The following is a 41,884-nucleotide window of genomic DNA, read 5'->3' on the forward strand; positions in this document are numbered from 1 at the left end:
CGCCCATGCAGCAGTCCGACCGGAGGCACCACCTTGTCCACGCCCGCCCGCGATCCGCTGGACGACCCACTCGACGATCCGCCGGCCGACCCGCTCGCCCGGGAACGTTCCCACCTCGCCGAGTCCCGCGCCGCCCTGCGCTCCATGCGTGAGGACGTCGAGTCCCTCGACATCCGCGACGTCACCGCGAACTGGGTCAACGCCGAGGCGCTGGCCCACCAGATCGACGAGCGCATCAAGGCGCTGGCCGACCTCAGCGACACCCCGCTGTTCTTCGGCAGGCTCGACTATCTGACCCCTCCCCCACTCCCGGCTTCGCTCCAGCGGGAGGACCCCGACGGCGCGGACCGGGCCGAGGGCGCGGCGGGCGAGCGGTTCTACATCGGGCGGCGGCATGTGCACGACGCCGAGGGCGATCCGATGGTCATCGACTGGCGGGCGCCGGTGTCGCAGCCGTTCTACCGGGCGTCCAAGAAGGACCCGATGGAGATCGCGCTGCGCCGCCGCTTCGGCTACACCGGCGGCGATCTGACGGCGTACGAGGACGAGCGTCTGTCGGACCCGGCGGAGGCGGCGCGCACCAGCAGGCTGCTCCAGCAGGAGATCGAGCGGCCGCGTGTGGGCCCGATGCGGGACATCGTCGCCACGATCCAGCCCGAGCAGGACGAGATCGTGCGCTCCGGTCTTGGCGGCACGGTGTGCGTCCAGGGCGGTCCGGGCACCGGGAAGACCGCCGTCGGCCTGCACCGGGTCGCCTATCTGCTGTATGCGCACCGGGAGCGGCTGGCCCGCACGGGCACCCTGGTGATCGGGCCGAACCGGTCCTTCCTGCACTACATCGAGCAAGTGCTGCCCGCGCTGGGCGAGTTGGCGGTGCGGCAGGCCACCGTCGACGACCTGGTCGGGCAGGTGGAGGTGCGCGGCACGGACGAGCCGGCGGCCGCGGTCGTCAAGGGCGACGCACGGCTGGCCGAGGTGCTGAGGCGGGCCCTGTATGCGCAGGTGACGATGCCGACCGAGCCGGTCGTGGTGGTGCGGGGTTCGCGGCGCTGGCGGGTTCCGGCGTACGAACTGGAGGACATCGTCCGCGAGTTGCTGGCCCGGGACATCCGGTACGGGGCCGCCCGCGAGGCCCTGCCGCAGCGCATCGCGCATGCCGTGCTGGTGCAGATGGAGCGGTCGGGCGAGGCGCCGGACGACCGGGTGCAGGACGCGGTGGCCCGCAACAGCGCGGTGAAGGCGGCGGTCAAGGCGATCTGGCCGCCGGTCGATCCGGCGAAGCTGGTGCTGCGGCTGCTGACGGACGCGGACTTCCTCGCGGCGCACGCGGACGGGCTGCTGTCGCCGGACGAGCAGAAGACCCTGCTGTGGTCGAAGCCGGTGCGCAGCGTGAAGTCGGCCAAGTGGTCGGCCGCGGACGCCGTGCTGGTGGACGAGGCCACCGATCTCGTGCAGCGTACGCACTCGCTCGGCCATGTGGTGCTGGACGAGGCGCAGGATCTGTCCCCGATGCAGTACCGGGCGGTGGGCCGCCGCTGTACGACCGGCAGCGCGACCGTGCTCGGCGACCTGGCGCAGGGCACCACGCCGTGGGCGACCCGGAGTTGGGACGAGGCGCTGGCGCACCTGGGCAAGAGGGACGGCGTGGTCGAGGAGCTGACCGCGGGTTTCCGGGTGCCGACGGACGTCATCGCGTACGCCTCCCGGCTACTGCCGCACATCGCGCCGGGCCTCACGCCGGTCGCGTCGGTCCGGGAGAACCCGGGCTTCTTCGACCTGCGCGCGGCCGACGGCACCGGCGATGTGGTCGCGGCCTGCGAGGAGTTGCTGCGCAACGAGGGTTCGACCGGTCTGATCGCGGCCGACGCGCGCGTCCCGGCGCTGGCCGAGGCGCTGGCGGCGGCCGGGATCACCTATCTGGCACCGGGCGAGGAGACGACGCGGGAGACCCGCCTGACCCTGGTCCCGGCGTCCCTGGCCAAGGGCCTGGAGTACGACTATGTGGTCCTCGACGAGCCGCGGGCCGTGGTCGACGCCGAACCGGACGAGCGCACCGGCCTGCGCCGCCTGTATGTGGCCCTGACCCGAGCGGTATCGGGCCTGATCATCACCCACACGGCCCCCCTCCCACCCCAACTGACCTGACACCGGAACACCGCGCGGGCGGAAAAGCCGGGAACGGCGGGAACGGCGGGGAAGAAACCCCGCACCCGCCCGCGCACAGGGCCATCACAACGGACCGGGGCAGAGCAGCAACCACGAACCCGCATGGCCACATGCAGCCGACCGAGGGGACACACCAGCGGTCGGCGCGCCGGCACACGGGTGTGGGCAGAGCCCTCTACAGCGCCCGGAACCTCTCATCAAGGTCAGTGACGCGCTCGGCCCGGCGGCCCATCAGATAGACCTTGGCGTGGGTGCGCTGCACTTCGTGCACCAGCTTGAAGCCCTGGGTCTCGTTGTACCTCACCAGCCCGGGGAAGTGGCAGCCACGGCGAACCCATGTGCGCCCTACCTGTGCGGCTCGGTCCACCGCCCACAGCCCCATCACGGTTCCCGGCTTCTTGTCACGGTAGGCAGGGTCGGTGACGGTCGAGTACAAGTAGTGAGCCGCCTCGTTCAGCTCGTCTTCCGTCCAGCCCCACGGGGGTGTCTGTTCCTGGACGGTGGTGCATCCGATGATTCGCCCGTCGTCCTCGGCGAGGACCCACACGTCACCATCGGGATTCTCCGCCTGCCGCGCGAGTTGAGACGCGCTTTCCCGCCAGCTCGGAAGCCCGCGGTCCTCCAGCCAGTTGGAGCGGACGAGGATCATTTCTTCAACGGCGGGGATGTCATCGCTTGTGGCCGGGCGCATTGCGAACACTCCGTCTCCTGAAGGGTGGAAGGCGGGCGGGCGTCGTCAGCCGTAGGAGGCCGACCACTTGCCGCGCGTGAAGTGGCACACGCCGTCGGGCGTGATGTGCACGCGGCTCCCGTAGATCGGTAGGCCGCCCTCGGCGTTCAGCCGGTGCCGGATGCGCTCCAGCGCCGCCCACAGGCGCCGCGGGCCGCCCTGGTGGACCGTGGGCGGGTCGATCCACGTCGCCGAAGCGCGCGCCCATGAGCCGTCGGCGTGCACGAGCCATGCCGTGCGCTGCTCGCCGCGTTCCTCGTAGTGGGTTTCGATGCCGGGCGCGGCGAGTTCGAGCATGGCGCGCAGGTCCCACGCCTCCGCGACGTTGAGCACCGGATAGCGGCCCTCGGTCACCTGCTCGCCCTCGCGGTCGCGTACGGCCTCGAACAGTTCGCCCGTCCCCGGCGGGTAGTCGGCCCCGGTCCGGGTGCTCATGAACCCGGCGCGGTCCCACTCGACGACCCCGCGCGCGCTGCCGTCGTCGTCATCGACGGACTTGTCGGCCGTGACGATCACGCTCATGCGGGCGAGCGTGGTCACTAGGCGCCCGCCGGGGCGCAGCGCGGCCGTCACACCGGCGAGGTTGCGCAGCGCCACCATGGACACGATGCGGTCGAAGTCCCCCGGGAGCGGCCCCGTGGCATCACAGGTGACCACCTGGGGGAACATGCCGAGCGAGGCAAGACGTTCCGTCGCCGCCTCGGTCAGGTACGGGTCCACATCCATGGCTGTGATGTGCTTGTCCCCCAGGCGACGCGCGGCAAGGGCGGTACTGACCCCGGTGCCCGTACCGATCAGGCCGAGGTCGGCGCCGTCGTACACCTGCCCGTGGCGCAGCATCCGCACCACCAGGCCGGGCATGGTGCTCGACGACGTTGGCACGCCTCGCGGCCGGTCGTCGGAGCTTGCCCGGTCGGCGTGCAGCGGGCCGATGCGGGTCACTAGGGAAGTGTCGGCGTAGGCCGCGCGCAGCCATGCCGACTCGTCCGTCGGCCCGTCGTGCAGCGCCCACGTGGCGCCGCCCGCACGTTCCCACCACCGGGGTACAAAGGTGTGCCTGGGGGTGGTGGCAACCGCTTCCCGCCACCGCGAGACGGCCGGGGTCACCTCGACCGCGAGCCGTTCGGCATGGGGCTTCCAGTTCATGAGCGGCCTCACTCGTCGTACTTCGGGTCGCACGCGTCCTGTTCCGCAGGCGAGCAGTCGCCGCCGTCCGACGCGGGCTTGCAGTCAGGGTCACACGGGCCCCCGTCGGCGCGGGCCGGAATCGCGCGCAGCGCCTCGGCCCATGCCTCGCCGCCCAGGATCGCGGCCAGGCCCCGTTGCCGGACGTTGCCCGTGGTCAGCCACCGCGACATCACACACGGCGTCACCTCGCCAGAGGGCAGGACGGCCACCTGTCCGTGCCCGCACCGCCCGCACAGCTCCGCCGTGTCCGCCCCCGCCTCGGGCAGCGAGGCACGACCGAGGCGTCGCATGCGGTCGGTGTGGATCGCCGTCACGCCGAGCGCTTCCAGCTCCCGACGCGCCTCGCTCACGCGCTGCCCCGGCAGGACGGACACGATGCCGACACGCAGCGGGATACCTCGCCGTACGGCCTCGGTGATGTTCGCCCGGGTGCGTTCGTAGCTGCCCGGTCGGGTCGTGATGGCGTCGTGTTCCTCGGCGCGGTCGCTGTAGTAGCTGGTGGCCAGCTTCACGCCCTCGCGGGCGAGCAGGCGCCACCAACCGGGCTTGATGTGGAACAAGTTGCTGTAGACCTCGACCTGAAGGCCGAGGCTCAGCGCGTGGTCGGCCAACTCGGCCCATGCCGGGTGCATGGTCGGCTCACCGCCGATGAGCTGCACCTCACGCGAGCCCAGTGCCGCCGCGTCGCTGATCACCCGTCGCCAGTCGTCGGCCGTCAGCGCGCCGTGCGTGCCGCTCGGCCCCGACTCGGCAAAGCACTGCGTGCACTGGAGCTGACAGGCTCCCGTGATCTCCAGCTCGACGACCCTCGGCGCGGTCGTCGGGGACGCCGCCGGGCTCTCTATTACGGTGCTCATTGCCGCTCCCTTGGTGTCGTTGTGCTGATCCGATACGGTCCGCCATGGGCGGACGCTCGCGCGGGTGCTGCCCGGCGAGGGTCTACCCGGCCCGGCCCCAGCGCGGTCTTGCCTTGAACACGTTCACCGGGGCCGGGCGCTGAGGCCCGTCTCTGCGGGGGCTTCTCCGGGACGTAGGGGGAACATCTCGATTGGCTACGCCCGGCAGAGACGGGGGGCTATGGGTGGGGACGTGCGCCCTCACGGGAAGGGGTGCTGAACGAGGGTTACGACGATCACGGCCAGCAGCCCGCCGACGCTGCTCACCATGAGCACGCCGCCCCAAAAGGCGCCGTCGGTGGTGACCTTCCAGCCACGTAAGCGCCTCATGACGTGCGCGCCCGCGCGACGCGTGCCGGTTCGAGTCCGGCCGGAAAACCGTCCGGAGGCTCCATGGCCGCGTAGTCCGCAAAGTTCCGGCGGTAGCGCGTGTACCGGGTCTCCTGAGTGTGTTTGCGCTGCCATTCCTCGACCTCTCCCGAGTCGTGGCATACGCCGGACTCGGCGCCGTACTCGGATTCAATCCCCGAGACGCAGCGCGCCGCGTACTCCGGCTCTGCTGTCGCGTCCTGCACGATCGTGAACGGCAGGTACCGGAACGTCCGGCGGGTCATTCGCGATGCTCCTGTCGCTGGTGCTGACGCATCAACACGTTGGCATCCGTTTCCTTGCTGCGGTCGAACTCGGCGCGCGCGGCTTCGCGCTGCCAGGCAAGGTCGGCGCACGTCGCACAGCCGGGGACCGGAACGGGCGGACGGCTCGCATCGAAGCCCAGTGCGCTCACACCGGCCGCCTGGCACGGTCGTTGGCCGCCTTGACGCCGGCGCTCAGCCGTTCCGCCACGGTGACCGGGCGGATCTGCGCCGGGTCGGCCTGCCACTCGCGACCACCGCCCACGGGGCGCAGCATCGCGTACGGCCCCGCCGTGGCCTGGTACTCACCCACCTTGCGCATCGCCGGGTCGTAGACCAGCGCCCCACGCTCCGGGGGCCGTTCCTCTGTCTGCTGCGTCATGGTCACTCCGTACATTTCGTGTGTGCGCACCCGTCGGGCGGGTAGTTACGCGTTGCATTCCGACCATCACAAACATTGGCCGATAAGGTCCGCCAGGTGCACGCTCGGCCCGTCACCAAACACCCTGGATGGACAGCGAATTGACACGAAAAGGAGTTCGATCGAATGGACCCCAACAGCCAGGCCGCCAAGGTCACGCCACGCGTCAGACTAGGCAGGCGACTGCGTCGACTCCGCGAACGGGCAGACCTGTCCCTCCGCCAACTGTCCGAACGTGTGGGAGGCTACTCACACAGCTATTTGGGCCGAGTGGAACTCGGAGAACAACTCCCGTCGGAAGCGCTGGTCAACACTCTGGACGAGTTCTTCGACACTGACGGGGTACTCGCCGAACTGCTGGAGTTGGCACACGATGCGCTGATTCCGGATTACGGCCGGAAAGTCATCAACAAGGAGCCGGAGGCCGAACGCATCCAGGTCTTCAACAGCAGCCACATCACTGCTCTGCTACAGACTCCGGAATACGCACGAGCAGCGTTCCGGGGAGGAAAGCTGACGCAGACCGAGGATCAGATCAACGAGCTTGTCGCTTTCCGCATGAAGCGACAGCGGATCCTGGATCGAGAAGAACCACCTTCCTACTGGGGGATCATGGACGAGGCGGCACTCAGGCGCCCGCTCGGGGGACGACAGTGCATGGCTGAACAGATGGAGCATCTGTTGCAACTCGCGGCCCAGCCGCACATAACAGTGCAGATTCTCCCCTTCGACAAGGGAGCACACCCCATGCTTGGAGGAAGCCTGACCTTGCACACTCTGCCGGATGGCACGACTATCGCCGGGGTCGAAAGCTTCGGCACCGGTGAGGCGGTGGAGGCCCCGAGAAAGGTCCTTAAACTGACGCACCAATTTGACATGGCTCGCTCTCTGGCCCTCACGGACGACGAATCAATCGATCTGATCCGCAAATACTTGAAAGAGTACGAAATTGAAGACCATTCCTGACGCAGAAACTCTGTCCGACTGGCGCAAGTCCAGCTACAGCGAGAACCAGGATGGCGGTTGCATCGAGGTATCAGACGGATACCTCGAAGGCGTGCCGGTCCGTGATTCCAAAAATCCGCACGGCCCCGCGGTCATCTTCGAGACAGCCGCTTGGTCGTCGTTCGTCGGCGCCGTCAAGGGCGGGGAGTTCCCCGCCTGAGCCCCGCAGCAGCCCCGAGTATCCGGCCCTCGCCAAACGGCGGGGGCCGCCGTCATAGAGGTGCACGGAGCAGCACCCACAGGGGCCGCAACCCGCGCGTCCGCTTCCCGTATCTGTCACCAGTGCCGAGGGGTGGACAAGGCGGGTTGGAAGTCCAACAGGCCGGTTGACCTGTGCGTTTCTGGTGAGTACCGGGGGGTGCGTAAGAAGGTTAGAAACCGCGAACCCGCGTGCCGTCCAGTGTGCGGCGCCACCGTGTCACCGAGCGGAGCGACACCGGGCCCGACCAGCCGGTGGGGCGGGCCGCGCCGCCGATGTGGAAGGCGGTGATGCCGGCGGAGCGGAGGGTCGGGACGTGGTCGAGGCGCAGGCCGCCGCCGACCATGACGGTCGGCTCGTAGCCCGGCTCCTGTCCGCGCCGGGCCTCCGCGAGCAGCGTGGGCAGTCCGTCGTCGACGCCGGCCGCCGAACCGGCGGTCAGGTAGGTGTCGAGGCCGGGCAGGTCGGCGAGTTGCTTGCGCAGGGCGTCGCGGTCGGCGGCCCGGTCGATCGCGCGGTGGAAGGTCCACGGGCAACCGTCCAGTTCGGCGACGATCCGCTCCACCGCGCCCAGGTCCGGTCCGCCGCCGGCGTCCAGGAAGCCGAGCACGAACTGGTCGGCCCCGGCCCAGCGCAGTTCCCGGGCCGCCCGCACCAGCCGGTCCAGGCCCTCCGGTCCGCCGGCCGCGAACCCGTCGGCGAGCCGCAGCATCACGCGCAGGTCGATGTCGACGGCGGCACGGATCCCGATGAAGGTCGTCACCGACGGGGTCAGCCCGTCGGCCGCCATGTCGGTGACCAGTTCGAGGCGGTCCGCGCCTCCGGCCTGGGCGGCGACCGCGTCCTCGACACCGAGGGCGATCACCTCCAGGACTGCACGCGTGCTCATAGGACCCCTTTCCGGCGGTGTTCCCCTGGAGCGACTACAGGTCTAGTCCAATTGAAGGGTACGCCCGCCTGCCCCGGCCCCGCGAGATCGCCCCCGTCAGCCGAAGATGCACATCTCCTGTGCCACCGCTCCCACCAGTTCGTACGACGCCCCGTCGAGCGCCCTGCCCGAGTACAGCCGCACCAGTGTGGCGCTGTCCCCGATGAAGCGGGCCGGGGTCCGCACCCCGTCGGCCGCCCCCAGCCGCAGCGGCTCGTCCACGTCGTCCAGGTCGGCGTGCACCGGCAGATGCCCCTTCTCGCGGGTCACCCGGGCCAGCAGGGTGAGTGCGTACGGCGTCCCCGGCCCGGCGTAGGCGCCCGGCACGCCGAACGTGTCGCGCAGATCGCCGGCATGCACCCACTCGCCGAGCGCGATCATGTCCAGCACCCCGCCCGCCCGCGCGATCACCGGCCCGGCGTCGGTCATCCCGCGCTCCAGTTCGTCGACGACCTCCGCGTGCGTGCGCTCGGCCCGCTCGGCGATGTCCCGCTCGTTCGACTCGGGCGAGAACACCCCCCGTTCGAAGCGTTTCTCCACCACCCGCGTCAGCACGGTCGCACAGTGCGCGAGCAGATCCCGTACGGTCCACCCCGGGCACGCCGCGATCGCCCGCGCGAAATCCACGTCGGACAGGGACCGCAACAGCGGCAGCAGGGCGTCGCGTTCGACGGCGAGCAGCCGTCCGGGAAGTTCGGGGTCGCGTGGTTCGTGTGTCTCGGTCATACCGTCCACGCTAGGCGCTCCGCTGGGTTGGCCGATATCGATGAGGGGCCTGCTGCATCGTCGATCCATGCGGGTACATCGTGGCCGGGCGCGCAATTCCCCACGCCCCTTGCGAGGCACGCCCAAGCCGCACAGCCGCACAAGGACGCGGCACAGCCGCAAAAAAACACAGTCACACCGCCCTCCACGCCAGGACTCCGCAGAGTCGGCCGATATCGATGAGGGACTACTCCATCGTCGATCCATGCGGGTACATCGTGGCCGGGCGCGCAATTCCCCACGCCCCTTGCCGGGCACGCCCAAGCCGCACAGCCGCACAAGGACGCAGCACAGCCGCACAAGGACACAGTCCCGCGGCCCTGCACGACGGCGGCAGAATGGGGCCATGGCCGATCTCGACGCGCTGCGCACCCGATGGACCCGGGCCCTGGAAGGAGCCCGCGGCCCCGGCGGTGGCCCCGACCCGCTGCCGTACGCCGACCGGCTCCTCGCCCGCTGGCAGGAGCCGCAGCGCCGGTACCACACGCTCGCGCACCTCACCGCGGTCCTGGACCACGTCGACACCCTGGCGGAGTACGCCGACGACCCCGACGTCGTACGGCTGGCCGCCTGGTTCCACGACGCCGTCTACCTCCCCGACCGCTCCGAGAACGAGGAGCGCTCGGCCCGCCTCGCCGAACGGGCGCTCCCGGAGGCCGGCGTCCCGGCGGACCGGACCGCCGAGGTGGCCCGGCTGGTCCGGCTCACCGTCACCCACGACCCGGCCGTGGACGACCCCGACGGACAGGTGCTGTGCGACGCCGACCTGGCGGTCCTCGCCGCGCCGCCGTCCGCGTACGCCGCCTACACCGCGGCCGTCCGCGAGGAGTACCACTTCGTCCCGAACGACGCCTTCCGGGCCGGTCGCGCCGCGATCCTGCGCCAATTGCTGGAGCTGCCCCAGCTGTTCCGGACGCCGTACGGGCGCCGCGCGTGGGAGCCGACCGCGCGCTACAACCTCTCCGCCGAACTGGAACTGCTCACCGACTGACCTCGGGCGACTGACCGCGGGCCGGGAATCCCTGCGGCTGCACCGCCGTGCGTCCGCGTCCCGCGTCGTCGCCGGGGCCGACGCCGGCCGACCGGAAAACCAGGTTCGCTCGCCGATCCGATGACCTAGTCTGCGCCGCATGTGTGAAGTGGGCGGGGAACAGGTGGACGAGGCCGTCGCGGGCTGTGTGGCTACGCTGCGTACGGCGGTGGACCGGGACTGGACGGCGGTGCGGGCGGGGCGGCTGGACTGGAGCGTCCGGCGGACCGCCGTGCATGTCGCGAGCGATCTCATCGCGTACGCGGGGCAGTTGGCGGGGCGGGCGCAGCACGCGTACGTCCCCTTCGACATCACCCTCGACGGCGAGGGCGACGAGGGCATGGACGCGGCCGACAACACCGGCGTCCTCCAGGTGATCGAGACCACCGGCGTGCTGCTCGCCGGCACCGTCCGCACCACCCCGCGCGAGGTGCGCGCCTTCCACCCGTACCCCTTCCGCAGCGCGGACCGCGCGGGCTTCGCCGCGATGGGCATCGCCGAGGTGCTGCTGCACACGCACGACATGGCCGAGGGTCTCGGGCTGCCCTACGAACCACCGGCGGAACTCGCCGAGTCCGTCCTGACCTGCATCTTCCCGCAGGTTCAGCCCGGTTCGGCGCCCTGGCCGACCCTGCTGTGGGCGACCGGCCGCGGCGAGCTGCCCGGCCGCGCCCCGGTCACCGACTGGCGCTGGTGCAACAACCTGGTCGTCCCGGCCGGGCGGCTCACCCTCCAGGGCGTGCGGCCCGCCGCCGCGCGCGATCTGCGGCTGGGCGGCGACGGCGGCTTCGACTGGATCGAGGGCGGGCCGTACCAGGGCACCCGGGACGCCGCCGGAATGCTGGTCAAGGCGTATGAATCCGGGTCCCACCGGCCCGAGTTCGGGCTGTTCGTCCTGGTCCGCGGGGAGGACGGCCGGGCGGTCGGCGGCCTGGGCTTCCACTCCGCCCCGGACGAGGACGGCCGCGTGGAGATCGGTTACGACCTCGCCGAGGCCGCCCGCGGCCAGGGTTACGCGACCGAGGCACTGGGCGCGCTGGCGCGGTGGGCGCTGGCCCGGGACGACGTGGATCTGCTGTTCGCGCGCGTCGACCACGGCAATCTGCCGTCGCAGGGCGTGCTGGACCGGGCCGGGTTCAGCCGGGCCGGGGCGGCGGCGGAGGAGGCCGCGTACACGGAGCACGGCATGGACCGTTCGCTCCGGCTCTACGTCCGCCGGGCCTGACGCCCCCCCTGGCGCGGCGCGGCCCCGCGCACCCCTTCGAGCGACGCGGCCCCGCCACGCACGGCAGCCGCACCACGTCCCGGCCACCTGAAAACCGTCACGGGTGGCTCACGAAGACTCACGAGGACGGCACCCCGCCCGTGGCCCGGCCCAGCGAGCCGACCGCCGCGACCTTCACGCCCGCCTGGTGGCAGACCCAGTGCGGGTCGGGGCCGAGTTCCGGTTCGACGTCCAGCGCGTGCGGGTCGCCGGAGCCGCACACCGGGCACAGCGGCCAGCGTCCGTACCGCTCCAGGAGCGCGTCCTGTACGTCCTGCGCGACCAGTCCGGCCACATAGGCCGCCCCGTCCGGCCACTGCTCGACCCACCAGCGGCGCTGTACGACCGAGTTCTCGACCAGCGAGACCACGTCCGCCTCGGCGACCTCGCCCGCGACCAGGTCGGCGAGCACGCGCGCGCGGGCCGTGTGCAGGGCGCGTTCCAGCGGGCTGATCGGATCCATGGACCCATTGTGCGTGGTCTTGACCCGGCACCGGGCCGAAAATATCTTTCGCAGGTGACCCAGGACGTGAAGGAAGTTTTCGGCAGCCCGGGCGGCCCGGGAAACACGCCGCCGGCCCCGGCCGCCCTCACCGCCAAGGTGCGCACGCTCGCCCCCTCCATGACCCGTTCGATGCAGCGTGTCGCCGAGGCCGTGGCGAGTGATCCGGCCGGCTGCGCGGCCCTCACGGTCACCGGACTCGCCGAACTCACCGGCACCAGCGAGGCGACGGTCGTGCGTACCGCCCGGCTGCTCGGCTACCCCGGCTACCGCGACCTGCGGCTCGCCCTCGCGGGCCTGGCCGCCCAGCAGCAGTCCGGCCGCCCGCCCGCCCTCACGACCGACATCGCGGTCGACGACCCGATCGCCGATGTCGTCGCCAAACTCGCCTACGACGAGCAGCAGACCCTCGCCGACACGGCCGCCGGGCTCGACACCGTGCAGTTGGGCGCTGCGGTCGCCGCGCTGGTCGGCGCACGGCGCACCGATGTGTACGGGATCGGCGCGTCCGGACTGGTCGCCCAGGACCTCACCCAGAAGCTGCTGCGCATAGGGCTGATAGCCCACGCCCACAGCGATCCGCACCTCGCCGTGACGAACGCGGTGCAGCTGCGCTCCGGCGATGTGGCCATCGCGATCAGCCACTCCGGGTCGACGGGGGACGTCATCGAGCCGCTGCGGGCCGCGTTCGAGCACGGGGCCACCACGGTCGCCATCACCGGACGGCCGGACGGCCCGGTCACCCAGTACGCCGACCATGTGCTCACCACCTCCACCTCCCGGGAGAGCGAGCTGCGGCCCGCCGCGATGTCCTCCCGGACCAGTCAACTCCTCGTCGTGGACTGCCTGTTCATCGGAGTGGCGCAGCGCACCTACGAGACCGCCGCGCCCGCGCTGGCCGCTTCCTACGAGGCGCTGGCCCACCGGCACCGCTGAGCGCCGAGTGCTCCGCCGACCAGCGGGATCCCCGTCGCGGCGGGGCCGCACACCGACACCGGCCCGCCCGCGCCCCGTTCGGGACGCCGCCGCACCGCGGCGGACTTCGCTCGCCCCACCGGCACCGCTGGCACAAGAAGCACCGCTGGCACAAGAAGCACCGCTGGCACAAGAAGCACGGAGAGAGCCACCCGTCATGACCTCCATGTCCGACCCCAGTCAGCTCCGCGCCGAACTGGAGACGCTCACCACCGAGGCGTTCCGGCCCGAACTCGCCGGCATCGACAAGCTGCCCACCCTGGAGATCGCCCGGCTGATGAACGGCGAGGACAGCGCCGTGCCCTCCGCCGTCACCGCACGCCTCCCGCTGATCGCCGCCGCCGTCGACGCGATCGCCGCGCGCATGGCCCGCGGCGGCCGGCTGGTCTACGCCGGCGCGGGCACCGCGGGCCGCCTCGGTGTCCTGGACGCCTCCGAGTGCCCGCCCACCTTCAACACCGACCCCGGTCGGGTCGTCGGCCTGATCGCGGGCGGCGCCGAGGCGATGGTCAGCTCCGTGGAGGGTGCGGAGGACTCGAAGGAACTGGCCCGCGAGGACCTCGACTCGCTCGCGCTCACCCCCGACGACACGGTGGTCGGCGTCTCCGCCTCCGGCCGCACCCCGTACGCGATCGGTGCGGTCGAGCACGCCCGCGCCCTGGGCGCCCTGACCGTCGGTCTGGCCTGCAACGCGCACAGCGCGCTCGCGGCGGCGGCCGAATACGGCATCGAGATCGTCGTCGGCCCCGAGCTGATCACCGGTTCCACCCGACTGAAGGCCGGCACGGCACAGAAGCTGGTGCTCAACATGCTGTCGACGATCACGATGATCCGGCTGGGCAAGACGTACGGGAATCTGATGGTCGACGTACGCGCCTCCAACAACAAGCTGCGCGCCCGCTCCCGCCGTATCGTCGCCCTGGCCACCGGCGCCGCCGACGAGGAGATCGAACGGGCCCTGACCGAGACCGACGGCGAGGTGAAGAACGCGATCCTCACCCTCCTGTCCGGTGTCGACGGCCCGACGGCCGCCCGCCTGCTGGAGGAGTCCGGCGGCCATCTGCGTGCCGCGCTGGCGGGCGCGGGCGGCTGACCCGCACGCCCGGGGAGCGCGCAACGCCCCGCCTCCGGAAGGTCATGTCCCGCGCCTTCCGGCGCCCGCCACCCGCATCGGGCGCCCCGTGACGTCCCGTGACACGCCCGAGGGCGGCACCCCCTGGCTTCAGGGAGTGCCGCCCTCGGTACGCGACGGACGGAGCCGATCCTCGATGAGGATCAGAAGTCCATGTCACCGCCCGGCATGCCACCCGGGGCGGCCGGAGCGGCCTTCTCGGGCTTGTCGGCGATGACGGCCTCGGTGGTGAGGAACAGCGCGGCGATGGAGGCGGCGTTCTGCAGGGCGGAACGCGTCACCTTCGCCGGGTCGATGATGCCCTCGGCGACCAGGTCGACGTACTCGCCGGTCGCGGCGTTCAGGCCGTGGCCCGGGGTGAGGTTGCGGACCTTCTCGACCACGACGCCGCCCTCAAGGCCGGCGTTGACGGCGATCTGCTTGAGCGGGGCCTCCAGGGCGAGCTTCACGGCCTGCGCGCCGGTCGCCTCGTCCCCGTCCAGCTCCAGCTTCTCGAAGACGTTGGTGGTCTGCAGCAGGGCCACGCCACCACCGGCGACGATGCCCTCCTCGACGGCCGCCTTGGCGTTGCGCACGGCGTCCTCGATGCGGTGCTTGCGCTCCTTCAGCTCCACCTCGGTGGCGGCACCGGCCTTGATGACGGCGACGCCGCCGGCCAGCTTGGCCAGGCGCTCCTGGAGCTTCTCGCGGTCGTAGTCCGAGTCGCTGTTCTCGATCTCGGCGCGGATCTGGTTGACCCGGCCGTTGACCTGCTCGGAGGAGCCGGCACCGTCGACGATGGTGGTCTCGTCCTTGGTGATGACGACCTTGCGGGCGCGGCCCAGGAGGTCCAGGGTCGCGTTCTCCAGCTTGAGGCCGACCTCCTCGGAGATGACCTCGCCGCCCGTGAGGATGGCGATGTCGCCGAGCATGGCCTTGCGGCGGTCGCCGAAGCCCGGGGCCTTGACGGCGACGGACTTGAAGGTGCCGCGGATCTTGTTGACGACCAGGGTGGACAGAGCCTCGCCCTCGACGTCCTCGGCGATGATCAGCAGCGGCTTGCCCGACTGCATGACCTTCTCCAGGAGCGGGAGCAGGTCCTTGACGGAGCTGATCTTGGAGTTGGCGATCAGGATGTACGGGTCGTCGAGCGACGCCTCCATACGCTCCATGTCGGTGGCGAAGTACGCCGAGATGTAGCCCTTGTCGAAGCGCATGCCCTCGGTGAGCTCAAGCTCAAGGCCGAAGGTCTGCGACTCCTCGACGGTGATGACGCCTTCCTTGCCGACCTTGTCCATGGCCTCGGCGATCAGCTCGCCGATCTGGGTGTCGGCGGCGGAGATGGAGGCCGTGGAGGCGATCTGCTCCTTGGTCTCGACGTCCTTCGCCTGCTCCAGCAGGGCGGCGGAGACGGCCTCGACGGCCTTCTCGATACCGCGCTTCAGGGCCATCGGGTTGGCGCCGGCGGCGACGTTGCGCAGGCCCTCCTTGACCAGGGCCTGGGCGAGGACGGTCGCGGTGGTCGTACCGTCACCGGCGACGTCGTCCGTCTTCTTGGCTACTTCCTTGACCAGCTCGGCGCCGATCTTCTCGTACGGGTCCTCGAGCTCGATCTCCTTGGCGATGGAGACACCATCGTTGGTGATCGTGGGGGCGCCCCACTTCTTCTCGAGGACGACGTTGCGGCCCTTGGGGCCGAGCGTCACCTTCACGGCGTCCGCGAGCTGGTTCATGCCGCGCTCGAGGCCGCGCCGCGCCTCCTCGTCGAACGCGATGATCTTGGCCATGTGAAGTGGTCCCTCCAGGACTGGGGGTGATTCCTTCGGACCGCGCCCGCGCCCGCGACGGACGGCTCGCCGACCTCGTGGTTCCTTGCCCCACACGGCCCGCGGGCCTCACCGACCCGGTCCTTCGTTGTCACTCTCACCTTCAGAGTGCTAACGCCAATGATTAGCACTCGACCCACCCGAGTGCAAGATGCGACCGTGACGCGGGCCCGTCGCGTGGGGTCGCGGCGCGGCGGTGACGGCGGGGTGGTGAAGGGTGCCGGACGGGTGTACGCGCCCCCGGGCCGGGCGGCGTGGGGCATGGCGAAGGGCCCGCACCCCGAAAGCTGCGGGCCCTTCGCGTGAAGTACGTTCAGGCGGTGACGCGAACCATATCGGCCTGCGGGCCCTTCTGACCCTGCGAGATCTCGAACTCGACCCGCTGGCCCTCTTCCAGGGTGCGGTAGCCGTCCATCTGAATCGCGCTGTAGTGGACGAAGACGTCCGCACCACCGTCGACCGCGATGAAGCCGTACCCCTTCTCCGCGTTGAACCACTTGACGGTGCCCTGAGCCATGCCTAACTCCCCTATTACTGGCCCTTGCACAGATCCACACTTCGTGGACCCGGGTCAGACCTCACCCTCCACGGTGGGGGGCGTGCGCCGGAACGCGTCGACCGCGGCTGAATGTATCTGTCCAACTGCCGTCTGCAACAGGTCAATCGGACGAGAAATCTGGACGCGCCCGGTCGGGAATTTATTGAGAATTCATCAGAATTCAGGGCAAGTCGGGCTCCATAAAAGGAGCAAAAGCCGCGAAGAAAGCGGGGAGTTTGGCGACTTCTTGGCGGGTGCACGGAGTGAATCCGGGGCCTGCGCCCCGGGAGGCCGGGAACGCGTTCCCCAACTCTACCGCGCTCAACCCCACTGAATGACCCCCTCCGTTTCTCTCACGGAGGGGGCCATCGGATGAACAGTCGGTAATGGGAGTTATCGAAGGTAAGGGAGCGTCAGCCGCCGGCCACGGCCGGGATGATGGACACGCCCGCGCCGTCCGGCGTCGCGGTCTGAAGGCCCTGCTCGAAGCGGACGTCGTCGTCGTTGACGTACACGTTGACGAAGCGGCGCAGCTTGCCCTGGTCGTCCAGGACGCGCGCGGCGATGCCGGTGTGGTTCTTCTCCAGGTCGGCGATGACCTCTTCGAGGGTGGCGCCCTCGGCGCTCACCTCGGCCCGGCCGCCCGTGTAGGTACGCAGAATGGTGGGGATGCGAACGGTCACGCTCATGCGAGGCCAGCCTCTCGGAAGGAGTCCAGGTTGGGGCGGATGGTGGCGGTCAGGCCGGTGCCGGCCACCGCGTCGAGGGTCTTGAGGCCGTCGCCGGTGTTGAGGACGACCGTGGTGAGCGCGGGGTCGAGGACACCGTCCTCGATCAGCTTCTTCGTCACACCCACGGTGACGCCGCCGGCCGTCTCCGCGAAGATGCCCTCGGTCCGCGCCAGCAGCTTGATCGCCTCGACCACCTGCTCGTCCGTCACGTCCTCCACGGCGCCGCCGGTGCGGCGGGCGATGTCGAGCACATAAGGGCCGTCGGCCGGGTTGCCGATCGCCAGGGACTTGGCGATGGTGTTCGGCTTCTGCGGGCGGACCACGTCCTGACCGGCCTTGAACGCGGTGGACACCGGCGAGCAGCCCTCGGCCTGCGCGCCGAAGATCTTGTACGGCCGGTCCTCGACGAGGCCCAGCGCGATCAGCTCCCGCAGTCCCTTGTCGACCTTGGTGAGCTGGGAGCCGGAGGCGATCGGGACGACGATCTGGTCGGGCAGCCGCCAGCCGAGCTGCTCGCAGATCTCGTACGCCAGGGTCTTGGAGCCCTCCGCGTAGTACGGCCGCAGATTGACGTTGACGAAGCCCCAGCCCTCGCCGGCCGGATCGCCGATCAGCTCGGAGCAGAAGCGGTTCACGTCGTCGTAGTTGCCCTCGATGCCGACGAGATCACCGCCGTAGATCGCGGCCATGACGACCTTGCCCTGCTCCAGGTCGTGCGGGATGAACACACAGGAGCGCAGTCCGGCGCGGGCCGCCGCGGCGCCGACGGCCCCGGCGAGGTTGCCGGTCGAGGAGCAGGACAGGGTCGTGAAGCCGAAGGCGCGCGCCGCCTCCAGCGCCTGGGCGACCACCCGGTCCTTGAAGGAGTGCGTCGGGTTGCCGGAGTCGTCCTTCACATACAGGCCGCCGGTGACGCCCAGCTCGCGGGCCAGGTTGTCGGCCTGCACCAGCTTGGTCCAGCCCGGGTTCAGATTGGGCTTTGCGGCCACGTCCGCGGGGACCGGCAGCAGCGGCGCATAGCGCCAGATGTTCGCGGGACCCGCCTCGATCGTCCGACGCAGCTCCTCGGTGTCGTACGCCGAGAAGTCGTAGGCGATCTCCAGCGGGCCGAAACACTCCTCGCAGGCGAACACCGGTCCGAGTGGCACCCGGTGGCCGCACTCGCGGCAGCTCAAGGCCGCGGCGGGACCGAGGTTCGCGGACTGGTTCGTGGTGCTTGCAACGGTCTGCACAGCCATGTGAGGCGAGGCCCTTTCTCCTCATCTTCCTCACGACGCATCTCGCCGTGAGACGGATTTGGCACCTTCCCTAGCCGGGAGCCTCGCGGAAACGATCGACTGGTGCAGCGATCCTTACGAGTACCGACTGGAGGGTTGCCGGGGCTTCATCGGGCCGTGTCCCTCTGCCCCTCTGGATGAGCTGTATGCGGTTGTGAACGCCGAATGGCCCCGACATGCGATGGCCATCCGCGTTGTTCAAGACTGTAACCGAAGGCCAGGACAGTTGAGATAGTCGTCCGAACCGCGAGATGGATCACACCCGCGCCCGGTGTGATCACGACAGTGAGGAGCAGCCGACCGTGCTGGAAGAAGTCGAGCGCTGGCTGGCCACCCGCTCCTGGTCGGTGACCGACCGCCCGCTGCACACCATCCTCGCCGCGAAACAGCGCACGGGCCAGTCGGTCTCCGTCGTGCTGCCCGCGCTCAACGAGGAGGAGACGGTCGGCGACATCGTCGCGGTCATCCGGCACGACCTCATGCGCCAGGCGCCGCTGGTCGACGAGATCGTCGTCGTCGACTCGGGGTCCGCCGACCGCACCGCCGAGGTGGCCGCCGCGGCGGGCGCCCGGGTGGAGCACCGCGACGCCATCCTGCCGCGGCTGCCCGCCGCACCCGGCAAGGGCGAGGTCCTGTGGCGCTCGCTGCTGGTCACCGGCGGGGACATCGTCTGCTTCGTCGACGCGGACCTGCGGGAGTTCTCCACCGACTTCGTCACCGGGATCGTGGGCCCACTGCTCACCGACCCGGACATCGACCTGGTCAAAGCCATGTACGACCGGCCGCTGGCCGGCGCGGCCGGCCAGGGCGGCCGGGTCACCGAGCTGATGGCCCGCCCGCTGCTCAATATGCACTGGCCGCGGCTGGCCGGTTTTGTGCAGCCGCTCGGCGGCGAGTACGCGGCCCGCCGCTCGCTGCTGGAGCAGCTGCCGTTCCCTGTCGGATACGGCGTCGAACTGGGCATGCTGATCGACGCCCTGCACCTGGTGGGCCTGGACGCCCTCGCCCAGGTCGATGTCGGCGTGCGCAAGCACCGGCACCAGGACGGGCAGGCGCTGGGCCGGATGGCCGCCTCGATCTACCGCACCGCCCAGCTGCGGCTGGCCCGCGGGCATCTCGTGCGGCCCTCCCTCACCCAGTTCGAACGGGGCGAGGACGGCTTCGAGCCGCGCACCCACCCGGTGGACACCGAGGAACGGCCGCCCATGGTGGAGATCGCGGAGTACGCCGCCCGCCGGGTGGCCTGAAGCCGAAGGTGTGCTGTGTTCGGCCCACCCGGGGAGCCGACCGTACGTTTGAGCGTTTGTGGGCCGGGCTAGGTTGAGGCGTATGGCTTCCACGCAGGGTGCTGCCCAGGTGCTGGTCGCGTCCAACCGCGGCCCGGTCTCGTACACCGTCCAGCAGGACGGCACGCTGGTCGCCCGGCGGGGCGGCGGTGGGCTGGTCTCCGGGCTCTCGGCGATCGGGCCCGACGCGGACGCGCTGTGGGTGTGCTCGGCGCTGTCCGACGGCGACCGTGAGGCGGTGCGCCGCGGGGTCGGCGAGCCCGGCGTGCGGATGCTGGACATTCCGGCCGACGTGTACGCCGACGCCTACAACGGCATCGCCAACTCGGTGCTGTGGTTTGTGCATCACATGCTCTACCAGACCCCGCTGGAGCCGGTCTTCGACGCGGAGTTCCGGCGGCAGTGGGTGTCCTACCGGGCCTACAACCGGGCGTTCGCGGAGGCGCTGGCCCAGGAGGCGGCCGAGGGCGCGGCCGTCGTCGTGCAGGACTACCATCTGGCGCTGGCCCCCAGGATGCTCCGGCAGCGCCGCCCCGACCTGCGCATCGGCCACTTCTCACACACCCCGTGGGCGCCGCCGGACTACTTCCGGCTGCTGCCCGACGACATCGCGGCCGAGCTGCTCGCCGGGATCCTCGGCGCGGACCGCGCGGCGTTCCTCACCCGGCGCTGGGCGGACGCCTTCACCGACTGCTGCCACGCGGTCCTCGGGCCCGGTATCCCGGCCGGCACCCGCATCGGTGTGCACGGTCTGGGCGCCGACGCGGACTTCCTGCGGGGGCGCGCGCACGAGCCGGACGTGGCCGAGCGGATGACGGCGCTGCGGACGGAGATCGGCGCGGGCCGCAAGACGATCGTGCGGGTGGACCGCACCGAGCTGTCCAAGAACATCGTGCGCGGACTGCTGGCGTACCGGCAGTTGCTGGCGGACCGCCCCGAGTGGCGCGAGCGGGTCGTGCACCTCGCCTTCGCCTACCCCTCACGCCAGGACCTGGCCGTGTACCGGGCGTACACGGCCGAGGTACGGCGCATCGCGCAGGAGATCAACTCGGTGTACGGGACGCCGGGTTGGACGCCGGTGCTGCTGCACGTCGAGGACGACTTCGCGCGTTCGCTGGCCGCCTACCGGCTGGCCGACGTGGCCCTGGTGAACCCGATCCGGGACGGCATGAACCTGGTCGCCAAGGAGGTGCCGGTCGTCTCCGACGAGGGCTGTGCGCTGGTGCTGTCCCGGGAGGCCGGGGCGTACGAGGAGCTGGGCGAGGACGCGATCACCGTCAACCCGTACGACATCGGAGGCACGGCGGACGCCCTGCACCGGGCGCTCACCCTGCCGGCGGAGGAGCGGGCGGAGCGGACCAAGCGGCTGGCCGCCGCGGCCACGGCGCTGCCGCCGGCCCAGTGGTTCCTGGACCAGCTGCACGCGCTTCAGGCCGGTGGGTCCACCGGTCGGTCCAGCTGAGCGGCGAGCGTCCGCAGCAGCCGCACCACCCCCGCCGGGCCGTCCACCACCAGGTCGGCGCGCTCGGCGAGTTCGGGCACCTCGCTGCTGCCGCTGCACACCAGCAGGCCGGGCACGCCGTCGGAGCGGAGCTTGTCGACGGCCGCGAAGGCGGGCAGGTCACCGAGGTCGTCGCCGCCGTACAGCACGGTTTCGGCGCCGGTCTCGCGGACGTACTCCAGCAGGGCGACGCCCTTGTCCATGCCGGGCGGGCGCAGTTCGAGGACCAGGCGGCCGGGCTCGACGATCAGGCCGTGCCGGGTGGCCAGGTCGACGAGGGGGCCGCGCAGCGCCTCGAACGCGGCCTGCGGATCCTCGGCGCGGCGGGTGTGCACGGCGACGGCCCGCCCCTTCTCCTCGATCCAGGTGCCCCGCCAGGCGCCGATCCGGTCGAGGAAGCCGGGCAGTTCGGCGCGGACGGCGGCGACGCCGGGGTGCGGGGCGGGGGCGCTGACGGTGCCGCTGACCGCGTCCCAGCGTTCGGCGCCGTAGTGGCCGAGGACGACGAGGTGCGCCAGGCCGGGTACGCCCGCGAAGCCGCCGTAGCGGACCGCGACCCCGGCGGGGCGGCCGGTGACCACCGCGACGGAGGCCACCTTCGGGGCGAGGGCGGCGAGCGCGGGTACGGCGTCCGGGTGCGCGCGGGACTGCTCGGGGTCGGCCACGATCGGCGCGAGCGTCCCGTCGAAGTCGAGGCCGATCACCGCGGTGCGCGGCCGTGCGAGCAGTGCGGCCAGCCCGTCCCGCCCGGCGCGGGTCACGGGCGTCGGAAGCGCGTCCTGGGGGTCGGTCGAGTCCGTCGTATGGGTGCCCATGAACCGACCCTATCCACCCGAACCGTCCCCCACGCCTGCCAAGCCGTCCCGGCCGCAGCCCCACGCATGGCATGAACCCTTGTTCTATTGGCACTGGGGACGGGGGGACGGTTCAGTGTTGGGTGCGGCGGGTTTCGCGGACTCGGCGTAGGCGGTTGACCGTCACCGGGTCGTGGGACAGTGCGCGCTCGTCGTCCAGCAGGGCGTTCAGGAGCTGGTAGTAGCGGACCGGGACCAGGCCCAGTTCCTCGCGTATCGCCCGTTCCTTGGCACCGGGTCCCGCAAAGCTCCGGCGCTCCAGCGCGAGGATGGCCTGTTCGCGTCGGCCCAGTTCGTGGCGGTCGTCCGGTTCCATGGGTGAACGGTAACGCCGGGCACCGACGGCGGCTCCCGGCTCCGGAACGGGCGGCGCTCCACCGCGTAAGTGGACTAGACCTCTTATGGGTCCCCGGTCCACACTGTTCCCCGTGAGACATGTCATCGCCCTCGACGTGGGCGGCACCGGGATGAAGGCCGCCCTGGTCGGGGACGACGGCGAGCTGCTGCACCAGGACCGCCGCGCGACCGGGCGCGCACGCGGGCCCGAGGCGGTCGTCGAGGGCATCCTCGGCTTCGCCGCCGAGCTGCGCGCCCACGGCACCGAACGGTTCGGCGCACCCGCGGTCGCGGCCGGCATCGCGGTGCCCGGCATCGTCGACGAGGCACGCGGCGTCGCCGCCTACGCGGCCAACCTGGGCTGGCGCGACGTACCGCTGCGCGCCCTGCTCACCGACCGGCTCGGCATCCCGGTCGCGCTCGGCCACGATGTGCGCACCGGCGGCCTGGCCGAGGGCCGGATCGGCGCGGGCCGGGGCGCGGACCGCTTTCTGTTCGTGGCCCTGGGCACCGGCATCGCGGGCGCCATCGGCCTCGACGGCCGGGTGGAGGCGGGCGCGCACGGCTTCGCGGGCGAGATCGGCCATATCGTCGTACGGCCCGGCGGGACCGCGTGTCCGTGCGGGCAGCGCGGCTGCCTGGAGCGGTACGCCTCCGCGGCGGCTGTGAGCGAGGCATGGGCGGCGGCCTGCGGGGAGCCCGACGCGAACGCCGCGGACTGTGCGCGGGCCGTGGCGTTGGGTGATCCGAGCGCCGTCCGGGTCTGGCAGGAGGCGGTGGACGCGCTGGCCGACGGGCTGGTCACCGCGCTCACCCTGCTGGACCCGCGCACGCTGATCATCGGCGGCGGGCTCGCCGAGGCGGGGGAGACCCTGTTCCGGCCGCTGCGGGACGCCGTCCGGCGCCGTGTCACCTTCCAGAAACTCCCGCCGATCGTCCCCGCCGCCCTGGGGGACACCGCCGGCTGCCTGGGCGCGGGGCTCCTCGCCCGGGATCTCCTCGAAACCACTGCCCCTTCGGAGGTAACCGCCTGATGGCCCCCAGTACGGTTCTTGCCGGCGCCCGGGTGGTGCTGCCCACCGGGATCGTGACCGACGGACGTGTGATCGTTGAGGGTACGAGGATCGCGGCCGCCGCCCCCGCGAACGCCGAGGTGATCGACGTACGGGGCCACTGGCTGGTGCCCGGCTTCGTCGATGTGCACAACCACGGCGGCGGGGGCGCCTCGTTCTCGGGCACGGCCGACGAGATCCTGACGGCCATCCGCACCCACCGGCTGCACGGCACCACCACCCTCGTCGCCTCCACCGTCACCGAAGACATGGACTTCCTGGTCAAGCAGGCCGGGCTGCTGTCCGAGCTGACGGAGCAGGGCGATCTCGCCGGGATCCACTTCGAGGGCCCGTTCATCTCGCCGTGCCGCAAGGGCGCGCACTCCGAGGAGCTGCTGCGCGACCCGGACCCGGGGGAGGTGCGCCGGCTGATCGACGCGGGGCGCGGCCGGACCCGGATGGTCACCCTCGCCGCCGAACTGCCGGGCGGCATCGACTCCGTGCGGCTGCTGGCCGAGCACGGCGTCATCGCCGCCGTCGGGCACACGGACGCGACGTACGAGCAGACGGTGGCGGCGATCGACGCGGGCGCGACGGTCGCCACCCATCTGTTCAACGCGATGCCGCCGTTCGGCCACCGCTCCCCCGGCCCGGTCGCCGCCCTGCTGGCGGACGAGCGGGTCACGGTCGAGCTGATCAACGACGGCACCCACCTCCACCCGGCCGCGCTGGAACTGGCGTTCCGGCACGCGGGCGCCGGGCGGGTCGCGTTCATCACCGACGCGATGGACGCGGCCGGGATCGGCGACGGCCGCTACAAGCTCGGCCCGCTGGAGGTCGAGGTCAGCGACGGCGTGGCCCGGCTCGTGCGGGGTGGCTCGATCGCGGGCTCGACCCTGACCCTGGACCGCGTCTTCAAGCGGGCGGTGACCGTCGACCGGCTGCCGGTGCCGGACGTGGTGGCGGCCCTGTCCGTCAACCCGGCCCGGCTGCTCGGCCTGGCCGACCGGGTGGGCTCGCTGGAGCCCGGCAAGGACGCCGACCTGGTCCTCCTCGACGAGGGCTTCGACGTCAAGGGCGTGATGCGGCAGGGCGCCTGGGTGCTCGCTCCCCGACTCGCTCCCCAACTGCCCTGATCCGTCCTCCGGTCGGCACATCGGTGAGAGCCGGTCGGCACACCGGTGAGAGCCGGTGGCCGCACGCGCTCTGGGCGCCTCGCCGTCTGTTTGGCATGATCGGGACGAGAACACGGGGCACAGCCCAGACAGGCGGAGGGGGAGGTCGGCCCGGGTGATCCTCACGGTCACGTTGAACACCGCGCTCGACCTCACCTATCGCGTGCGGTCGCTGCGGCCGCACGCCTCGCACCGGGTGTCCGCGGTCGCCGAGCGGCCGGGCGGCAAGGGCGTGAACGTGGCCCGGGTGCTGGCGGCCCTCGGGCACCAGGTGACGGTCACCGGGTTCGCGGGCGGCGGCACGGGCCGGGAGGTGCGCGAGCGGCTCGCGGGCCTCCCGGGCGTGGTGGACGCGCTGGTCCCGATCGCGGGCGCGACCCGGCGCACGATCGCCGTCGTGGACGAACGCACCGGCGACACCACCCAGTTGAACGAGCCCGGCCCCCCGGTCGCGGCCGCCGAGTGGACCGCGTTCCAGGAGGCGTACGAGGGCCTGCTGGGGCCGGCCGCCGCGGTGGCGCTGTGCGGCAGCCTGCCGCCCGGGGTGCCGGTCGGGGCCTACACGGGCCTGATACGGGCGGCCCGGTCGGCCGGTGTCCCGGTGCTGCTGGACACCAGCGGGGAGCCGCTGCGCCGCGGGGTGGCGGCCCGCCCCGACATCGTGAAGCCCAACGCCGAGGAGCTGGCCGAACTCACCGGCTCCCACGAGCCGTTGCGGGCGGCCCGGGATGCCCGTCGGCGCGGCGCGCACGCGGTGGTCGCCTCGCTGGGCCCGCGGGGTCTGCTCGCCCACACCCCGGAGGGCCACTGGCTGGCCGCCCCGCCCGCCGCCGTGCCCGGCAACCCGACCGGCGCCGGTGACTCGGCGGTGGCGGGCCTGCTGTCGGGGCTGGTGGAGCACCTGGCCTGGCCGGACCGACTGACCCGCGCGATCGCCCTGTCGGCCGCGACCGTGGCGGCTCCGGCGGCGGGCGAGTTCGACCGGCCGACATACGAGAAGCTGCGGAAGCGGGTCGCGGTGACCGGCGAGGCCGACGTCGCCTGACGCCCGCCTCCGGCGGCTTCCCTCGGGGCCGGTCCCGGAGCCGTCTCAGCCCTTGACCTGGCCCTTCTTCAGCCACAGCTGGTCCAGCAGGACGTTGCACTTGTCGCCGTCGCCGCAGGACAGGGTGATCGTGTTGGTGCCCTTGTTGAGGGTGGGCCAGGCGAAGGTGGTGGTCCAGCCCTTGGCGACATCACCGTCGGCGGCATGGGCGTAGTTCTTCATGCTCAGCTTGCTGCCGAACGCCTTGCCGTTGACGGTGAGCGTCATCGACTGGTCGTCGCCGGCCGTGCTGTAGTGCGCGAAGACGGTGTACGCGCCCGCGTCGGGGCTCACCCGCCGGACTTGACCCAGCCCTTCACCAGCCACACCTGGTCGAGGAGGGCATCGCACTGGTTGCCCTGCTCACACGAGATCTTGATGGTGTTGGTGCCCTTGTTGAGCTGGACGTAGTTGTAGGTCCGCGTCCAGCCCTTCTTGTAGTCGCCTTCGGCGGCGTGCGCGTAGTTGTCCATGCCGACCGGTGTGGTGGATGCCGTGCCGTTGACCGTGAGGGTGGCGGTGGCATCCTTGCCGGGGACGCTGTAGCCGAGGAACACCGAGTACTTGCCGGTCTCGGAAATGCCGTTGACGGTCCACGTCACCGAGGCGCCGACCTGGTTGAAGCCCGTCACATAGGTGCCGCCGTCGGCCTGGGCGCCCTTGACGTCCGAGGCCAGCGCGGCGCCGCCGTCGAGGCGGAGCGTCTTCGCGTCGCTCGTCGGCAGCTTGTCCGCGCTCGCCGCCGAGCTGCTGCTGGACGGGCTCGGTGAGGTGCTCTCGGACTGGGTCGGGGTGGTGTCCCCGGCCTGGTTGCCCTTGTTGTCGTCCTTCGAGTCGCCGTTGAGCATGGCGATGCTGATACCTATGACGACCGCGGCGACCACCGCGATCGCACCGATCAGCAGGCCCTTGGTGTTCGGGCCGCGACCGCCCCGGCCGCCGTCCCCGCCGGACCGCGGCGGCTGCTGGGTGGCCGACGGGCCGCCCGGGAAGGTCTCCGGGGCCTGGTAGTGGGCGCTCGGCTGGCCGTAGGCGCCCTGCTGCGGGGGTACGGTCTGCTGCCCGTAGGGGGCCTGGGCCTGCTGGCCGTACTGGCGCTCCCCTACCGCGCGCACCCTGTTGACCGAGTTCGGGTAGCCGTAGCCACCGGACGGCGGCTGGGCTCCCCTGGCCTGCCCGTCGGCGTACAGATAGCCGAACGGGTCGTCGTCCTCGGGCGTGCTCGCGCCGTTGTCGCCGGGCGTCATGCCTAGGTACTCCTCAACAGGTGCGGGCGGATGCGGTACGGATCTGGAAGACGGGTAGTGGAGAGCGAGCCTACCCGCTCTCGTTGACCCAATCGGGTGACTTGATCTGCTTCAGCCCGCTGACCTGGGGTTCATCCGGCCCGTCGATGCTGTTTGGGACGAGATCGTTTCTCGACGTACATCCGTTCGTCAGCGGATTTCAATACTTCGTCCGCCGTCATGCCGCAGTGCGCCCAGCCGATCCCGAAACTGGCGCCCACCCGCACGGCCCGGCCCTCGGCCCGGATCGGCTGGATGATCTCGTTGCGCAGGCGTACGGCCAGGTCCTGGGCATCGGCCTTGCCGAGGCCGTCGGCGAGGATGACGAACTCGTCGCCGCCGAGGCGGGCCACCGTGTCGCCGTCGCGCACGCCCCGGGTCAGTCGGCGCGCCACCTCGATGAGGACCGTGTCGCCCGCGTTGTGCCCGAACCGGTCGTTGATCGACTTGAAGCCGTCCAGGTCGCAGAAGAGGACCGCGAGGCCCTTGGTGCCGTCGTCGCGGTCGCCCTCGGGGGCGACGGTGTGCACATGGTGGTCAAAGCCGTCGTACGCCTCCGCGGCCTCCGCACCGGAGGCAGCGGACGCAAAGTCGAAGCCGTGGCCGTTGACGTCGTAGGCGGGATGGCCGTACGCGGCGTCCTGGGAGTCCAGCTCGTCGCCGTGCGCGGGGCGCCGGCACAGGCGGGCCGACAGGCGCGAGCGCAGCTCGGCGGAGTTCGGCAGGCCGGTGAGGGAGTCGTGCGAGGCGCGGTGGGCGAGCTGCAGCTCGCGGCGCTTGCGCTCCTCTATGTCCTCGACGTGGGTGAGCAGGAAGCGCGGGCCGTCGGCGGCGTCGGCGACGACGGAGTTGCGCAGCGACACCCAGACGTAGGAGGCGTCGCGGCGGCCGAGGCGCAGCTCCGCACGGCCGCCCTCGGCGGAGGTGCGCAGCAGCGTGCCGATGTCCTCGGGATGGACGAGGTCGGAGAAGGAGTAGCGGCGCATCGCGGAGGCCGGGCGGCCCAGGAGGCGGCACAGTGCGTCGTTGGTGCGCAGGATGCGGCCGTGCTGGTCCCCGCCCATCTCGGCGATCGCCATGCCGGAGGGGGCGTACTCGAACGCCTGCCGGAAGCTCTCCTCGCTGGCGCGCAGGGCCTGCTGCTCCCGCTCCAGGCGGACCAGGGCGCGCTGCATATTGGCCCTGAGCCGGGCGTTGCTGATCGCGATGGCGGCCTGGAACGCGTACATCTGGAGGGCCTCACGTCCCCAGGCACCCGGGTGCCGGCCGTTGCGCGGCCGGTCCACGGAGATCACGCCGAGCAGCTCGCCGGAGCCGCCACCCTGCACACCGGGCGCGTACATGGGCGCGAAGAGCCGGTCGGCGGGGTGCCACTCGTCCTCGAAGCGGGGCGCGGGCCCGTCGGTGTACCACTGTGGAACGTCGTCGTCGTCGAGGACCCAGCCCTCGGTGTGGGATATGAACCGCAGGTCGCCCCAGGCTTCGCCCATGTTCAGCCGGCGCTCCCAGGACGCGCGGGAGCCGACCCGGCCGGTGATGAGGGCCTCGGCGGCGGAGTTCCCGGAGAGGGCGGCGACCACGAGGTCACCGTCGGGGCGCACGAGGTTGACGCAGGCCATCTCGTATCCGAGGGCGGCGACGGCGCCGTCGGCGACGGTCTGCAACGTGTCCGCCAGGCTGCGTGCCGTGTTCATGTCGGCCATGGCCTGGTGCAGTTGCCGGAGCGACGCAAGACGGACGTAGGGCTCCGACTCCATCTCCATGCTCGCCCTCCCCCCGAGACCTCGCCGCGAATCAAGGGTGCGCTTCGGCGCTTCTCTTCGGTGGTGCCCTTGCACCTTCCCAGCCACTGAATCACAGCGCGCTGCCCACTCGGTACACAGGGTCAACAATTCATGCCCCTTGTGGCCCAAGTCACAGAAGAACATGAACAATTGGGGCGAATGTCCGCGTTCTTTGTCGTTCTTCGTCCCCTGGACCTAGGACCGGACTCGGGCGGAGGCCCGATGCGACGGCTCGGAGCGAAGATTAGCGTTTCCGGCGTGCTGAACACTCCAACTCCGCTGCCCTCCCCCGCCGCCCCCGCCGTCCCCGGGCATGCTGAGGGGGTGAGCAACGACGAGTTCCGGGCCGCCATGTCCCGGCTGGCCGCGGGGGTGGTCCTGGTGACCGCGCAGGAGCCGCCGCTCGACCCGGCCGACCCCATGGCGCCGGCCGGCGAGGACGCCGGTATGACGGCCACGGCCTTCCTGTCCGTGTCCCTCGACCCGCCGCTGGTCCTGGTCAGCCTGCGCGAGGGCGCCCGCATGGACGACCTGCTCGCCGAGCAGCCCCTGTGGGGCGTCTCCGTGCTCACCGAGAGCCAGCGCCATATCGCGGGCCGCTTCGCCATGAAGGGCCGCATCAGCGACCGGCTGCTGTTCGAGGACATCCCCTACGCCCGCGGCGAGGTCTCCCACGCGCCCCTGGTGCGCGGCGCCCTGGCCACCCTGGAGTGCCGGACCGAACAGCGGATCGCGGCCGGGGACCACACCCTGGTGATCGGCCGCGTACTGACCGCGCAACTCCCCAGCGCCGACGGCAGACCACTGCTGTATTTCCGGGGACGGTACCGGCACTTGGGCTGAGAACGGGAAGACGGGAAGGGAACCGGGAACCGGGGAGCGGCCCCCGGGAGCACCGCACGCCGGACCATGACGGTCCCCCTGCCAATCCCCATGTCGGTTCCCATGCCGATCCCCATGCCGATTCCCCCGGCGGCGAAATTCCATGATCCGCCGGGCGGCGAAATTGCCTGGTCCGGCGATCGCCACCCGGTCTACGGTGCCCGGATGACACCCCGCCTGGAAGAGATCACGCCGCGCACCGTCGACGCCGCCCTCGGCATCCGGGTCCGGCCCGACCAGGAGCACGCGGTGCGGCCCGTCGCCCACTCCCTCGCCGAGGCATACGTCCACCCTGCGGGCGTCGCCTGGCCGCGGCTGATCGTGGACGGCGACGACGACCGGCCCGTCGGCTTCCTGATGGCCTTCCTCGGCATCGACTGGCACGGCGACGGGAGCGTGGTCCGCTCGGGCCTGTGGCGGCTGAACATCGCGGCCGGCGAACAGGGCCGGGGGTACGGCCGTTTCGCGGTCGAGTCCGTCGCCGCCGAACTCCGCCGCCGCGGCGACGGGCACCTCTACGCCAGCTGGCACCCCGGCCCGACCGGCCCGGAGAACTTCTACCGACGCCTCGGCTTCCACCCCACCGGCGAATCCAGCGGCGACCAGACGGTCGGCGTGCTGGAGCTGGCGTAGGGGGTGGGGTGCGGGAGGCGGTGTGGGGGCGGGGCGCGGAGGGCTGTGTGGGGGCGGGGCGCCGGAGTCGGCCGGCGACCCGGAGTCAGCCAGGGACCCGGAGCTCGCGGCCCGCTCAGGTCCAGTCCCGGCCGGACCTGCCCCGCTTCGTCTGCGAACGCTGCTTCTTCTCCCGCAGCCGCCGCTCGTTGATCCCGCGCGGGATCCGGGTCGGCTTGCGGGGCTTGGGCGGCGGCGCGGTCGCCTGCGCGAGCAGGGTCGCGAGGCGCACCGCGGCGGCCTCCCGGTTGCGCCACTGGGACCGGTGCTCGGAGGCGCGGACGACGATGACGCCATCGGTCAGCCGCCCCGCGAGGCGCCCCAGTGCCCGGTCCTTCCACACCTGGGGAAGCGCCTCGGTCCGCGCCAGGTCGAAGCGCAACTCCACCTGCGAGTCACTGGTGTTGACATGCTGTCCGCCGGGCCCCGACGACCGTGAGAAACGCCACATCAGCTCGGCCTCGGGGAGCGAGACGGAGCCACGGATGACATAGGGACCGGACATGTGTCCATGGTCGCGTCCCGGCCCGCTCCGCGTCACCCGAATTTGCCGAAGGTAAAAACAGTAAAGGGATGCGGAACCTATGGGACCCCCCTTGGCGTTCTTCCCGGTGACGGTAGCTTCGTCCCCAGTACGAAGCCGTACGTACGCAACGAGGGAAGGACTCCCAAACCATGGCTGTAAGCCTGTCCAAGGGTGGCAACGTCTCGCTCACCAAGGAGGCTCCGGGCCTGACCGCCGTCACCGTGGGCCTCGGCTGGGACGTCCGCACCACCACCGGCACGGACTTCGACCTGGACGCCTCCGCGATCGCGGTCAACACGCAGGGCAAGGTCTACTCGGACGGCCACTTCGTCTTCTTCAACAACAAGCAGACCCCGGACAACACGATCGTCCACACCGGTGACAACCGCACCGGCGAGGGCGAGGGCGACGACGAGGCGATCAACGTCAACCTGGCCGCCCTCCCGGCCGACATCGACAAGATCGTCTTCCCGGTCTCCATCTACGACGCCGAGAACCGCGGCCAGAACTTCGGCCAGGTCCGCAACGCCTACATCCGCGTCATCAACCAGGCCGGCGGCGCCGAGATCGCCCGCTACGACCTCTCCGAGGACGCCGCCACCGAGACGGCGATGGTCTTCGGCGAGCTGTACCGCAACGGCGCCGAGTGGAAGTTCCGCGCGGTCGGCCAGGGCTACGCGTCCGGACTGGTCGGCATCGCCCAGGACTTCGGCGTCAGCGTCTGACCGTCGGTAGCTTATGGCTCCTGACCTGCGCCTTTGCGGGTCAGAGCCCGACAGAGGGCACAGCGGAGGGCACTCGGCACCGCAAAGGCGTTGCCGAGTGCCCTCGCGTCTTGTCTTCCCAGTCAGGGAACAGATGGCTGTAGACGTTCAGGGTCATCGCTGCGTTCGTGTGCCCGAGGGACGGGAGGGGGCCATTTCTGTGTTTAGGCTGCCCCTTCTAGAACTTCCTGCACCTCTGGAACGTCTCGATATTCCTCTAGCCGGTTGCGTACGACTTTCACGCGTTCCGCCGTACGCTCGCTCGCCACGTCCGCGGAAAGCGTGATGACCCGTTGGGCCGTTGCTGCCGCTTCCTCCGGTTCGTTGGCGTCCGCCAATGCAACGGCAAGCCAAGACAGGTAGAGAGCAAGCTCTCTCGTGTGCGTGGCGTCATATCGGGCGAGGACTTCCCGTAGCAACGGCACTGCGCGCAACGGTCGTTTCAGCTCCGTATAGACACGCGATTCCATGACTTGCAATTCACCTGCCTCAACCCAATACAGATACTGGGCCGATTCTTGCCCCTCGTTATCTTGACTCAGCGCTTCGGACGCCTCACCCAGAGCCCGCATGGCAGGCTGCGCCTCATTGGCTTTGGCATGCGCCCAGGCGACCCGGTCGAGGTACAGCGCGCGCGCTTTCGGGGGCGCGTCGTCGCCTGCCTGGTCCAGCGCTGCGCGGGCAAGCAACAGTCCTTCCCGTTCCTGCACGGTGTTGCTGTACTGGTACGCGAGTGATCCGGCAAGGTTGCCGACCAGGGTTGCGTCTTCAGCCTGTTGGGCAGCGCTCATGCCCAGCTTGTAAATGCGTTCGGCTTCCTCGTGGCGCCCAGCGTCAGACGCAATCCATCCGGAAATCTGCGCCAACTCGCCAATCTGAGAAAGCAAAGAACGCCCGACCCCCTCTGTGTGGCTACCCTCGCGATACAGCCTGACCGCAGATTTCAGCTCGCGCAGTGCAGGGCCGATCAGGTCACCCCCCGCCAGAACGTCATCGGCGAGGCGCAGACCATGAACGCGTCCGGCTAGATCAGTCACATCACCGGCACCAACACGGCGCCCGTGCCTGACTTTCAACGGCGCCAACGGGTCACTGTCCGGCAGGAAGTCAGCAACGGTTACAGGGGCACTGCTCCGGGCACCTATTGCCGCCGCCTGTTCAAGCTCGACCACAGGCACGCCAAGAGCGGAAGCAATGAACGGCAGCCATTCACGCGGCGTGCGCTTCCCTTTTTCGTACCGGTAAATGTCCTGCCGGGTAAGCGAGTCGGGCGGTAACCCAGCCGCACGGCATGCCTGCGCCGCCAGCCGCGCCTGACTCCACCCCTTGGTCTGCCGTAGACGCCGAATCATGTGGGCCGCTGTCTCCCCGCGCATGCCTCAAGTCTGGCCTACAACGGGACTGCATGGGGCCGCTAGGCATCGGATCGGCGGCGCGGAAGCGTGGGTCAGACGCAAGGACCCCCGCGACCGCTGGAACGGCCCGGGGGCATGGACCACCTGAAGGAAGCAGGCAGCCACCCATGTACGTATCACGAACCCTCGAACGGGTGAGAGCGGCCCTGTTAGGGCGCCGCACCCCCGGCAAGCACACTGCCGCCTACGCATCCCCCGCGGCACCCCCAGCACCCCGCAGGCGTCCTACGCCGGACGTCTGGGGCGCCCGACTGGTCACCGCTCGCAGGCACCGCAGGGAACCGCACTCCCCGCCTCCGGCCGAGTCGCGGCAGCCACAGTCGCAAGGACGCGCCGAGTGGCTCCCACCTCGCGACTGGGAGCACGAGGAGGCGTGGGAGCGCCCAGGTGCCATGGTCCGGCCCTACGTGGCACACCTCGGCGGGGTGCCCCGCAGCGCCCGCGCAGGCTTCCACATGGCCCTTTGGGGGCGCGCCCAGTGATGACCCTTGAGGTTTACCGGATCAATCCGCAGACAGGCGCCCGTACGCAGGTGCGCAGCAAGCACACCGTGAAACCGGCGAGCGTGCCGGACTTCTTCAGCGGATACCCGCCGTGTTCGTGCCCGCGCTGCGAAGGCAACGGCAGTAGAGGCAGGCTGCACGCCCTGGTGGCCGAAGCGAACCGCCGCAGCAGGGGGGAACTGTGATGCGTTCGCTCATCAAGGCCGCGGAATGGACGCTTGGGCTGGAAACCGGCGAGGGTGCCCCCAGGGGCATCTACGCCGCCGAGTGCCTGACCTGCGGAGCGCAGGCACCGCCAACTGACAATGAATGCCTGCCGGTTGAGGTCTGGGCGCTGAAGCACACGGGCCTTAATCCAACGCATCGTCAGTTCAAGGCCACGACGGAAACCTTCTGGCGCGTGACTCCGGCCGACGGCAACCCCTACCGCAAGAGCAACGCTCAGGGCGCCTGAGCGCCCCGCCCTGCCGCACCAAACCCGGACGGCTGCCGCTTCCTGGGCGCTGCGAGGCGCAAGGGCAGCATGACCCCCGTCCCGCCTACTCCCCCCGACGGGACGGGCCCGCGCCCCCGACTGCGTAAACCACTTCCGTAGTCGGGGGCGCCTTGCTGTGTTCGTGAGCAGCCTGCATCATCGCCAGGATGACCAGTTCGGCATCGGTGAGCTGCGGCGCGATTCCCACAGCCGGCCACCAGAAAGGATCGTGGCATGTCCAGCGACCGTCTCATGCGCATCCACAGCGCCGAGTTCCAGGCCATGGCCGAGAGGGTCCTGCGGGTCACCGAACTCACCTCCCGCCTGAACGTCCTGCCCTTCGAGGACGAAGCGGGCAAGGCGGAACTGTTCGAACAGATCCTCGGCAAGCCGCTGCCACCAAGAGTAACGATCTATCCGCCCTTCTACACGGACCACGGCCTCCGCCTCGACCTCGCCGAGCGCGTGTTCATCAACCAGAACTGCACGTTCCTGGACTACGCCGGCATCCGGCTCGGCGAGCGCGTGATGATCGGCCCGAAGGTCACGTTCATCACCAGCGGCCACCCGGTCGATCCCAAGGAGCGGCGGCTGTACCTCACCGGCGCGCCCATCGACGTCGCGGAGAACGTGTGGATCGGTGCCGGTGCCACCATCCTGCCCGGCGTCAGCATAGGCCGTGATGCCGTGGTCGCCGCCGGCGCGGTCGTGGCCGATGACGTCCCACCGGCAAGCCTGGTGACCAGTAGCAAGGCAACCGTGCACCGACGGTGGTGACGTCCGGCCGGTGGCGCCGCTGGACGTGGCTGTCCCGGAGCGGACCGCGAACGCGTCGTCGCCCGCACTGTTCTGATTCAACGAGCAAGGAGGAGCCCATGGCAGACACCTGGGGTCAGGTGGACCAGATCCGGCAGTGGCTGGACGCCGAGGCCGGACAGGCCGAGCCGGCGGACGTGCGACTGCTGCGCGTGCTGAAGATCGGGGAGGAGTACGGCGAGGTCGCGGAGGCCCTGCACGGCGCCCTCGGAGCCAACCCGAGGAAGGGCCACTCCCACACCTGGCCGGACGTCGAGAAGGAGCTGACGGACGTCATCGTGACGGCCATGGTCGCCCTGGCCACGATCGCGCCGGACCCACAACACGTGTTCCAGGAGCGCCTGGACGCCCTGGTCGACCGGGTGACACTCGAGCCACAGAGCTAGCAGACAGCAAACATCCCGCTCCGCCTGCCGGCCCGGTCGTACGTCGGCAACCCCAAGGGCCTCGCCCTCTGGGCCACGCTGGGGTACAAGGTCATCGGCCGTCGGCCGGACCGCGCGCACGGCAGGCCCTGCACCGTTGTGCGCAAGGCGCTGCGCGCGGTGTGGCCGAGCACGCCCTGCCACCGGCCACAACCCGCGCAAACCCGAGGAGCGGCCGCTGCCGTGAGGCCCGCCGTGGTCCGGGTCCGTGGGCGTGACACCATCGCACCCGTGCTCGACATCGGCTACGCCCTCTCCCCCCGCTTCCCGGACCCGCCGCAGACGGACTACCGGCGGGCGGACGTCCACGCCCTGCGCCACGATCTGTTCAGCGGGGACGTCTACCTCGCGGACACCGAGACGGACCGGGAACTGTCCACAGCCTGGGGATGGGTTCCGGTGCTGGACTTCGCGTGGGCGCTGTGCGACATCGTGGAGCGGCTGGACCGGGATCCGGCGGGCTCGCGGGCGTCGCGACCGCAGCGGGCGGAACTGGACTTCACCGAGTCCACCGACCGCATGCTCTTCGAGCGCCGCTTCGGCTGGGTGGACATCGAGGCCGACTGGATGCCGGCCGAGGAGCCCCCGCTGTCCTTCTCCCACAGCGAACTGCGCCGTGAGGCACGGGACTTCCTGCACGATCTGCTCGCCGACCTGACCGACCTGCACGAACCCCTGGCGGAGAACCCGGCCGTGTGGACCTTGCAGGCCCGCTTCCCCCGGGTGCCGTGAGCCGGACCGGGACCGTCGGTGGTCGCGGCCCCCGTGGTGGGGCCCGCCGGTCAGTCCTGCACCCGGATGCCCAGTTGGGCCGCCAGCACCGGTGCCAGATCCAGTAGCTGTCCGGTGCTGAGGACGGCGCCGGCCAGCCGCTCCACCCCGCGGGCGATCTCCAGCGAGACGGCGCCGCGCAGGTCCACGTCCGTGAGGGTCGCACCGCTGAGGTCCGCGCCCTTCAGCGTGCAGCCGACGAACTCGACCCGCTCAAGGCGCGCTCCCCCGAAGTCGGGTTCGACCAGGACGCAGTTCTCGAAGACGACGTCCTTGACTCCGGCCGTACGAAGATTGAGGTAGTCGATCTTGCCGCCGCGGATCAGGACCCGCTCCAGGACGGCGCCGTGCAGCTGTGTGCCGCCCAGGCGGGCGTCGAGCAGTTCGACATCGCGCAGGGTCGACTCGGCGAGGTCGGTGCCGACGCCCCGGATGCCGGTGAGGGCGGTGTCGAGAATCCGGGCCCTGCGCAGCCGCGTCTCGTCGAGGGCGCATCCCGTCAGCGCGCAGTCCATGAAGCGGGCGCCCGCGCCGTCCTGGCCGGCCAGGTCCGTCTCCCGGAACTCGACGCCGTCGTAGTCGCCGTCCGGCCTCAGCTCCCCTCCCTCGTACGGTTCCAGCGGCGGCAGCCGCAGCTCGGGGCGGCGCGCCGCCCGCACCCCGGTCCGGCCCGGCCCACCGGACCCACCGGTGCCTCCAGTCGCTCTCCTCGCCATGCCCCCATGCTGCCCCACGCCTCTGACAATCCGTCCTGACCTGCGGGGCCGTCACGGGCCGCGGCGACGGCGCATACGTCGTCCACCTCGTCCACCTCGTCCACCTCGTCGGCGACCAGGTCGCGGCGCCCGCCCGAACTCGTCAAGCGCGCTTGACCGCAAGCGTGCTTGAGGTTGAAGAGTGGGGCGCACAAGCACCGGAACGTCTCCCACCGGAACGTCTCCCACCAGAACGTCACATAGGGGAACCCTCATGCACGCCATCCGACTGCACGCCTTCGGCCCGGCCGAGAACCTGGTCCACGAGGAGATCGCCGACCCGGTGCCGGGACCGGGCCAGGTCCGGATCGCCGTGGCCGCGGCGGGGGTCCACCTCCTCGACGCCGCCCTGCGCGAGGGGCACCAGGGCCCGCTGCCCGAGCCGCCCGCCCTGCCGACCGTCCCCGGCCGCGAGGTGGCCGGAGTCGTCGAGGCGCTCGGCGAGGGGGTGGCCGAGCCGTGGCTCGGCCGGCGCGTGGTGGCCCACCTCGGATTCGCGCCGGGAGGCTACGCCGAACTGGCCGTCACCGAGGCCGACCGGGTCCATGAGATCCCGGAGAACCTGGACTTCGCCGAGGCCGTCACCATGATCGGCACGGGCCGTACGGCGATGGGGATCCTGCAGTTCACCGAGCTGGGCCCGGACTCGGTGGTCGTCGTCCCCGCGGCGGCGGGCGGCATCGGCACGCTGCTGGTGCAGTACGCGCGGCACACCGGAGCGACGGTGATCGGGCTCGCGGGCGGGCCCGAGAAGGTCAAGCAGGTGCGAGCGAACGGCGCCGACCTCGCCGTCGACTACATGGATCCCGGCTGGCCGGAGAAGGTCCGCGCGCACCTGAGCGGGCGGCAGGCCACGGTCGTCTTCGACGGGGTGGGCGGGGACGTGGCCCGCGAGGCGGTCGCGCTGCTCGGCGACGGCGGACGGCACCTCGTCTTCGGCTGGTCGGCAAAGGGCATCGGCGTCGGCGGCCCGCATCTCGTCGAGGGCGTCTCCGAGCAGGTGCTGGGCCCGGTGATGCTCGGCCGGGTGGGCGGCCCCGACCCGATGCGTACGCTGGAACGGCGCGCGCTCGCCGAGGCGGCCGCGGGACGCATGTGGCCCGCGGTCACCCGCTTCCCGCTCGCCGAGGCGGCGGCCGCCCACCGGGCGCTGGAGACGCGCAAGACGATCGGCAAGGTCGTCCTGGAACCGTGACCGGCCAGGCCCCGACCGGACCGAAAGCGAAAGCGAAAGCGAAAGCGCAACCGGATCAGACCCACGGCCGACCCGAACCGCGGACTTCACCTCTCAAGATCTCTCCAGGCTTCTCAAGACATCCCAAGGTCTCTCAAGACCTCTCAAGATCTCTCCAGGCGGACAGTGTCTCCTTCGGATTCCATGCCTTTCCCCGGCCCCTGACCAGCGGATAGCAGGCCAGGCCGATCAGTACGGACAGGAAGTGCCCGAGGTCGGTGAAGGTGGCGCCGGTGACGAGCGGTACCAGGACGATCGCGCACACGACCGCCAGGTACAGATACCGCCAGGGCGCCGTGATCCGGTAGGTGAGCACGCCGACCACCCCGACCAGGGCATAGCTCACACCGATGTCGAGGGCGTCGACCGCCCGGTGCGGTGCGGCTCCGTCCCTGATCGCGGTCAGCAGCGTCAGCTCGCTGATGAGCGTGGCCAGCACATGCGCGGCGACGCACACCATGAGCCAGCGCAGGGTGCCGAGCCAGCGTTCGGCCTGGGCGTGGAAGACCGTGTACAGGGCGGCGTACGGCAGCCAGTGGCCGCCGTCGATCCACATCGCGCTGGTGATCAGCACCCGCACCGGGTCCCGGGACAGCTCGTGGATGTTGGTCGAGCGCTGCCGCAGGAACTCCCGCTCGAAGACCGGGGACATGTAGTGCAGGTAGTGCAGGGCGACGGTGGTGACGAACAGGATCAGCAGCCAGACGTAGGTCCCCGGGGCGCTGCGCACATACCCCGCCGTCGCCCTGAGCGGGCGCCGAAATCGGATGACCCGGTTCACACCCGTCAGTATGGTCGGCAGGGTGATCGAAGTGCCTGGCGAGCTGGCCGCCTCACAGGAGAAGTTCAACGGGGAGGCGGGGCGCGCGTTCGTCGCGGACCTGCCGGGGCGGGCCGCGGAGTTCCTGCGGCGGTGGGAGCTGCGGATCGACGGTCCGGGCATGTACGGGGTGTGCGCGCTGGTCCTGCCGGTGGTGCGTGCCGACAACACGTCGGCCGCGCTGAAGCTCCAGCCGCTCGACGAGGAGAGCGCGGGCGAGCCCCTCGCCCTGCGGGCCTGGGACGGCGACGGGGCGGTGCGGTTGCTGGAGCACGACGGGCCGACCTGCACGCTGCTGCTGGAGCGGCTCGACGAGGGCCGCATGCTGAGCGACGTACCGGATGCCCGGGCGGCCGTGCGGATCATCGGCGCGCTGCTGGCCCGGCTGGCCGCGCGGCCGGCCCCGCCGGGCATCCGGCGGCTCGGGGACGTCGCGCGGCTGATGCTGGAGCAGGTGCCGTGGGCGCTGGAGCGCATCCCGGACCCGGCGGACGGGCGCCTGGTGGCGGACTGTGCGGCGGCCGTGCGCGAGGTGCTGGCCGAGCCCGGCGACCGGCTGCTGCACTGGGATCTGCACTTCGAGAACGTGCTCGCGGCCCAGCGGGCCGACTGGCTGGCCATCGACCCCAGGCCGCTGGCCGGTGACCCCGGCTTCGAGCTGCTTCCCGCGATCGACAACCGCTACGACCCGGCCGAGACCCGCTGGCGCTTCGACGCGCTGACCGATGCCCTGGGGCTGGACCGGGAGCGGGCGAGGGCGTGGACGCTGGGGCGGGTATTGCAGAACTGTCTGTGGGAGATGGAGGACGGACGGCCGCTGGAGACCGTCCAGTTGGAGATCGGGCGCGCGCTGCGCGGATGACACGCGGATGACACGCCACCGGATGGCCCATCCGCGCCGTTCATGAGCTAATCGGTCATAGCGTGCGAGATATGACGAAATGCCATATCGCGTATCTGGCCTGCGCCGCGGCGCTCGCCGGTGCGGCGCTCGGTACCACTCCGGCCGCCGCCCACCCGGGCGATGCCGCTCACCCGGTCCATGCCGCCGCCACGGTCCATGTGGTGCACCCGGGCCAGTCCATCCAGCGGGCGGTCGACTCCGCCCGGCCCGGCGACACCGTCCTGCTGACCCCGGGAACCTACCGCGAGAGCGTCACCGTGAGGACGCCCCGACTGACCCTGCGCGGCATGGGCCAGGGCACGGTGCTCCGGCCGCCCGCCGAGAAGGCCGCGACCAAGTGCGCCGAGAGCGGCAACGGCATCTGTGTGGTGGGCGCCAAGACCCGTAGCGTCGAGGGCGTCACGGTCGCCGACCTGACCGTGACCGGCTTCCCCCGGGCCGGCGTGTTCGGCATGGGGACCGACGGGATGACCGTCCGCAAGGTGTACGCGGTCTACAACGGTGTCTGGGGCATCGCCCAACAGCGGTCCGTGCACGGTGTGTTCCGGCAGAACGAGGCCAGGGGCAACGGCGACGCCGGTCTCTTCCTCGCCAACACCGTCACGGCCGAGGAGGGCGCCCAGGACAGTCAGGGCGCGCTGGTCGAGGGCAACCGGCTGGAGGGCAACCGCATCGGCCTCACCGTCCGGCGGCTGCGCAACCTCACCGTGGCGGGCAACTACGTCACCGGCAACTGCGTCGGCATGTTCGTCGTCGGCGACGAGAACAAGCCGCGGGCGGGCGCCCTGACCGTGCGGGACAACCGGATCACGCAGAACAACAAGTCCTGCCCGAAGACCGAGCGGCTGCCCGCGCTGCAGGGCTCCGGGATCGTGCTGACCGGCGCCGAGGACACCCGGGTCACCCGGAACCTGATCACCGACCACTCCGGCGCGTCCCCGCTGTCCGGCGGCATCGTCCTGTTCAAGAGCTTCGTGGGCGCCACCAGCGAGCGGAACCGGATCGACGGCAACGTACTGGCGAACAACGCCCCGGCGGACCTCGTCAACACGGACACCGGCAAGGGCAACACGTTCAGCGGCAACTCCTGCCGGGCCTCCAAACCCTCGGGCATGTGCTGACCGGCGGTCACCGCGTCCCTTAGAGCTCCGAACAGCCCGACCCAAGGAAAGCAGGCGGCACATGACGACCGCATCCCCCGCCAAGCCCTCGACCCCGCACGGCCAGGGGGGACCCCAGTCCCCGCCGCCGTCCATGCGGCTGCGAGAGCTCGTGTTCGGCGCGGCGTGTGCCGCCGCCGTCCGGGCCACCGCCCGGCTGGGCGTCGCCGACGCCCTCGGGGACTCCCCCACGGCCGTGGAGGACCTCGCGGCCGCGGTGAAGACCGAACCGAAGCCGCTGCGCCGACTGCTGCGGGCCCTGTCCTGCTACGGCGTCTTCGAGGAGCGGCCGGACGGCACCTTCGCGCACACCGGCATGTCCCGGCTGCTGCGCGAGGACGACCCGAACAGCCTGCGTGCCATCTCCCTGTGGTGCACCGAACCGTGGACCTGGGACGCCTGGCCCCGGCTGGACGAGGCCGTGCGCACCGGCCGGAATGTGGTCGAGGACCTGTACGGCAAGGAGTTCTTCAGCTACCTCAACGAGGACGCCCCCGAGTCGGCGGACGTCTTCAACCGCGCGATGACCACCTCGAGCGAGCAGTCGGCGCGGGACGTGGCCGCCCTGCTCGATCTGTCCGGCAGCGCCTCGGTGGCGGACATCGGCGGCGGCCAGGGCCATGTGGTGGCGAGCCTGCTCGACAAGTACCCGTCGATGCACGGCAGTCTGCTCGACCTGCCGCGTGTGGTGGACAACGCGGTGCCGCGGCTGCGCGAGGGCGGTGACCTGGCGGACCGGGTGCGCATCGTGCCCGGCGACGCCCGGGTGTCCGTCCCGGTCAAGGCCGACGTCTACGTCATCAAGAACATTCTGGAGTGGGACGACGCGAGCACGGCGCGGCTGCTGGGCAATGTCATCGGGGCGGGCGGCCCGGGCACCCGGGTCGTGGTCATCGAGAACCTCGTCGACGACACCCCATCGATGCGCTTCAGCACCGCCATGGATCTGCTGCTGCTGCTCAACGTCGGCGGGGCCAAGCACACCACTCGGTCCATGGTGACCAGGCTGACCTCGGCCGGCCTGGTCGTCGACGGCATCAGCCCGGTCAACCCGTATCTCGACGCGTTCGACTGCCACGTCCCGGGCTGACCCGGACACGGCGGCACAGACACGGCGGCACAGACACCGGTCGCCGGGCCCGCTGCACCGCGGGCCCGGCGCCCGGGGTGTGTGTGGGGGGGGCGGGGAGTTGCGCGCCCCCAGATGCAAGGCGGGGGCC

Annotated in this window: 44 protein-coding genes, 2 pseudogenes and 1 riboswitch; of the genes and pseudogenes, 24 read left to right on the top strand and 22 right to left on the bottom strand. The window is 71.0% G+C overall.

Translation table 11 applies throughout. From position 1 onward, the window contains the following. Window positions 1-33 precede the first annotated feature (33 nt). Window positions 34-2,145 carry a HelD family protein gene (locus ACWEKM_RS01255; RefSeq protein ID WP_451619066.1) on the top strand — a complete coding sequence of 704 codons (2,112 nt, stop codon included), beginning with the start codon at window positions 34-36 and terminating at the stop codon, window positions 2,143-2,145. Between the two features lie 196 nt (window positions 2,146-2,341). Here ACWEKM_RS01255 and ACWEKM_RS01260 read toward each other — a convergent pair whose 3' ends face one another. The 6 genes and pseudogenes from ACWEKM_RS01260 to ACWEKM_RS01285 all read right to left on the bottom strand — a co-directional run bounded on the left by ACWEKM_RS01260 (window position 2,342) and on the right by ACWEKM_RS01285 (window position 5,934). Beyond that, complete coding sequence (locus tag ACWEKM_RS01260) at window positions 2,342-2,857, bottom strand: GNAT family N-acetyltransferase (RefSeq protein ID WP_451619067.1); 516 nt, start codon at window positions 2,855-2,857, stop codon at window positions 2,342-2,344. A gap of 45 nt (window positions 2,858-2,902) precedes the next feature. Then, window positions 2,903-4,042, bottom strand: a complete 1,140-nt coding sequence (locus tag ACWEKM_RS01265) for a methyltransferase domain-containing protein (protein ID WP_451619068.1) — start codon at window positions 4,040-4,042, stop codon at window positions 2,903-2,905. A gap of 8 nt (window positions 4,043-4,050) precedes the next feature. Beyond that, entirely contained in the window at window positions 4,051-4,941 is an 891-nt protein-coding gene (locus tag ACWEKM_RS01270; protein WP_451619069.1) for a radical SAM protein, read from the bottom strand. Window positions 4,942-5,181: 240 nt separating this feature from the next. Beyond that, window positions 5,182-5,310 (bottom strand): hypothetical protein, encoded by a 129-nt coding sequence (locus ACWEKM_RS01275; RefSeq protein WP_451619070.1) that lies wholly within the window; start codon window positions 5,308-5,310, stop codon window positions 5,182-5,184. Further along, window positions 5,307-5,594, bottom strand: coding sequence for a DUF7848 domain-containing protein (locus ACWEKM_RS01280; protein ID WP_451619071.1), 288 nt, complete (start codon window positions 5,592-5,594; stop codon window positions 5,307-5,309). Before ACWEKM_RS01280 ends, ACWEKM_RS01275 begins: the two co-directional genes overlap by 4 nt. Beyond that, a pseudogene (locus tag ACWEKM_RS01285) lies at window positions 5,591-5,934 on the bottom strand (hypothetical protein). Before ACWEKM_RS01285 ends, ACWEKM_RS01280 begins: the two are co-directional and overlap by 4 nt. Before the next feature lie 225 nt (window positions 5,935-6,159). Between ACWEKM_RS01285 and ACWEKM_RS01290 the strand changes: the two are divergent. Then, complete coding sequence (locus tag ACWEKM_RS01290) at window positions 6,160-6,999, top strand: helix-turn-helix domain-containing protein (RefSeq protein WP_451619072.1); 840 nt, start codon at window positions 6,160-6,162, stop codon at window positions 6,997-6,999. Beyond that, entirely contained in the window at window positions 6,983-7,198 is a 216-nt protein-coding gene (locus ACWEKM_RS01295) for a DUF397 domain-containing protein (RefSeq protein ID WP_451619073.1), read from the top strand. Before ACWEKM_RS01290 ends, ACWEKM_RS01295 begins: the two co-directional genes overlap by 17 nt. A gap of 211 nt (window positions 7,199-7,409) precedes the next feature. Here ACWEKM_RS01295 and ACWEKM_RS01300 read toward each other — a convergent pair whose 3' ends face one another. Both ACWEKM_RS01300 and ACWEKM_RS01305 read right to left on the bottom strand, forming a co-directional pair. Beyond that, the gene (locus ACWEKM_RS01300; RefSeq protein ID WP_451619074.1) at window positions 7,410-8,126 is read right to left on the bottom strand and encodes a copper homeostasis protein CutC; all 717 of its coding nucleotides are present in this window, start codon (window positions 8,124-8,126) and stop codon (window positions 7,410-7,412) included. Window positions 8,127-8,222: 96 nt separating this feature from the next. Further along, window positions 8,223-8,891, bottom strand: coding sequence for a maleylpyruvate isomerase family mycothiol-dependent enzyme (locus ACWEKM_RS01305; protein ID WP_451619075.1), 669 nt, complete (start codon window positions 8,889-8,891; stop codon window positions 8,223-8,225). Between the two features lie 385 nt (window positions 8,892-9,276). Here ACWEKM_RS01305 and ACWEKM_RS01310 point away from each other — a divergent pair, with 385 nt between their 5' ends. Both ACWEKM_RS01310 and ACWEKM_RS01315 read left to right on the top strand, forming a co-directional pair. Further along, window positions 9,277-9,921 carry an HD domain-containing protein gene (locus ACWEKM_RS01310; protein ID WP_451619076.1) on the top strand — a complete coding sequence of 215 codons (645 nt, stop codon included), beginning with the start codon at window positions 9,277-9,279 and terminating at the stop codon, window positions 9,919-9,921. A 139-nt stretch (window positions 9,922-10,060) separates the two neighbouring features. Further along, window positions 10,061-11,185, top strand: coding sequence for a GNAT family N-acetyltransferase (locus tag ACWEKM_RS01315; RefSeq protein WP_451619077.1), 1,125 nt, complete (start codon window positions 10,061-10,063; stop codon window positions 11,183-11,185). A gap of 118 nt (window positions 11,186-11,303) precedes the next feature. Here the strand turns inward: ACWEKM_RS01315 and ACWEKM_RS01320 are convergent, their stop codons facing one another. Continuing rightward, on the bottom strand, window positions 11,304-11,687 hold the full coding sequence (locus ACWEKM_RS01320) for a hypothetical protein (protein WP_451619078.1): 384 nt from the start codon (window positions 11,685-11,687) through the stop codon (window positions 11,304-11,306). A gap of 54 nt (window positions 11,688-11,741) precedes the next feature. Here ACWEKM_RS01320 and ACWEKM_RS01325 point away from each other — a divergent pair, with 54 nt between their 5' ends. Both ACWEKM_RS01325 and murQ read left to right on the top strand, forming a co-directional pair. Then, a complete protein-coding gene (locus ACWEKM_RS01325) occupies window positions 11,742-12,662 on the top strand; it encodes a MurR/RpiR family transcriptional regulator (protein ID WP_451619079.1) in 921 nt (306 codons plus the stop codon). A 196-nt stretch (window positions 12,663-12,858) separates the two neighbouring features. Beyond that, window positions 12,859-13,794, top strand: coding sequence for an N-acetylmuramic acid 6-phosphate etherase (gene murQ, locus ACWEKM_RS01330; protein ID WP_451619080.1), 936 nt, complete (start codon window positions 12,859-12,861; stop codon window positions 13,792-13,794). Window positions 13,795-13,976: 182 nt separating this feature from the next. Here murQ and groL read toward each other — a convergent pair whose 3' ends face one another. From groL to thrC, 4 genes are all read right to left on the bottom strand, one after another. Then, the gene (groL, locus tag ACWEKM_RS01335; protein ID WP_388713231.1) at window positions 13,977-15,599 is read right to left on the bottom strand and encodes a chaperonin GroEL; all 1,623 of its coding nucleotides are present in this window, start codon (window positions 15,597-15,599) and stop codon (window positions 13,977-13,979) included. 352 nt (window positions 15,600-15,951) lie between these two features. Then, window positions 15,952-16,155: a cold-shock protein gene (locus tag ACWEKM_RS01340; protein WP_004986573.1), complete on the bottom strand. Its 204-nt coding sequence runs from the start codon at window positions 16,153-16,155 to the stop codon at window positions 15,952-15,954. A 434-nt stretch (window positions 16,156-16,589) separates the two neighbouring features. Then, window positions 16,590-16,865, bottom strand: coding sequence for a MoaD/ThiS family protein (locus tag ACWEKM_RS01345; protein WP_451619081.1), 276 nt, complete (start codon window positions 16,863-16,865; stop codon window positions 16,590-16,592). Further along, the gene (gene thrC / locus ACWEKM_RS01350) at window positions 16,862-18,145 is read right to left on the bottom strand and encodes a threonine synthase (RefSeq protein WP_451619082.1); all 1,284 of its coding nucleotides are present in this window, start codon (window positions 18,143-18,145) and stop codon (window positions 16,862-16,864) included. Before thrC ends, ACWEKM_RS01345 begins: the two co-directional genes overlap by 4 nt. An 18-nt stretch (window positions 18,146-18,163) precedes the next feature. Next, window positions 18,164-18,328, bottom strand: a riboswitch (SAM riboswitch). Window positions 18,329-18,486: 158 nt separating this feature from the next. Here thrC and ACWEKM_RS01355 point away from each other — a divergent pair. Beyond that, on the top strand, window positions 18,487-19,431 hold the full coding sequence (locus ACWEKM_RS01355; protein WP_451619083.1) for a glucosyl-3-phosphoglycerate synthase: 945 nt from the start codon (window positions 18,487-18,489) through the stop codon (window positions 19,429-19,431). Window positions 19,432-19,513: 82 nt separating this feature from the next. Next, on the top strand, window positions 19,514-20,932 hold the full coding sequence (locus ACWEKM_RS01360; protein WP_451619084.1) for an alpha,alpha-trehalose-phosphate synthase (UDP-forming): 1,419 nt from the start codon (window positions 19,514-19,516) through the stop codon (window positions 20,930-20,932). Here ACWEKM_RS01360 and otsB read toward each other — a convergent pair. After that, on the bottom strand, window positions 20,899-21,786 hold the full coding sequence (otsB, locus tag ACWEKM_RS01365) for a trehalose-phosphatase (protein ID WP_451619085.1): 888 nt from the start codon (window positions 21,784-21,786) through the stop codon (window positions 20,899-20,901). The two genes, ACWEKM_RS01360 and otsB, sit on opposite strands and share 34 nt — an antisense overlap. 112 nt (window positions 21,787-21,898) lie before the next feature. Beyond that, window positions 21,899-22,141 carry a DUF3263 domain-containing protein gene (locus ACWEKM_RS01370; RefSeq protein WP_451619086.1) on the bottom strand — a complete coding sequence of 81 codons (243 nt, stop codon included), beginning with the start codon at window positions 22,139-22,141 and terminating at the stop codon, window positions 21,899-21,901. Between the two features lie 85 nt (window positions 22,142-22,226). On the opposite strand from ACWEKM_RS01370, the gene ACWEKM_RS01375 reads away from it, so the two are divergent. From ACWEKM_RS01375 to ACWEKM_RS01385, 3 genes are all read left to right on the top strand, one after another. After that, window positions 22,227-23,195: an ROK family protein gene (locus ACWEKM_RS01375; RefSeq protein WP_451619087.1), complete on the top strand. Its 969-nt coding sequence runs from the start codon at window positions 22,227-22,229 to the stop codon at window positions 23,193-23,195. Continuing rightward, window positions 23,195-24,349, top strand: a complete 1,155-nt coding sequence (gene nagA, locus ACWEKM_RS01380; protein ID WP_451619088.1) for an N-acetylglucosamine-6-phosphate deacetylase — start codon at window positions 23,195-23,197, stop codon at window positions 24,347-24,349. Before ACWEKM_RS01375 ends, nagA begins: the two co-directional genes overlap by 1 nt. A 154-nt stretch (window positions 24,350-24,503) precedes the next feature. Next, window positions 24,504-25,433: a 1-phosphofructokinase family hexose kinase gene (locus ACWEKM_RS01385; protein WP_451619089.1), complete on the top strand. Its 930-nt coding sequence runs from the start codon at window positions 24,504-24,506 to the stop codon at window positions 25,431-25,433. Between the two features lie 45 nt (window positions 25,434-25,478). On the opposite strand, the pseudogene ACWEKM_RS01390 reads toward ACWEKM_RS01385, so the two are convergent. The 3 genes and pseudogenes from ACWEKM_RS01390 to cdgB form a co-directional block, all read right to left on the bottom strand. Further along, a pseudogene (locus ACWEKM_RS01390) lies at window positions 25,479-25,760 on the bottom strand (carbohydrate-binding protein); the annotation flags it as partial. A 2-nt stretch (window positions 25,761-25,762) separates the two neighbouring features. Continuing rightward, window positions 25,763-26,719, bottom strand: a complete 957-nt coding sequence (locus tag ACWEKM_RS01395; protein ID WP_451619090.1) for a CBM35 domain-containing protein — start codon at window positions 26,717-26,719, stop codon at window positions 25,763-25,765. Window positions 26,720-26,850: 131 nt separating this feature from the next. Then, window positions 26,851-28,521, bottom strand: coding sequence for a diguanylate cyclase CdgB (gene cdgB / locus ACWEKM_RS01400; RefSeq protein ID WP_451619091.1), 1,671 nt, complete (start codon window positions 28,519-28,521; stop codon window positions 26,851-26,853). A 279-nt stretch (window positions 28,522-28,800) separates the two neighbouring features. Between cdgB and ACWEKM_RS01405 the strand changes: the two genes are divergently transcribed. Together ACWEKM_RS01405 and ACWEKM_RS01410 are read left to right on the top strand one after the other, a co-directional pair. Next, a complete protein-coding gene (locus ACWEKM_RS01405; RefSeq protein WP_451619092.1) occupies window positions 28,801-29,385 on the top strand; it encodes a flavin reductase family protein in 585 nt (194 codons plus the stop codon). Window positions 29,386-29,589: 204 nt separating this feature from the next. Next, on the top strand, window positions 29,590-30,057 hold the full coding sequence (locus tag ACWEKM_RS01410; protein ID WP_451619093.1) for a GNAT family N-acetyltransferase: 468 nt from the start codon (window positions 29,590-29,592) through the stop codon (window positions 30,055-30,057). 115 nt (window positions 30,058-30,172) lie between these two features. On the opposite strand, the gene arfB is transcribed toward ACWEKM_RS01410, so the two are convergent. Then, the gene (arfB, locus tag ACWEKM_RS01415) at window positions 30,173-30,601 is read right to left on the bottom strand and encodes an alternative ribosome rescue aminoacyl-tRNA hydrolase ArfB (RefSeq protein ID WP_451619094.1); all 429 of its coding nucleotides are present in this window, start codon (window positions 30,599-30,601) and stop codon (window positions 30,173-30,175) included. Between the two features lie 170 nt (window positions 30,602-30,771). Here arfB and ACWEKM_RS01420 point away from each other — a divergent pair, with 170 nt between their 5' ends. Beyond that, window positions 30,772-31,347, top strand: coding sequence for a TerD family protein (locus ACWEKM_RS01420; protein WP_451619095.1), 576 nt, complete (start codon window positions 30,772-30,774; stop codon window positions 31,345-31,347). Window positions 31,348-31,550: 203 nt separating this feature from the next. Here ACWEKM_RS01420 and ACWEKM_RS01425 read toward each other — a convergent pair whose 3' ends face one another. Beyond that, entirely contained in the window at window positions 31,551-32,762 is a 1,212-nt protein-coding gene (locus ACWEKM_RS01425; protein ID WP_451619096.1) for a helix-turn-helix domain-containing protein, read from the bottom strand. A gap of 520 nt (window positions 32,763-33,282) precedes the next feature. Here ACWEKM_RS01425 and ACWEKM_RS01430 point away from each other — a divergent pair. The 5 genes from ACWEKM_RS01430 (at window position 33,283) to ACWEKM_RS01450 (ending at window position 35,752) form a co-directional block, all read left to right on the top strand. Further along, on the top strand, window positions 33,283-33,489 hold the full coding sequence (locus ACWEKM_RS01430) for a hypothetical protein (protein ID WP_451619097.1): 207 nt from the start codon (window positions 33,283-33,285) through the stop codon (window positions 33,487-33,489). Continuing rightward, window positions 33,489-33,758, top strand: a complete 270-nt coding sequence (locus tag ACWEKM_RS01435; protein ID WP_451619098.1) for a DUF7848 domain-containing protein — start codon at window positions 33,489-33,491, stop codon at window positions 33,756-33,758. Before ACWEKM_RS01430 ends, ACWEKM_RS01435 begins: the two co-directional genes overlap by 1 nt. 255 nt (window positions 33,759-34,013) lie before the next feature. Continuing rightward, a complete protein-coding gene (locus ACWEKM_RS01440; protein WP_451619099.1) occupies window positions 34,014-34,556 on the top strand; it encodes a DapH/DapD/GlmU-related protein in 543 nt (180 codons plus the stop codon). A gap of 98 nt (window positions 34,557-34,654) precedes the next feature. Next, a complete protein-coding gene (locus ACWEKM_RS01445; RefSeq protein ID WP_451619100.1) occupies window positions 34,655-34,981 on the top strand; it encodes a MazG-like family protein in 327 nt (108 codons plus the stop codon). Between the two features lie 270 nt (window positions 34,982-35,251). Continuing rightward, window positions 35,252-35,752: a hypothetical protein gene (locus ACWEKM_RS01450; RefSeq protein WP_451619204.1), complete on the top strand. Its 501-nt coding sequence runs from the start codon at window positions 35,252-35,254 to the stop codon at window positions 35,750-35,752. Between the two features lie 50 nt (window positions 35,753-35,802). Here ACWEKM_RS01450 and ACWEKM_RS01455 read toward each other — a convergent pair whose 3' ends face one another. Then, window positions 35,803-36,507: a pentapeptide repeat-containing protein gene (locus tag ACWEKM_RS01455; RefSeq protein ID WP_451619101.1), complete on the bottom strand. Its 705-nt coding sequence runs from the start codon at window positions 36,505-36,507 to the stop codon at window positions 35,803-35,805. 253 nt (window positions 36,508-36,760) lie between these two features. Here ACWEKM_RS01455 and ACWEKM_RS01460 point away from each other — a divergent pair, with 253 nt between their 5' ends. Continuing rightward, complete coding sequence (locus tag ACWEKM_RS01460) at window positions 36,761-37,741, top strand: zinc-binding dehydrogenase (RefSeq protein ID WP_451619102.1); 981 nt, start codon at window positions 36,761-36,763, stop codon at window positions 37,739-37,741. A 133-nt stretch (window positions 37,742-37,874) separates the two neighbouring features. On the opposite strand, the gene ACWEKM_RS01465 is transcribed toward ACWEKM_RS01460, so the two are convergent. Then, the gene (locus tag ACWEKM_RS01465) at window positions 37,875-38,561 is read right to left on the bottom strand and encodes a rhomboid-like protein (RefSeq protein WP_451619103.1); all 687 of its coding nucleotides are present in this window, start codon (window positions 38,559-38,561) and stop codon (window positions 37,875-37,877) included. A 10-nt stretch (window positions 38,562-38,571) separates the two neighbouring features. Here ACWEKM_RS01465 and ACWEKM_RS01470 point away from each other — a divergent pair, with 10 nt between their 5' ends. The 3 genes from ACWEKM_RS01470 (at window position 38,572) to ACWEKM_RS01480 (ending at window position 41,754) form a co-directional block, all read left to right on the top strand. Then, the gene (locus ACWEKM_RS01470) at window positions 38,572-39,462 is read left to right on the top strand and encodes an aminoglycoside phosphotransferase family protein (protein WP_451619104.1); all 891 of its coding nucleotides are present in this window, start codon (window positions 38,572-38,574) and stop codon (window positions 39,460-39,462) included. A gap of 71 nt (window positions 39,463-39,533) precedes the next feature. Beyond that, window positions 39,534-40,625 carry a right-handed parallel beta-helix repeat-containing protein gene (locus tag ACWEKM_RS01475; protein ID WP_451619105.1) on the top strand — a complete coding sequence of 364 codons (1,092 nt, stop codon included), beginning with the start codon at window positions 39,534-39,536 and terminating at the stop codon, window positions 40,623-40,625. 61 nt (window positions 40,626-40,686) lie between these two features. Continuing rightward, a complete protein-coding gene (locus ACWEKM_RS01480; protein ID WP_451619106.1) occupies window positions 40,687-41,754 on the top strand; it encodes a methyltransferase in 1,068 nt (355 codons plus the stop codon). The last annotated feature ends 130 nt before the right edge of the window (window positions 41,755-41,884 follow it).

This window comes from Streptomyces sp. NPDC004752 (genome assembly GCF_053601275.1).

Excerpts from the sequence above, each read along its gene's own strand:
- cdgB (WP_451619091.1), bottom strand. The coding sequence starts at position 28,521 with ATGGAGATGGAGTCGGAGCCCTACGTCCGTCTTGCGTCGCTCCGGCAA.
- ACWEKM_RS01345 (WP_451619081.1), bottom strand. The coding sequence starts at position 16,865 with ATGAGCGTGACCGTTCGCATCCCCACCATTCTGCGTACCTACACGGGC.
- ACWEKM_RS01360 (WP_451619084.1), top strand. The coding sequence starts at position 19,514 with ATGGCTTCCACGCAGGGTGCTGCCCAGGTGCTGGTCGCGTCCAACCGC.
- ACWEKM_RS01315 (WP_451619077.1), top strand. The coding sequence starts at position 10,061 with ATGTGTGAAGTGGGCGGGGAACAGGTGGACGAGGCCGTCGCGGGCTGT.
- ACWEKM_RS01430 (WP_451619097.1), top strand. The coding sequence starts at position 33,283 with ATGACCCTTGAGGTTTACCGGATCAATCCGCAGACAGGCGCCCGTACG.
- ACWEKM_RS01260 (WP_451619067.1), bottom strand. The coding sequence starts at position 2,857 with ATGCGCCCGGCCACAAGCGATGACATCCCCGCCGTTGAAGAAATGATC.
- ACWEKM_RS01425 (WP_451619096.1), bottom strand. The coding sequence starts at position 32,762 with ATGCGCGGGGAGACAGCGGCCCACATGATTCGGCGTCTACGGCAGACC.
- ACWEKM_RS01440 (WP_451619099.1), top strand. The coding sequence starts at position 34,014 with ATGTCCAGCGACCGTCTCATGCGCATCCACAGCGCCGAGTTCCAGGCC.
- ACWEKM_RS01455 (WP_451619101.1), bottom strand. The coding sequence starts at position 36,507 with ATGGCGAGGAGAGCGACTGGAGGCACCGGTGGGTCCGGTGGGCCGGGC.
- ACWEKM_RS01470 (WP_451619104.1), top strand. The coding sequence starts at position 38,572 with ATGGTCGGCAGGGTGATCGAAGTGCCTGGCGAGCTGGCCGCCTCACAG.
- ACWEKM_RS01420 (WP_451619095.1), top strand. The coding sequence starts at position 30,772 with ATGGCTGTAAGCCTGTCCAAGGGTGGCAACGTCTCGCTCACCAAGGAG.
- thrC (WP_451619082.1), bottom strand. The coding sequence starts at position 18,145 with ATGGCTGTGCAGACCGTTGCAAGCACCACGAACCAGTCCGCGAACCTC.
- ACWEKM_RS01340 (WP_004986573.1), bottom strand. The coding sequence starts at position 16,155 with ATGGCTCAGGGCACCGTCAAGTGGTTCAACGCGGAGAAGGGGTACGGC.
- ACWEKM_RS01480 (WP_451619106.1), top strand. The coding sequence starts at position 40,687 with ATGACGACCGCATCCCCCGCCAAGCCCTCGACCCCGCACGGCCAGGGG.
- ACWEKM_RS01270 (WP_451619069.1), bottom strand. The coding sequence starts at position 4,941 with ATGAGCACCGTAATAGAGAGCCCGGCGGCGTCCCCGACGACCGCGCCG.
- ACWEKM_RS01370 (WP_451619086.1), bottom strand. The coding sequence starts at position 22,141 with ATGGAACCGGACGACCGCCACGAACTGGGCCGACGCGAACAGGCCATC.
- murQ (WP_451619080.1), top strand. The coding sequence starts at position 12,859 with ATGACCTCCATGTCCGACCCCAGTCAGCTCCGCGCCGAACTGGAGACG.
- ACWEKM_RS01375 (WP_451619087.1), top strand. The coding sequence starts at position 22,227 with ATGGGTCCCCGGTCCACACTGTTCCCCGTGAGACATGTCATCGCCCTC.
- ACWEKM_RS01320 (WP_451619078.1), bottom strand. The coding sequence starts at position 11,687 with ATGGATCCGATCAGCCCGCTGGAACGCGCCCTGCACACGGCCCGCGCG.
- ACWEKM_RS01310 (WP_451619076.1), top strand. The coding sequence starts at position 9,277 with ATGGCCGATCTCGACGCGCTGCGCACCCGATGGACCCGGGCCCTGGAA.
- ACWEKM_RS01280 (WP_451619071.1), bottom strand. The coding sequence starts at position 5,594 with ATGACCCGCCGGACGTTCCGGTACCTGCCGTTCACGATCGTGCAGGAC.
- ACWEKM_RS01475 (WP_451619105.1), top strand. The coding sequence starts at position 39,534 with ATGACGAAATGCCATATCGCGTATCTGGCCTGCGCCGCGGCGCTCGCC.
- groL (WP_388713231.1), bottom strand. The coding sequence starts at position 15,599 with ATGGCCAAGATCATCGCGTTCGACGAGGAGGCGCGGCGCGGCCTCGAG.
- nagA (WP_451619088.1), top strand. The coding sequence starts at position 23,195 with ATGGCCCCCAGTACGGTTCTTGCCGGCGCCCGGGTGGTGCTGCCCACC.
- ACWEKM_RS01435 (WP_451619098.1), top strand. The coding sequence starts at position 33,489 with ATGCGTTCGCTCATCAAGGCCGCGGAATGGACGCTTGGGCTGGAAACC.
- arfB (WP_451619094.1), bottom strand. The coding sequence starts at position 30,601 with ATGTCCGGTCCCTATGTCATCCGTGGCTCCGTCTCGCTCCCCGAGGCC.
- ACWEKM_RS01275 (WP_451619070.1), bottom strand. The coding sequence starts at position 5,310 with ATGAGGCGCTTACGTGGCTGGAAGGTCACCACCGACGGCGCCTTTTGG.
- ACWEKM_RS01290 (WP_451619072.1), top strand. The coding sequence starts at position 6,160 with ATGGACCCCAACAGCCAGGCCGCCAAGGTCACGCCACGCGTCAGACTA.
- ACWEKM_RS01460 (WP_451619102.1), top strand. The coding sequence starts at position 36,761 with ATGCACGCCATCCGACTGCACGCCTTCGGCCCGGCCGAGAACCTGGTC.
- ACWEKM_RS01410 (WP_451619093.1), top strand. The coding sequence starts at position 29,590 with ATGACACCCCGCCTGGAAGAGATCACGCCGCGCACCGTCGACGCCGCC.
- ACWEKM_RS01265 (WP_451619068.1), bottom strand. The coding sequence starts at position 4,042 with ATGAACTGGAAGCCCCATGCCGAACGGCTCGCGGTCGAGGTGACCCCG.
- ACWEKM_RS01395 (WP_451619090.1), bottom strand. The coding sequence starts at position 26,719 with ATGACGCCCGGCGACAACGGCGCGAGCACGCCCGAGGACGACGACCCG.
- ACWEKM_RS01445 (WP_451619100.1), top strand. The coding sequence starts at position 34,655 with ATGGCAGACACCTGGGGTCAGGTGGACCAGATCCGGCAGTGGCTGGAC.
- ACWEKM_RS01300 (WP_451619074.1), bottom strand. The coding sequence starts at position 8,126 with ATGAGCACGCGTGCAGTCCTGGAGGTGATCGCCCTCGGTGTCGAGGAC.
- ACWEKM_RS01305 (WP_451619075.1), bottom strand. The coding sequence starts at position 8,891 with ATGACCGAGACACACGAACCACGCGACCCCGAACTTCCCGGACGGCTG.
- otsB (WP_451619085.1), bottom strand. The coding sequence starts at position 21,786 with ATGGGCACCCATACGACGGACTCGACCGACCCCCAGGACGCGCTTCCG.